This is a genomic window from Aminobacter sp. AP02 (assembly GCF_003148805.1).
Lineage (GTDB): Bacteria > Pseudomonadota > Alphaproteobacteria > Rhizobiales > Rhizobiaceae > Aminobacter.
The window spans coordinates 113,252-166,437 of sequence record NZ_QGGX01000013.1 but is presented as its reverse complement, the minus strand read 5'-3'; the positions used below and the strand labels follow the sequence as shown (position 1 = coordinate 166,437).

At 61.0% G+C, this 53,186-nt stretch carries 48 protein-coding genes and 2 tRNA genes (1 of these 50 cut by a window edge); 26 read left to right on the top strand and 24 right to left on the bottom strand.

All coding sequences use genetic code 11. The annotated features are described in order from the left end of the window. Positions 1-1,015: glycosyltransferase family 2 protein (locus C8K44_RS17910; protein WP_348626336.1), on the top strand; the 1,015-nt coding region annotated here is incomplete at its 5' end. Next, a complete protein-coding gene (locus C8K44_RS17905) occupies positions 1,012-2,364 on the top strand; it encodes a DUF6056 family protein (RefSeq protein ID WP_146203957.1) in 1,353 nt (450 codons plus the stop codon). The genes C8K44_RS17910 and C8K44_RS17905, both read left to right, overlap by 4 nt. A 176-nt stretch (positions 2,365-2,540) precedes the next feature. Here the strand turns inward: C8K44_RS17905 and C8K44_RS17900 are convergent. Then, positions 2,541-2,616 (bottom strand) — tRNA-Lys (locus C8K44_RS17900). A 269-nt stretch (positions 2,617-2,885) separates the two neighbouring features. On the opposite strand from C8K44_RS17900, the gene C8K44_RS17895 reads away from it, so the two are divergent. From C8K44_RS17895 to C8K44_RS17875, 5 genes are all read left to right on the top strand, one after another. Further along, positions 2,886-3,224 carry a hypothetical protein gene (locus tag C8K44_RS17895; protein ID WP_109577144.1) on the top strand — a complete coding sequence of 113 codons (339 nt, stop codon included), beginning with the start codon at positions 2,886-2,888 and terminating at the stop codon, positions 3,222-3,224. Between the two features lie 257 nt (positions 3,225-3,481). Further along, on the top strand, positions 3,482-4,228 hold the full coding sequence (locus tag C8K44_RS17890) for a cytochrome c biogenesis CcdA family protein (protein WP_109577143.1): 747 nt from the start codon (positions 3,482-3,484) through the stop codon (positions 4,226-4,228). A gap of 98 nt (positions 4,229-4,326) precedes the next feature. Next, the gene (gene glmU / locus C8K44_RS17885) at positions 4,327-5,673 is read left to right on the top strand and encodes a bifunctional UDP-N-acetylglucosamine diphosphorylase/glucosamine-1-phosphate N-acetyltransferase GlmU (RefSeq protein WP_109577159.1); all 1,347 of its coding nucleotides are present in this window, start codon (positions 4,327-4,329) and stop codon (positions 5,671-5,673) included. Between the two features lie 158 nt (positions 5,674-5,831). Continuing rightward, entirely contained in the window at positions 5,832-7,655 is a 1,824-nt protein-coding gene (gene glmS, locus C8K44_RS17880; RefSeq protein ID WP_109577142.1) for a glutamine--fructose-6-phosphate transaminase (isomerizing), read from the top strand. A gap of 86 nt (positions 7,656-7,741) precedes the next feature. Further along, complete coding sequence (locus C8K44_RS17875; RefSeq protein ID WP_109577141.1) at positions 7,742-8,497, top strand: DUF502 domain-containing protein; 756 nt, start codon at positions 7,742-7,744, stop codon at positions 8,495-8,497. Here C8K44_RS17875 and recG read toward each other — a convergent pair. Further along, positions 8,449-10,557: an ATP-dependent DNA helicase RecG gene (gene recG / locus C8K44_RS17870; RefSeq protein ID WP_109577140.1), complete on the bottom strand. Its 2,109-nt coding sequence runs from the start codon at positions 10,555-10,557 to the stop codon at positions 8,449-8,451. The genes C8K44_RS17875 and recG overlap by 49 nt on opposite strands. Positions 10,558-10,649: 92 nt before the next feature. On the opposite strand from recG, the gene C8K44_RS17865 reads away from it, so the two are divergent. Together C8K44_RS17865 and mfd are read left to right on the top strand one after the other, a co-directional pair. After that, positions 10,650-10,937: a succinate dehydrogenase assembly factor 2 gene (locus C8K44_RS17865; protein ID WP_109577139.1), complete on the top strand. Its 288-nt coding sequence runs from the start codon at positions 10,650-10,652 to the stop codon at positions 10,935-10,937. Between the two features lie 8 nt (positions 10,938-10,945). Then, complete coding sequence (gene mfd / locus C8K44_RS17860) at positions 10,946-14,446, top strand: transcription-repair coupling factor (RefSeq protein WP_109577138.1); 3,501 nt, start codon at positions 10,946-10,948, stop codon at positions 14,444-14,446. A 60-nt stretch (positions 14,447-14,506) separates the two neighbouring features. Here mfd and C8K44_RS17855 read toward each other — a convergent pair whose 3' ends face one another. Next, positions 14,507-15,184 (bottom strand): DsbA family protein, encoded by a 678-nt coding sequence (locus C8K44_RS17855; protein WP_109577137.1) that lies wholly within the window; start codon positions 15,182-15,184, stop codon positions 14,507-14,509. 24 nt (positions 15,185-15,208) lie between these two features. Further along, positions 15,209-16,936 carry an extracellular solute-binding protein gene (locus C8K44_RS17850; RefSeq protein ID WP_199227130.1) on the bottom strand — a complete coding sequence of 576 codons (1,728 nt, stop codon included), beginning with the start codon at positions 16,934-16,936 and terminating at the stop codon, positions 15,209-15,211. A 327-nt stretch (positions 16,937-17,263) separates the two neighbouring features. Here C8K44_RS17850 and C8K44_RS17845 point away from each other — a divergent pair, with 327 nt between their 5' ends. Then, the gene (locus tag C8K44_RS17845) at positions 17,264-17,890 is read left to right on the top strand and encodes an invasion associated locus B family protein (RefSeq protein ID WP_109577158.1); all 627 of its coding nucleotides are present in this window, start codon (positions 17,264-17,266) and stop codon (positions 17,888-17,890) included. A gap of 73 nt (positions 17,891-17,963) precedes the next feature. Here the strand turns inward: C8K44_RS17845 and hspQ are convergent, their stop codons facing one another. Continuing rightward, the gene (hspQ, locus tag C8K44_RS17840; protein WP_109577135.1) at positions 17,964-18,287 is read right to left on the bottom strand and encodes a heat shock protein HspQ; all 324 of its coding nucleotides are present in this window, start codon (positions 18,285-18,287) and stop codon (positions 17,964-17,966) included. Positions 18,288-18,513: 226 nt separating this feature from the next. On the opposite strand from hspQ, the gene C8K44_RS17835 reads away from it, so the two are divergent. Beyond that, complete coding sequence (locus tag C8K44_RS17835; RefSeq protein WP_109577134.1) at positions 18,514-19,476, top strand: AEC family transporter; 963 nt, start codon at positions 18,514-18,516, stop codon at positions 19,474-19,476. Here C8K44_RS17835 and C8K44_RS17830 read toward each other — a convergent pair. Next, a complete protein-coding gene (locus C8K44_RS17830) occupies positions 19,473-20,702 on the bottom strand; it encodes a UbiH/UbiF family hydroxylase (RefSeq protein WP_109577133.1) in 1,230 nt (409 codons plus the stop codon). The genes C8K44_RS17835 and C8K44_RS17830 overlap by 4 nt on opposite strands. A gap of 389 nt (positions 20,703-21,091) precedes the next feature. Between C8K44_RS17830 and pcsA the strand changes: the two genes are divergently transcribed. From pcsA to C8K44_RS17800, 6 genes are all read left to right on the top strand, one after another. After that, positions 21,092-21,832: a phosphatidylcholine synthase gene (pcsA, locus tag C8K44_RS17825; RefSeq protein WP_109577132.1), complete on the top strand. Its 741-nt coding sequence runs from the start codon at positions 21,092-21,094 to the stop codon at positions 21,830-21,832. Positions 21,833-21,836: 4 nt separating this feature from the next. Further along, a complete protein-coding gene (locus tag C8K44_RS17820; RefSeq protein WP_109577131.1) occupies positions 21,837-22,814 on the top strand; it encodes a quinone oxidoreductase in 978 nt (325 codons plus the stop codon). Between the two features lie 102 nt (positions 22,815-22,916). Beyond that, complete coding sequence (locus C8K44_RS17815; RefSeq protein WP_109577130.1) at positions 22,917-24,494, top strand: ABC transporter ATP-binding protein; 1,578 nt, start codon at positions 22,917-22,919, stop codon at positions 24,492-24,494. Beyond that, entirely contained in the window at positions 24,494-25,594 is a 1,101-nt protein-coding gene (locus tag C8K44_RS17810) for an ABC transporter permease (protein ID WP_109577129.1), read from the top strand. The genes C8K44_RS17815 and C8K44_RS17810 overlap by 1 nt, the downstream gene beginning before the upstream one ends. Continuing rightward, a complete protein-coding gene (locus C8K44_RS17805) occupies positions 25,587-26,501 on the top strand; it encodes an ABC transporter permease (RefSeq protein WP_109577128.1) in 915 nt (304 codons plus the stop codon). Before C8K44_RS17810 ends, C8K44_RS17805 begins: the two co-directional genes overlap by 8 nt. A gap of 112 nt (positions 26,502-26,613) precedes the next feature. Beyond that, the gene (locus C8K44_RS17800) at positions 26,614-27,684 is read left to right on the top strand and encodes a BMP family ABC transporter substrate-binding protein (RefSeq protein ID WP_109577127.1); all 1,071 of its coding nucleotides are present in this window, start codon (positions 26,614-26,616) and stop codon (positions 27,682-27,684) included. 99 nt (positions 27,685-27,783) lie between these two features. On the opposite strand, the gene rimO is transcribed toward C8K44_RS17800, so the two are convergent. The 3 genes from rimO to C8K44_RS17780 form a co-directional block, all read right to left on the bottom strand. Then, a complete protein-coding gene (rimO, locus tag C8K44_RS17795; RefSeq protein ID WP_109577126.1) occupies positions 27,784-29,100 on the bottom strand; it encodes a 30S ribosomal protein S12 methylthiotransferase RimO in 1,317 nt (438 codons plus the stop codon). 198 nt (positions 29,101-29,298) lie between these two features. Next, entirely contained in the window at positions 29,299-29,991 is a 693-nt protein-coding gene (locus C8K44_RS17790) for a TerC family protein (RefSeq protein WP_109577125.1), read from the bottom strand. 891 nt (positions 29,992-30,882) lie between these two features. Beyond that, positions 30,883-31,545 (bottom strand): DUF2161 family putative PD-(D/E)XK-type phosphodiesterase, encoded by a 663-nt coding sequence (locus tag C8K44_RS17780; RefSeq protein WP_109577123.1) that lies wholly within the window; start codon positions 31,543-31,545, stop codon positions 30,883-30,885. A 354-nt stretch (positions 31,546-31,899) separates the two neighbouring features. Here C8K44_RS17780 and C8K44_RS17775 point away from each other — a divergent pair. From C8K44_RS17775 to C8K44_RS17730, 9 genes are all read left to right on the top strand, one after another. Beyond that, positions 31,900-31,989 (top strand) — tRNA-Ser (locus C8K44_RS17775). Positions 31,990-33,024: 1,035 nt separating this feature from the next. Next, the gene (locus tag C8K44_RS17765; RefSeq protein ID WP_109577122.1) at positions 33,025-34,320 is read left to right on the top strand and encodes a septal ring lytic transglycosylase RlpA family protein; all 1,296 of its coding nucleotides are present in this window, start codon (positions 33,025-33,027) and stop codon (positions 34,318-34,320) included. A gap of 144 nt (positions 34,321-34,464) precedes the next feature. Beyond that, on the top strand, positions 34,465-35,604 hold the full coding sequence (locus C8K44_RS17760) for a D-alanyl-D-alanine carboxypeptidase family protein (protein WP_109577121.1): 1,140 nt from the start codon (positions 34,465-34,467) through the stop codon (positions 35,602-35,604). 110 nt (positions 35,605-35,714) lie between these two features. Then, complete coding sequence (tmk, locus tag C8K44_RS17755) at positions 35,715-36,386, top strand: dTMP kinase (RefSeq protein ID WP_109577120.1); 672 nt, start codon at positions 35,715-35,717, stop codon at positions 36,384-36,386. Continuing rightward, positions 36,383-37,438, top strand: coding sequence for a DNA polymerase III subunit delta' (locus C8K44_RS17750; protein ID WP_109577119.1), 1,056 nt, complete (start codon positions 36,383-36,385; stop codon positions 37,436-37,438). The genes tmk and C8K44_RS17750 overlap by 4 nt, the downstream gene beginning before the upstream one ends. Positions 37,439-37,524: 86 nt before the next feature. Then, the gene (gene metG / locus C8K44_RS17745; RefSeq protein ID WP_109577118.1) at positions 37,525-39,066 is read left to right on the top strand and encodes a methionine--tRNA ligase; all 1,542 of its coding nucleotides are present in this window, start codon (positions 37,525-37,527) and stop codon (positions 39,064-39,066) included. Between the two features lie 10 nt (positions 39,067-39,076). Next, entirely contained in the window at positions 39,077-39,859 is a 783-nt protein-coding gene (locus C8K44_RS17740; RefSeq protein WP_109577117.1) for a TatD family hydrolase, read from the top strand. Positions 39,860-39,862: 3 nt separating this feature from the next. Beyond that, on the top strand, positions 39,863-40,681 hold the full coding sequence (locus C8K44_RS17735; protein ID WP_109577116.1) for an MBL fold metallo-hydrolase: 819 nt from the start codon (positions 39,863-39,865) through the stop codon (positions 40,679-40,681). A 346-nt stretch (positions 40,682-41,027) separates the two neighbouring features. Continuing rightward, positions 41,028-41,648 carry a class I SAM-dependent methyltransferase gene (locus tag C8K44_RS17730; RefSeq protein WP_109577115.1) on the top strand — a complete coding sequence of 207 codons (621 nt, stop codon included), beginning with the start codon at positions 41,028-41,030 and terminating at the stop codon, positions 41,646-41,648. A 44-nt stretch (positions 41,649-41,692) separates the two neighbouring features. Here C8K44_RS17730 and C8K44_RS17725 read toward each other — a convergent pair whose 3' ends face one another. The 15 genes from C8K44_RS17725 to rpsE all read right to left on the bottom strand — a co-directional run. Then, positions 41,693-42,121, bottom strand: a complete 429-nt coding sequence (locus C8K44_RS17725) for a DUF6691 family protein (protein WP_109577157.1) — start codon at positions 42,119-42,121, stop codon at positions 41,693-41,695. 2 nt (positions 42,122-42,123) lie between these two features. Then, on the bottom strand, positions 42,124-42,552 hold the full coding sequence (locus C8K44_RS17720) for a YeeE/YedE family protein (RefSeq protein ID WP_109577114.1): 429 nt from the start codon (positions 42,550-42,552) through the stop codon (positions 42,124-42,126). After that, positions 42,545-42,880, bottom strand: a complete 336-nt coding sequence (locus C8K44_RS17715; protein WP_109577113.1) for a metalloregulator ArsR/SmtB family transcription factor — start codon at positions 42,878-42,880, stop codon at positions 42,545-42,547. The genes C8K44_RS17720 and C8K44_RS17715 overlap by 8 nt, the downstream gene beginning before the upstream one ends. Before the next feature lie 232 nt (positions 42,881-43,112). Next, positions 43,113-44,414, bottom strand: coding sequence for a glucoamylase family protein (locus C8K44_RS17710; protein ID WP_348626335.1), 1,302 nt, complete (start codon positions 44,412-44,414; stop codon positions 43,113-43,115). 1 nt (position 44,415) lies between these two features. Further along, positions 44,416-45,726 carry a replication-associated recombination protein A gene (locus C8K44_RS17705; protein WP_109577112.1) on the bottom strand — a complete coding sequence of 437 codons (1,311 nt, stop codon included), beginning with the start codon at positions 45,724-45,726 and terminating at the stop codon, positions 44,416-44,418. A gap of 65 nt (positions 45,727-45,791) precedes the next feature. After that, positions 45,792-47,276 carry a DegQ family serine endoprotease gene (locus tag C8K44_RS17700; RefSeq protein ID WP_109577155.1) on the bottom strand — a complete coding sequence of 495 codons (1,485 nt, stop codon included), beginning with the start codon at positions 47,274-47,276 and terminating at the stop codon, positions 45,792-45,794. A 196-nt stretch (positions 47,277-47,472) separates the two neighbouring features. Then, on the bottom strand, positions 47,473-47,901 hold the full coding sequence (gene rplQ / locus C8K44_RS17695) for a 50S ribosomal protein L17 (RefSeq protein WP_109577111.1): 429 nt from the start codon (positions 47,899-47,901) through the stop codon (positions 47,473-47,475). Between the two features lie 109 nt (positions 47,902-48,010). Further along, on the bottom strand, positions 48,011-49,021 hold the full coding sequence (locus tag C8K44_RS17690) for a DNA-directed RNA polymerase subunit alpha (RefSeq protein ID WP_109577110.1): 1,011 nt from the start codon (positions 49,019-49,021) through the stop codon (positions 48,011-48,013). Positions 49,022-49,116: 95 nt separating this feature from the next. Beyond that, entirely contained in the window at positions 49,117-49,506 is a 390-nt protein-coding gene (rpsK, locus tag C8K44_RS17685; protein ID WP_055976460.1) for a 30S ribosomal protein S11, read from the bottom strand. Between the two features lie 132 nt (positions 49,507-49,638). Then, positions 49,639-50,007 (bottom strand): 30S ribosomal protein S13, encoded by a 369-nt coding sequence (gene rpsM / locus C8K44_RS17680; protein WP_108608175.1) that lies wholly within the window; start codon positions 50,005-50,007, stop codon positions 49,639-49,641. 186 nt (positions 50,008-50,193) lie between these two features. Continuing rightward, complete coding sequence (locus C8K44_RS17675) at positions 50,194-50,784, bottom strand: adenylate kinase (protein ID WP_109577109.1); 591 nt, start codon at positions 50,782-50,784, stop codon at positions 50,194-50,196. Further along, positions 50,781-52,121, bottom strand: coding sequence for a preprotein translocase subunit SecY (gene secY / locus C8K44_RS17670; RefSeq protein WP_109577108.1), 1,341 nt, complete (start codon positions 52,119-52,121; stop codon positions 50,781-50,783). The genes C8K44_RS17675 and secY overlap by 4 nt, the downstream gene beginning before the upstream one ends. Positions 52,122-52,256: 135 nt before the next feature. Beyond that, positions 52,257-52,730: a 50S ribosomal protein L15 gene (rplO, locus tag C8K44_RS17665; RefSeq protein ID WP_109577107.1), complete on the bottom strand. Its 474-nt coding sequence runs from the start codon at positions 52,728-52,730 to the stop codon at positions 52,257-52,259. 21 nt (positions 52,731-52,751) lie between these two features. After that, complete coding sequence (gene rpmD / locus C8K44_RS17660; RefSeq protein ID WP_109577106.1) at positions 52,752-52,949, bottom strand: 50S ribosomal protein L30; 198 nt, start codon at positions 52,947-52,949, stop codon at positions 52,752-52,754. A 28-nt stretch (positions 52,950-52,977) separates the two neighbouring features. Beyond that, on the bottom strand, positions 52,978-53,186 hold the final stretch of the coding sequence (gene rpsE, locus C8K44_RS17655) for a 30S ribosomal protein S5 (protein WP_109577154.1). It continues 361 nt past the right edge of the window; the window shows 209 of its 570 coding nt (coding positions 362-570); the start codon falls outside the window, past its right edge — the gene reads right to left on this strand; the stop codon is at positions 52,978-52,980.

The following is a 53,186-nucleotide window of genomic DNA, read 5'->3' as shown; positions in this document are numbered from 1 at the left end:
GTCACGGACCTCAGGCGAGAATTTGTTCGTTGTCTTGCTCATATCAGCTCCAATCTCTCAAAAGTTGGAGCCTCCGGCAAACCCGGGGCGGTTCATAACGGTCATCGTTCCCGTCAAGAACGAAGAGGAATCGATTCCGCATTTCCTGGAGCAATTTGCGGCGCGAGTCCCAGGGGACATTGCTCACTTTGGCTTTCTCTTTGTCGATGACGGATCGACCGACAACACGATCGATGTCCTTCGGAGGATTTGCCTTGCGGATTCGCGAGTCAGTTACCTCAAACTGACGAGAAACTTCGGCAAGGAAGCCGCAATGACCGCCGGCATCGATCACGTCGATTGCGATGCGGCGATCATCATGGATGTCGATCTGCAGGATCCGCCGGAGGTCATTCCGCTGCTAATCGAACAGTGGCAGAACGGCTACCACACGGTTTTTGGCCTTCGGGCAGGGCGGGATGCGGACACCGTTTCAAAGCGCGTCACGGCCGGGCTTTTCTACAAGGCCTTTAATTCGGCATCGCACCTGCCGATACCTAGTGATGCAGGTGATTTTCGGCTCATCAGCAAAAAGGTAATCGAGGCACTTCGCCTTTTGCCGGAGCGCAACAGGTTCATGAAGGGCTTGTTTGCCTGGCCTGGATACTCGGCCATCGGCGTGCCCTATGAAAGGCCGGCCAGAGCCAAGGGTGAAACGAAGTTCAATGCTTGGAAGCTTTGGAACTTCGCAATCGACGGCATTGCCAGCTTCAGCACCGTGCCATTGAGAATATGGACGTATTTTGGAATGGTCGTTTCGGTCGCCGCGTTGCTTTACATGCTGACGATTATCGGCAAAACGCTGCTTTTCGGTAACGACACGCCGGGTTACTCGTCGCTCATGGCTGCCGTTCTGTTTTTTGGTGGTGTTCAGCTCATTTCTGTTGGTGTTCTTGGGGAGTACATCGGTCGATTGTATATCGAAGCCAAGGGGCGCCCGACATATCTTATCGAGGAAGATTCACGGACTACATGAAAGAGCGCATCGCAAAATACTTTGCACGAACAGAGAACGACGAGCCCATTTCCCCGCTTTTGGTCATTCCAGCAGCACTTTTGCTTATCGTACTATTTGCAGCAACGGTTACGTTCTCTCCCATTAACGGCGAAGACTATGCTCTCGGCCTGATCGACAACGGTCAAGGGATTGTTGAACGCCTTGTCTGGTTTTCTGAACACGCTTCACGCCAATGGTGGGGGTGGAACGCCAGACTAGGTGAGATGCTGTCCATCTTTTGGCTGGCAATGCCGAACGTTTTTCTAAACGTTACCGCAATGCTTGCGATTGTTGCGTTTTGCGCGCTCGTTTCTGTCCTGGCGTTGAAATCGACGAAACTGGATCGCACCTTTCTACTGGCTTGGGCAACCTCACTTGGACTTACCTACATACTTTGGCCACGCTACGAGATTTTTTTCTGGCGTACGACTGTAGCTGGATATCTGCTCCCGCTTTTGTTGGTCATGCTGCTCGTCGCCATTGTTTCGGTCCGTCCGCTCACCCACCGCGTCTATACGAGCAAAGTTCCATACGGCCTGAGTGCGTTGCTGGCGGTTTTATGCGGCCTTAGCTTCGAGAACCTGCCGCCGTTGCTGGTCGTGTATGTTGCGGCCAATTGGTATTTTTCTCCCGTGGAACGGAGAACGCGCGAGCACGCCATCAAGGACGCAGGAATTGTTCTGGCACTGCTGGTTGGTTGGGGCGCGCTGATGCTTGCGCCTTCAACCGCCTTGCGCACGCAGTGGTATCGCGATCATCTGGGTTACGACCCAACTGCCTGGTATTGGATCCGCCGGGTAGCCGATGTCATCGGCAGGTTTGCGGTGTCGTCTGCTATAATCTCCGCATTGGGATTTGCGGCTCTTGCTGCCATGATCCGAAAGAACGGCATCAAGAGCCAGGCGGATATCCTGGTACTTCTGATTCCAGCAACTCTGTGCGTTGTATCGTTGGTTGCGGCGCCGTACACTGAGCCACGTGCTTTTGCATTCGCCTGGATTGTTTCCATGGTGACATGCACGCGATTTGTAATCCAGTTTGCGAACAAAACGGCATTTGTCGCAATGTACATTCTTGCACTGGGCAATGCCGCGGTGACCCTGCCTTTCTACATCGATTTCAATCGGAAGTTCACTGCGCGGGACGCCTATGTAAGGCAGCATGTCGGTTCCGATGCATGCAAAACCGGCCTCCAGATATCGCCTATTGCAACTCACGTTTGGTCGGGCCGTCTGCAAAATCGCGACCGCTGGGTAAAGGCGATGCTTCCGCTGGTGTCGGAATATTACAAGTGCAAGCTCGTAATGGATGATGTCCGCGACGGCTGAAATGCCTGATTGCGACTCACGCACGGGAGTTCGCGGAACTGGATTTGGCCAAGATTCTGGGCCACCGGATTTCATATGGCGGGAGTTCGGCATTTCACTCTGCGAATTCCGCGCAGCGCTGGTGCCTTGCGGGCGTTCCCAAACATGGAGGAGTATCGACTGTATTTCGATCTATTTGGTGGGCGGGATGGGACTCGAACCCATGACCATTCGATTAAAAGTCGAATGCTCTACCAACTGAGCTACCCGCCCGACCGTACATAGCTGCTTTACTGGCTGAGCTACGCGCTCTCAAGGCCCGCTTGGCGACCTCGAAATTCGGGCGGAACATAGGGAGAGTGCTTCGGCGGGTCAACCGGAAAAACGCCGTTGCAAACAACCTGTTGAAGGCGGGGTTCCGAGAGGCCTTGAAGGATATCAGGTTGGCGTAATATTACCGGTCGATGATATTGCAGGCGTCATATGCCGATGCTAGACGATATCGCCCAATATCGGGCCGTTGTGGTTCTGGACATTCATAAATGCGCATCCTTTTGAAACTTGCTGTTGCTTCCACTTTGGCCATGTCGGCCCTTTCCACCGTGGCCCAGGCCGAGGATCTGGTCTTTACCCTGAAGAACGGCACGACTTCCGTGTTGACGAATTTCTATGCCTCGCCCGTCGGCGTCGACCAGTGGGAAGACGACATTTTTGGCCGCGATACACTGGGGGCAGGCGAAAGCATGCAAATCACCATCGCTGATGGCCGCAGTGTTTGCGAATACGACATGCGCTTTGAATTCGAGGAAAGCTCGGACCTCGATACGACCACCGACAAGCAGAATCTCTGCGAGCTCGGCGAATACACGATCCACGAATAATCGCCGCCCAGGGATAGGCGACAACGCAGCGCAGCTGGCATCTGCATCTTTCCCCAAATCGGAAACGATTGCCGAAGGAACTTGCATAGAGTCAAAGACTTGGAGTGTCCTTTGCGCGTTTAATCCGGCGCACGGGGCGGTCATTGAAACCTGTACGGGTCGGCAACAGCCGGCCCGGCAAAGCCCACAAAATGGTGATTGGTGCCGGAATGCCGCTGCGGCTATAGCGGCGCCTGTACTTCCGTGGAGCGGCATGAATGGCATTGGACGTCGGTTATCTCACCGCATTGGGGGCAGGAGCGCTGTCATTTCTTTCGCCTTGCGTGCTGCCGCTGGTGCCACCTTATCTCTGCTACATGGCCGGCGTTTCGGTCGACGATTTCAAGGCTGAAGGCACAACGGCGACAGTTTCGCGGGCGCGGGGTCCATTGCTTGCCGCGTCCGGCTCGTTCGTACTCGGATTCACCACCGTGTTCGTGTCGCTCGGCGCGGGCGCTTCGACCATCGGCCAGTTGCTGCGGACATGGCAGGAGCCGCTGGCCATGGCGGCGGGCGTACTCATCATCCTGATGGGACTCAATTTTCTCGGCATACTGCGCATTCCGCTGTTGTCGCGCGAAGCGCGCTTCAAGTCGCGGGGCAAGCCAGCGAGTAACCTTGCAGCCTATCTCATGGGGCTGGCCTTCGCTTTCGGCTGGACGCCGTGCATCGGGCCAGTCCTCGGGCCGATCCTGACGCTTGCCGGCGGGCGCGAGACAGTAGGCGAGGGCGCAATGCTGTTGGCAGTCTATTCGCTCGGACTAGGCATTCCGTTCCTGATCGCTGCCATGTTCTCCGGCGCTTTCATGCGCTTCCTGTCGAAGTTCAAGGTGCATCTTGGCAAAGTCGAAAAGGTGATCGGCGGCCTGCTTGTGGTCGCCGGCGTGCTTTTCCTGACCGGCGGCATCCAGACCGCGTCCTATTGGCTGCTCGAACGTTTTCCTGTCCTTGGACAGCTTGGCTAGCCTAAAAGCCGTTCGAATCGTCTGTGCATTGGAGGCGATTGCCAGCAATGCTAAAAAGGTGGCCGATTCCAGCCGCCTTCACAAATCCGGACGACACCATGACCCAGAGAACCTGCCTGTCGATCATCCTCGCCGCCGGTGAAGGCACACGCATGAAAAGCGGCCAGGCCAAGGTGCTGCACCAGATCGCCGGACTGCCTATGGTGGCGCATGTCGCCAGGGCGGCCGAGTCGGCGGGCGCGGACGCTGTCGCGCTCGTGGTCGGCCATGGCGGCGACGCCGTAAGGAAGGCCGCGGAAGCGTTTGCGCCAAAAGCCGCTGTCTTCGTCCAGGCAGAGCGGTTGGGAACCGCGCATGCGGTGCTGGCTGCGCGCGATGCGATCGCAAAAGGCCGTGACGACATCTTGGTGATGTTTGGCGATACACCGCTGGTCGAGGCCGATTCACTGGCCTTGGCGAGGGCAAAGCTCGCCGAAGGCGCCGCTGTTGTCGTGATAGGCTTTCGACCACCGAACCCGGCAGGCTACGGCCGCCTCGTCGAGACGGCCGGCAAGCTGGTGGCGATCCGCGAGGATAAGGATTGCACCGACGAAGAGCGCAAGATCGGGTTCTGCAATGCCGGCTTGATGGCGATTTCCGGGGCGCATGCGCTCAAGCTGCTCGAACAGGTTGGCAATGCCAACGCCAAGGGCGAGTTCTATCTCACCGATATTGTCGAGATCGCCGACAAGGCCGGTCTGACTGTGGTTGCGATCGAGGCAAGCTTTGAAAGCGTGCTGGGTATCAACAACCGTGCGGAACTGGCCGAAGCGGAAGCCATCTGGCAGAAACGCCGCCGCCGTCAGGCGATGGTCGACGGGGCTACGTTGATCGCACCCGAGACTGTGTACTTCTCTCACGACACCGAAATTGGCGCCGACGTGCTCGTCGAGCCGAATGTCTGGTTTGGGGTGGGGGTAAAAATTGCCGATGGCGCGACGGTTCATGCCTTCAGCCATCTGGAAGGCGCTAGTGTTGGCCCGCGTGCCGAGATCGGTCCGTTCGCGCGGCTGCGGCCGGGGGCGGAGATTCATGAAAAGGCCAAGGTCGGCAATTTCTGCGAGGTCAAGAAGGCGACGATCGAAAAGGGCGCCAAGGTCAACCACCTGACATACATTGGCGACGCACGGGTTGGCGCCGGCGCCAACATCGGCGCAGGCACGATCACCTGCAACTATGACGGCTATTCGAAGTTCTTCACCGACATCGGCGAAGGAGCCTTCATCGGCTCGAATTCGTCGCTGGTGGCGCCAATCGTCATCGGCGCAGGCGCCTATGTCGCCTCCGGCAGCGTCATCACTGACCAGGTGCCGGAAGATTCGCTGGCCTTTGGCCGCGCGCGGCAAAAAACGTTGCCGGGTAAAGGCAAGGAACTGCGGGAGCGTCGGGCTTCGGCAAAGAAGTAGGGGTTTCCGGCAACTGCGTCACAACCGCGCCGCGCAATCTTGCCGTTTTCAGATGGTTGACTGCTGAAACGCAGCGAAATCGAATGTGACTTTCGCTTGGTGCCCACTGTGCCTACAAAGCCGACAGGGTTTGAGCGGAATGCTATGGGGGCGAAAGCATGTGCGGGATTGTTGGGATTGTCGGCCAGACGCCGGTGGCGCCGCTCATTGTCGATGCGCTGAAACGGCTGGAATACCGTGGCTATGATTCAGCCGGTGTCGCCACCATCGAACGTGGCGAGCTGGCGCGCCGCCGCGCCGAGGGTAAGCTGGTCAATCTTGAACGCCGCCTCAAGGAGGAGCCGCTCGACGGGCTGATCGGCATCGGCCACACGCGCTGGGCGACGCATGGGGTGCCCAACGAGACCAACGCGCACCCGCATTTTTCCAGCGGCGTGGCGATCGTGCATAACGGCATCATCGAGAATTTCGCCGACCTGCGCGAAGAGCTTAAGGGCGACGGCTACGAATTCACCTCGCAGACCGATACCGAGGTTGTCGCGCACCTGATCGCGCGCGAGCTTGCCCGCGGAGCCAAACCCGTCGATGCGGCACACGCCGCGCTAAAGCGGCTCAACGGTGCATTCGCGCTGGCCATCATGTTCAAGGGCGACGAGGATTTGATCGTTGGGGCCCGCAACGGCCCGCCTTTGGCGATCGGTCATGGCGAAAGCGAGATGTTCCTGGGCTCGGATGCCATTGCGCTGGCGCCCTTCACCGATTCTGTCACCTATCTTGAGGATGGCGACTGGGCGGTGGTGCGCCGCAACGAATTCCAGATCTACGACATGGAACGGAAGCCGGTGGAGCGCCAGAGGCGCCAGTCGGTCGGCACCAGCTATCTCGTCGACAAGGGAAATCATCGCCACTTCATGGAAAAGGAAATCCATGAACAACCGGAGGTGATCTCGCACACGCTGGCGCACTATCTCGACTTCACGCAAGGGGTCTCGAAGCCGCTCGACCTGCCGTTCAATTTCGCCGACATCGATCGCCTGGCCGTTTCGGCCTGTGGCACCGCCTATCTTGCCGGGCTGGTGGGCAAATACTGGTTCGAACGCCATGCGCGGTTGCCGGTCGACATCGATGTGGCCTCGGAATTCCGCTATCGTGAGATGCAGATCTCGAAGAAAAGCGCGGCATTCTTCGTATCGCAGTCTGGCGAAACGGCAGATACGCTGGCGTCGCTGCGCTATTGCCGCAGGGAAGGCGTGCCGATCGGCGCCATCGTCAACGTGCGCGAATCGACCATGGCGCGCGAATCCGACGTAACGATGCCGACGCTGGCGGGGCCGGAGATCGGCGTCGCCTCGACCAAGGCTTTCACCTGCCAGCTTTCTGTGTTGGCGGCGCTCACCATTCGCGCTGCCTCACAGCGCGGAACGATTACACCCGAGGAAGAAAAAGCGCTGGTACGCAGCCTTTCTGAGGCGCCGCGCTATGCCGCCCAGGTGCTCAAGCTCGACAAGCAGATCGAGAAGGTGTCGCGTGAGCTGTCGTCGTACAAGCACGTGCTTTACCTCGGCCGCGACACCAATTTTCCGCTCGCCATGGAAGGTGCGCTCAAGCTCAAGGAAATTTCCTACATCCACGCCGAAGGCTATGCCGCCGGCGAGCTGAAGCATGGGCCGATCGCGCTGATCGACGAGAACATGCCCGTCATCGTCATCGCCCCGCACGACCGCATCTTCGAAAAGACCGTTTCGAACATGCAGGAAGTGGCGGCGCGCGGCGGCAAGATCATTCTGATCACCGACCAGAAGGGTGCTGCCCAGGCGACGGTGAAGACGATGGAAACCATCGTGCTGCCCGATGTTCCGGAATTCATCGCGCCGATCATCTATGCCTTGCCGATCCAGATGCTGGCCTATTTCACCGCCGTGTTCATGGGTACCGACGTCGATCAGCCACGCAATCTGGCCAAATCGGTGACGGTGGAGTAGGGCAACGCCGCCCCCTACGAAGATCGCTGTTTCAATGCGCTGTCCGGTTCACTAATGTTGCGCTGCAAATAGGGCGGCGGTGAACGATGTCGGACGCATACAAGGTTTCGGCCATGACACGGCTGAGGAACTACTTCCTCACCGGTTTCATCGTCTGTGCGCCGTTGGCGATCACCATCTACATTGCCTGGTCGTTCATCGGATGGGTCGATTCCTGGGTGAAGCCCTACATCCCCAACAGTTACAACCCCGACAATTATCTTTCCATCAAGGTGCCCGGCTTCGGGCTGATCGTGGCGCTGGTTCTGATCACGCTGATCGGCTTTCTGGCCGCCAATTTCATCGGCCGGGCTATCGTGTCCTTCGGCGAACGTCTGCTCAACCGCATGCCTCTGGTGCGGGGGCTCTACAAGGCGCTGAAGCAGCTGTTCGAGACGGTGCTGTCGAACAAGAGCGAGATGTTCCGTACGGTTGGAATGGTCGAGTATCCGCGAAAGGGTGTTTGGTCGCTGGTCTTCGTCGCCAATGAAAAGCAGACCGAGATCAACGACAAGCTGGACAAGGAAGGCGATCCGCTGATCGCGGTCTTCATGCCCTGTACGCCCAACCCGACGACCGGCTTTCTGATGTATGTGCCGAAGTCCGACATCGTCGTGCTCGACATGAGCATCGAGGACGGCGCCAAGCTGATCGTTTCTGCCGGGCTGGTGGCGCCCGAGGTCAAGAGCAAGGCCGCCGCCAAGGGTGTGCTCGTCGACGGCCCGATGGGCAATCCAGCCCCCGGCGAACTGCCTCAGCCGGCCCTGAGCAAGCGAACCGCCTCATCCCTGCCGAACAGGTAAAGCAGCAGTCGCAGCGCCTCGCCGCGTGGCGACACCAGATCAGGGTCGCGGGAAAGAATCAGGCGCGCGTCGTCTCGGGCGATTTCCAGCAGGTCGGCGTGCGCCTCGATGCGCGCGATCTGGAATCCGGGCGTGCCGGATTGGCGCGTGCCCAGCAATTCGCCTTCGCCGCGCAATTTCAGGTCTTCCTCGGCGATGAGGAAGCCGTCCTCGGTGTCGCGCATGGCCGACAGGCGGCGCTTGGCGGTTTCGCCGAGCGGATCCTTGTAAAGCAGCACGCAAGATGAGGGCTTCAAGCCACGACCGACACGGCCACGCAGTTGGTGGAGCTGCGCAAGGCCAAAACGCTCGGCATGTTCGATGACAATGATGGTGGCATCAGGGACATCAACGCCGACCTCGATGACGGTGGTGGCGATCAAGACCCGGGTCTCGCCAGCCTTGAAAGCGCGCATCGCCTCGTCTTTTTCAGCGCCTTTCATGCGGCCATGTACGAGGCCGATGCGGGAGCCGAAGACGGGTTGAAGCGAGGCGAAGCGGTCCTCGGCCGACATCAGCTTGATCTCTTCGGATTCTTCGACAAGCGGGCATATCCAGTAGACCTTCTGGCCCTCGGCCACGGCATCGCTGACGCGGCCGACCAACTGGTCAATCCGTTCGAGCGGCAGGGTAACAGTGCGGATGGGCTGACGACCGGCGGGCTTTTCGGTGAGGCGTGAAACGTCCATGTCGCCGAAGGCTGTGAGCACCAGCGTGCGCGGGATTGGCGTGGCCGTCATCACCAGCATGTCGGGCGCCTGGCCCTTGGCGTTCATGGCAAGGCGCTGGTGCACGCCGAAGCGGTGCTGCTCGTCGATGACGGCGAGCGCCATATCGCGGAAAGTGACCGTTTCCTGAAACAGGGCGTGCGTGCCGATGACGATGTCTATCTCGCCGCTTTCGAGGCCAGCCAGAATCTGCGCCCGTTCGCGGCCTTTTTCGCGACCGGTGAGCACAGCGACGGATATGCGGGCGCGCTCGGCCAGCGGTGCGATGGTGGCGAGATGCTGGCGGGCGAGAATTTCGGTCGGCGCCATGAGTGCTGCCTGGCCGCCGGCCTCGACGGCACGCGCCATGGCGAGCAGCGCGACGACCGTCTTGCCCGACCCGACATCGCCCTGCAGCAACCGCAGCATGCGTTCTGGCTTGGCGAGGTCGGCGTCGATCTCTTGGAGTGCCGTCTGCTGCGAGCCAGTCAGGGAATAGGGCAGGGCCGCGCGCAAGGCATCGACAATGCGGCCGTCGCCGGTCAACGGCCGCCCGTGCAACTTGCGAACCCGGGCACGAACGAGCGCCAGCGAAACCTGGCCGGCCAGCAGCTCGTCATAAGCAAGCCGGCGCCACGCGGCGTTTTCAGGAGAAGCGTCGATGGGATCGGTTGGGTTGTGAATGCGCTGGAGAGCCGCCGCAAAAGTTGAAAAGCTTTGGCGCCGCATCAGTTCGGCATCGAGCCATTCGGGCAAGACCGGCAGACGCTCAAGCGACTGGCCGATGGCGCGGCGCAGCACCTTGGACGACAGGCCGGCGGTCAGCGGATAGACCGGCTCTATCAACGGCAGCTTATCCGCCTCGCTGGCAAGGGCGATGTGATCGGGGTGGACCATCGAGGGGCGGCCATTGAACCACTCCATGCGGCCCGACACGATGACGTGCTCGCCCTCCGGCATCGCCTTTTCAAGATAGGCGGCGTGCGCGTGAAAGAAGGTCAGCGCAATCTCGCCAGTGTCGTCATGGGCAAAGACGCGGTAGGGCGCCGCGCGGTTGCCGCGTGGTGCCGGCTGGTGGCGGTCGATGCGCACGTCGAGCGTGACGATGGCGCCTTCGGCGGCGAGCGCGATGCCGGGACGATTGCGCCGGTCAATCACGCTGTTGGGCAGGACAAACAACAGATCACCAACCCGTGCCGCGCGGTCACCCAGATCGGCCGGAACGACTTTTTCGATCAGCACTGCGACCTTGGGTCCGATGCCGGCGAGCGATGTGATGGGGGAGAACAACGGATCAAGCAATGATGGGCGCATGATGTCAGCTTATGCGCTGGAGCAGCCCGGGCAAAGGCTGACATAGCTGGCTATCCACGCTATATGCGCCTCGACATCAGAGGATTGCTGACATGACCGGATCGACACGCTCGAGCGAGGGGCTTGATGCACGCAGGCGCAAGCTGCTGTTTCGCTCGTGGCATCGAGGCATGCGCGAGATGGACCTGATCCTGGGAAGCTTCGCCGATGCCAACATCGACAAGCTCAGCGATAGCGACCTGGACCACTACGAGATATTGCTCGACATCACCGACAAGGAATTGCTGTCGTGGATCATCGGCGAGCACCCGGTCCCGGCTGCTGTCGACCATGACGTCTACCGCCAGATCGTGGCATCGCGCGGCGCATTCACAGCCTGAGTGAAATCATGAGCCTGATCAAACCAATCGGCCTGCCCAAGGGTCGCGCCGGACAGTTCATCGTCGATGGCGTCGCCGACGGATACGAGGCTTTTGCGCTCGCAACCGCGGTGGCCGAGATTGCGCCGGACAGGCCAATGTTGTTTGTCGCACGCGACGGCCAGCGCCTGCCACAGATCGTCGAGGCGCTAGCGTTCGTGGCCCCCGAATTGCCGGTACTCGAACTGCCTGCCTGGGATTGCTTGCCGTACGACCGTGTCTCGCCGGGTTCGGACGCCGCAGCCCGCCGGCTCGGAGCGCTGGCGGCGATGATCGCACTCAGGAAGGAGCCGCACCGGGCGATCGTGTTGACCACGGCCAATGCCCTGCTCCAACGCGTCCCTCCGTCGGCTGCGATCGAAGCGCAGGAATTCCGCGCCAAGCCGGGAAACCAGGTCGAGATGAACCAGCTTGTTGCACGGCTGGAACGCGCCGGTTTCGAACGCGTGCCGACGGTGCGCGGCGTCGGCGAATTCGCCGTGCGCGGCGGTATCCTCGATCTCTACGCGCCCGGTGCTGCGGATGCGCTGCGTCTCGATTTCTTCGGCGACACGCTGGAGACGATCCGGGCCTTCGACGTCGCCAGCCAGCGCACGACGGGTAGCAGGAACTCCGTTGTCTTGCAGGCGATGAGCGAAGTTGCGCTGACGCCCGACACGATCAGCAAGTTTCGCCGCAGCTACATCGAGGCTTTTGGCGCGCCCTCACGAGACGACGCGCTTTATGCCGCGGTCTCCGAAGGCAGGCGCTTTGCCGGCATGGAGCACTGGCTGCCGTTCTATTATTCGCATCTCGAGACGATTTTCGACTACCTGCCCGACGCGCCGGTGGTGTTCGACCATCTGGCACGCGAGGCGCTTGGCGAACGCCATACGCTGATCCTTGATCACTACGATTCCCGCCGCAAGCAGGCGGAGGGCAAGGGCCTCAAGGACGCCGTGCCCTACAAGCCGGTGGCGCCGGAGCAGATATACCTGTCGCCGGACGAAGTGACGTCAGCACTCGCGGACCAGGTCAATGCCGAGCTTACGCCCTTCGACACGCCCTTTTCGAGCGGGCGCAGGGTGCTGCACGCCGGTTCGCACGCTGGCCGCAGCTTTGCCGAGGAGCGCGCCGACCCCAACGCCAATGTCTTCGACGTGGTCGCCAGGCACATCGCCGACCAGCGTGCCGCCAAGCGGCGTGTCGTCGTTGCGGGCTGGACGGAAGGCTCGCTGGACAGGCTGACGCAGATCCTCGACGAGCACGATCTCGGCAATCTCAAGCGCGTGGCGAACCTTGCCGAGGTCGAGGCGCTGAAGCCGGGCGAGGCGGGGCTCGCCGTGCTGCCGATCGAGGCCGGCTTCGAGGCCGGCGAACTGGTGGTCGTAGCCGAGCAGGACATTCTCGGCGACCGGCTTATCCGGCGGGCGAAGAAACGCAAGCGGGCCGCCGATTTCATAGCGGAAGCGTCGTCGCTATCAGCAGGCGACATCGTCGTGCACGCCGACCACGGCATTGGCCGCTTTGTCGGCCTGAAGACCATCGAGGCGGCAGGCGCGCCTCATGACTGCCTCGAAATCCACTATGCCTCAGACGGGCGGCTGTTCCTGCCGGTCGAAAACATCGAACTACTGTCACGCTACGGGTCGGATTCGGCCGAGGCCCAGCTCGACAAGCTCGGCGGCGGCGCCTGGCAGTCGCGTAAGGCGAAGCTCAAGCGGCGTTTGCTTGAAATGGCCGGCCAGCTGATCAAGATCGCAGCCGAACGGCACATGCGCGAGGCGCCGGCGATGAACCCGCCGGACGGCGTCTATGGCGAGTTCGCCGCACGTTTCCCCTATGAGGAGACCGACGACCAGCAAAGCGCCATCGATTCCGTGATGGAGGATCTTGGCGCCGGCAAGCCCATGGATCGCCTGATTTGCGGCGATGTCGGCTTCGGCAAGACGGAAGTGGCGCTGCGCGCGGCCTTCATCGCGGCCATGGAAGGTTTCCAGGTAGCAGTGGTCGTGCCGACGACACTTCTATCGCGCCAGCATTTCAAGACTTTCACTCAGCGCTTTGCCGGCCTGCCGATCAAGGTGCGACAGGCATCGCGGCTTGTCGGCACCAAGGAACTGGCCGAGACCAAGCAAGGCATCGCCGACGGCACTGTCGACATCGTCGTTGGCACGCATGCGCTGCTGGGCTCGTCGATCTCGTTCAAGAATCTCGGGCTGCTGATCATCGACGAGGAGCAGCATTTCGGCGTCAAGCACAAGGAACGGCTCAAGGAACTGAAGAGCGACGTGCATGTGCTGACGCTGTCGGCGACGCCGATCCCGCGCACGCTGCAATTGGCGCTGACCGGGGTGCGCGAGCTTTCGCTGATCGCCACCCCGCCTGTCGACCGCATGGCGGTGCGCAGCTTCATTTCGCCCTACGATCCGCTGGTCATTCGCGAAACGCTGTTGCGCGAGCGATACCGCGGCGGCCACAGTTTCTATGTCGTGCCGCGCATTGCAGACCTCGCGGAAGTGCATCAATTCCTTCAGGAATCAGTGCCGGAACTGAAGGTCGCTGTCGCCCACGGCCAGATGGCAGCGGGCCAGCTCGACGACATCATGAACGCCTTCTACGATGGCCAGTATGATGTGCTGCTGTCGACGACGATCGTCGAATCGGGCCTCGACATTCCGACGGCGAACACGCTGATCGTGCATCGCGCCGACATGTTCGGCCTCGCCCAGCTCTATCAGCTGCGCGGACGCGTCGGCCGTTCCAAGGTGCGCGCCTATGCGCTGTTCACGCTGCCGGCCAACCGGACGCTGACCACCACGGCCGACCGCAGGCTCAAGGTGTTGCAGTCGCTGGACACGCTGGGGGCCGGCTTCCAGCTCGCCAGCCACGATCTCGACATCCGCGGTGCCGGCAACCTTCTGGGCGAGGAACAATCCGGCCACATCAAGGAAGTCGGCTTCGAGCTCTACCAGCAGATGCTAGAGGAGGCGGTGGCCGAGCTGCGCGGCAGTGGCGAAGCGATCGACACCGGCTGGTCGCCGCTGATCGCCGTCGGCACGGCTGTGATGATCCCGGAAAGCTACGTGCCGGACCTGCAGCTCAGGCTTGCGCTTTATCGCCGCCTCGGCGATCTGGAAAACACCGAGGAGATCGACGGTTTCGGCGCCGAGCTCATCGACCGCTTCGGACCGCTGCCCGACGAGGTCAAGCACCTGCTCAAGATCGTCTTCATCAAGGCGCTGTGCCGCAAGGCCAATGTCGAGAAGCTGGACGCCGGACCGAAGGGCGTGGTGGTGCAATTCCGCAAGAAGGAGTTCGCCAATCCGGCGGGGCTGGTGCGCTACATCGCCGAGCAGGGTTCTCTGGCCAAGATCAGGCCGGACCACTCGGTCGTGTTCGCCCGCGACTGGCCAAACCCGGAAAAGCGGCTGGCTGGGTCGGCCGTGATCATGACGCAACTTGCGAAGCTCGCCGAACAGGCCGCCTGATACAAGAAACCCTCACCGCCACGGGGCGGTGAGGGTTTTCGTTTTCGATCAATCAGAAAGTCAGTTGAGCGTCGGCTCGCCGGCAGCCTTTTCGGTTGCGACCTGGCGGATGGCGTCGGCGAGGGTGGCGGAATCCTGGGCGCCCATCACGGCGTACTTGCCGTCGAGCAGGAAGCACGGCACGCCCGTGATACCCATGCGCGAGGCGGTCACGATCTCGTTGGTCACGTCGTCGCGGTCTGCATCCGTGGCAAGCAGCGCTCCTACTACCGCCGCATCCATGCCGGCGGAACGGGCAGCCTCGATCAGAACGCCATGGTCGCCGATATCCTTGCCTTGTTCGAAGTAAAGGCTGAACAGCGCGCGCGCGAGCTTGTCCTGGACTTCGTTGCCGGACGCGGCGGCCCAGCGGATCAGGCGGTGGGCGTCGAGCGTATTGGGCGCAACTGATATCGCGTCGAAATCGAACGAGATGCCTTCGACCGCGCCGAGCGAAACCAGATTGGCATGGACCTGCTGCAGGCGTGCCTCGTCGCTGAATTTCGACAGCATGTAGGCCTTACGCTCCTTGCCCTCGGGCGGGATGGTCGGATCGAGCTGGAATGGCCGCCAACGCACCTCGGCCTTGATCTCGGGAAGGCTGGCAAGCGCCCTTTCGAGGCGCTTCATGCCAAGAAAGCACCATGGACAGACGACATCGGAGACGACGTCGATGGTGAGCTGGTTCTGATCGGTCATGGAAAAGCCCTTGATTGCACCTGATTACCCGCCCTGACTCCACCAGACCGGCAATTGATAGCCAAATATGGGTGTTTTTTCCGGATGTTTTAGTCTCTTGGCAAAAGCAATCCACTGCTCTGAGTTATGCTGCATCGGAACCATGTAGTTGCCAGAGATCAACAGGCGGTCGAGAACGCGCACGGCAGCGACGAAATCGTCCTTCTCCCGCGCCTGCAGCATTGCTTCGATGGCGGCGTCGATGGCCGGGTTGGCGACGCCGGCAAGATTGAACGAGCCTGGCTTGTTGGCGGACGACGAACCCCAGCGGCCGATCTGTTCAATGCCGGGCGACAAGGTACCCGTGAAACCGGTCACCCCGATCAGGACGTCGAAATCGAAAGCCTGCTTGCGCGACTGGATCTGATCGGCCTCAAGCGCACGAATGGTCATGACGATGCCGAGCTTTTCCAGTGCGCGCTGGTAGATAGCGGCCAGACGCTGCTCAGCTTCGGACGAGGTGAGGATTTCGAAAGTGAAGGGCTTTCCCTCGGGGTCCAGCATCTTGCCGCCCTGCAAGGTGTAGCCGGCACTCTTGAACAGGTCGAAGGCAGCCTTGAGCACCTTGCGGTCCTGGCCGGAACCGTCAGTGACTGGCGGGCGCCAGGTGCCGTCCATGACGTCCGGCCGCACTGCGCCAGGGAAGGGTGCAAGGAGCGCCTTTTCCTTGTCATTGGCCGGGACGCCGAAGGCCGACAGTTCCGAGCCCTGCCAGAAGCTGACCGTGCGCTCATATTTGCCACTGAACAGGTTACGGTTGGCCCATTCGAAATCGTAGAGCAAACCGAGCGCCTGGCGGACAACCGGGTTCGAAAACTTCGGCAAGCGCGTGTTGAACATGAAGCCGGTGACCACCGGCGGCAGACCGCTCTTGAAGGTTTCAGCCACGATGTCGCCGTTCTGGAAGGCGGGGAAGTCGAAACCGCGCTCGCGCTTGACCGGATCGGCTTCGGTGAAGGTGTCGCAGATGCCCTTCTTGAACGCCTCGAACTGGGCGGCAGTGTTGAGGAAATACTCGATGGTGATCTGGTCGTAGTTGTCGAAGCCACGTTTCGAGGGGATGTCGCGCGCCCAATATTCGGGATTGCGCTTGAAGACGATGCGCTCCCCGGGCTTCACTTCGGCCACTGTATAAGGGCCGCTGCCGACAATTGGCTTTAGTGTCGTCTGGTCGAAAGTCGCCTTGTCGAAGGCGTGCTTGGGCACGATCGGCGTCAACGCGATGATCAACGGGTATTCGCGATCAGCCTTGTCGTTGAAGGTGAAGCGGACGCTGAGATCGCCGGTCTTTTCGATCTTCTCGATCTTGGACATGCGGTCACTGTAGGGCGGACGGCCCTTTTCGGTGAAGACTTCATAGGTGAAGATCACATCGTCGGGCGTGATGGGCTGTCCATCAGACCATTTGGCATTCGGGTCGATGTTGAACTCGATCCACTTGCGGTCAGGATCGATATCAACCGACTTGGCCGTGAGGCCGTAGACACTGAAAGGCTCGTCGGCGCTGCGCTGCATCAGCGATTCGAACACGAGATTGCCATAGATCGTGTCGAGCATGCCGCGCGCGGTGGTGCGCAAGCTCTTGATGATGAATGGATTGAGATTGTCGAAGCTGCCGATGACGCAATAGGTGATCTTGCCGCCCTTGGGGGCATCCGGATTGGCATAGGGAAAGTTCTTGAAGTCGTCCGGTAGCGCGGGCGTGCCATGCATCGAAAGGCCGTGCACAGGTTCGGAATTGGCCGCGCGCGGGGCAAGAAGAGCGATTGCAGCGGTGGCAACCAGCAACGAAAGAGTGCGTCTCACGACGATTCTCCACGAATTCGGGGAAGCTTTTATGATTCGAAGCGTAGCGCACGCGGACGAGGGCCGTCCATTGCTCGGACATGCTACAAGAAATGCGCTAAAACGGGCTGGATTCACGGCGCGCGGCAGTGTAACAGGCGCGGCGAAGTCATGCTGTTGCCTCATTTGCCCAACAGGTAGCGTCGACACACAGCTTGGGCCGGTTCCGGGATTGTTTGAGAGGAATTCATGAAGATGACGAGCCAGAAATTCGACGGTCTCCGCCTGTCGGTCTTGGCGACCGGCGTAGCCGGTGTGCTGGCATCGGGCCTCGCACCTGCCGCCGCGCAGCAGCAGCAGATCCCGCAGGGCTGGTTCAAGGCTTGTTCCAAGCAGGCTGACGTGGACATCTGCAACGTTCAGAACATCCTGACCGCCAGCAACGGCCAGCTGGTGACCGGCATCTCGATGATCGAGCTCAAGGGCAAGGTCAACCGCAAGGTGTTTCAGGTTACCGTGCCGAGCGGCCGCCTCGTGCCTCCCGGCATTGGCCTTCAGGTCGATGGCGGCAAGGCCCAGAAGCTCGAATACGTGATCTGCTTCCCGGACCGCTGCGTCGCCGAGATCGCACTTACCGATCCGCTCGTCGCCTCGTTCAAGAAGGGCACCGAGCTCACGCTGACGTCGATCAACTTCCAGAACCAGCCGAACCCGATCAAGGTTTCGCTGTCGGGCTTCACGGGCGCCTTCGATGGCGAGCCAATGAAGCAGTCGGACCTGGAAGACCGCCAGAAGAAGCTTCAGGAGTTCGTGTCGAAGAACAACGAGGACTTCGCCAAGAAGCTCAAGGAAGAGCAGGACAAGGCAAAGACCGCCAACTGATCGTCCGGACAGATCTGAAATCAAGAAAGCGGGGTTTTGGCCCCGCTTTTTGTTTGGTACCGGCTAATTGAGCCTAGTGGCTGATGCGCGCCTTGGGGGCGTAGCGTCCATCGGACGTCTTGTCGAAATACTCACCGATCTGGGGATGGCGAACCGGCTCGCCGGAACTGTCCTCGAGAAGGTTCTGTTCGGAGACGTAAGCGACGTATTCAGTCTCGGCGTTTTCGGCCAGCAGGTGATAGAATGGCTGGTCGCGACGAGGGCGCACGGCCGCAGGAATCGCGTCGTACCATTCCTCGGTATTGGCGAATTCGGGGTCGACATCGAAGATCACGCCCCGGAACGGAAAGACACGATGGCGCACCACCTGTCCTATTGAGAATTTAGCCGTCTTCATGCGGATCACCCGATACCGCGCATGATCGTCGAATCACACGCGCTTTCAATCGCTTAGGTCGCAATCCGGATCGAAGTAGCCCTCCAGTCCCTCTGATTGTGCCTTCCTAGTCTCCTATTTGGCGCAGCAAGGCAGCCATTTCAATGGCATAGCGCCTTGACGTGCTGTCAGGCCGCACGATACCGCCAATTGAAACGTTCATGCGACGCCAAGCAGGAAAGTGCCTATGTCTGAGGTGATCGGTCTGGTCCTCCCGTTCTTCGGGCTGATCTTCATGGGCTTCGTGGTCGCCCGCATTACCAGACAGCCGCTCGAAGCCCTCGGGTGGATGACGACCTTCATCGTCTATGTCGCGCTGCCGGCACTGTTTTTCCAGCTTTTGGCCAAGACGCCGTTCGAACGCCTGACCGAATGGGGTTACATCTTTGGCGCGGTGTTTTCGACCTTCATCATTTTCTCGCTGATGTTTGCAGCGTCCTACATCAAGGGGCGCGGCGAGATTGCCGAATCGACGATCAAGGGCCTGGCGTCTGCCTACGGCAATATCGGCTATATGGGCCCAGGACTGGCCCTGCTTGCCTTCGGCGAGGAGGCCGCGGTTCCGGTGGCGCTGATCTTCTGCTTTGAAAACATCATGCACTTCACCATCGCGCCGATGATGATGGCATTGGCCGGCGACGAGCCGCGCCCGCCGCTGAGCGTCGCCGCGGACGTGGCCAGGAAAATCGCATTCCACCCGTTCATCATCGCTACAGCCGTCGGCGTGCTGGCGGCCTATGTCGAGTTTCGTCCGCCTTTGCCGGTCGAGCGGTTCCTCGAATATCTGTCGCGCGCGGCAGCACCGTGCGCGCTGTTTGCCATGGGCGTGACGCTGGCGCTCAGGCCGCTCAAGCGCGTGCCACACGAGATGGTGCCGATCGCGCTGCTCAAGCTGATCGTGCATCCGCTGCTGTGCTACGTCGTATTGAGCTGGATCGGCAACTTCTCGCCGGTATGGCTGTTCTCGGCGATGCTGCTTGCGGCTTTGCCGACTGCGACCAACGTGTTTGTCATCGCGCAGCAATACGGCGTCTGGGTCGAGCGCGCCTCGGCAAGCGTGCTAGTGACCACCTGCCTGTCGGTTCTGACGGTGACCGGACTGCTCTACATGATCCAGCACGGCATATTGCCGCCGGATCTCTTTCCCTAGTCCGCCGCGGCGTCGCGTGACCGGCGCGGCGCACGCAGGCTTGAGGCGAGGGACGAAAACCCGCTGCCGGGCCTCAGGCCTTCGCGCATGAAGAAGGCGCGCACGGGCGAAAAGCCCCCAAGGAAGTTGAGCCCCGCGCTGCGCGCCAATTGCGCCGGCAGCATGTCGGACAAAAGCGACCTGTTGAGCAGGTTGACCGCACTTGTGCGCGCAAGAATGTCGGGGCGCCGTGCGGAATCATAGGCGGAAAGGGCTGCCGGCGCGCCAGGATCATCAATGTGTTTCGTTACGATTTCAACGAGTTGGTCGACATCCCTGATGCCGAGATTCAAGCCCTGAGCGCCGATTGGCGGGAACACATGCGCGGCCTCGCCGACAAGTGCCACTCGATTGTGGGCAAAGCGCTGGGGCAAGTAGGTCGACAGCGGGTAGATCTGCCTGCCGCCTTCGACGGTGACGCGGCCCAGCATCGACTGCATCTGGCGTTCGATCCGCAATGACAATTCAGCATCGTCGAGGTCGGCGAATTCCTTGGCCGTCTCCGGCCGTAGCACCCAGACCAGGCTGGAGCGACGACCGGGTAGAGGTACCTGTGTGAACGGCCCGGTTTCGGTGTGGAACTCGGTTGAAGCGAAGGCGTGGTCGCGGCTATGCGCGAAATTGAGCACCAATGCGGCCTGCGGCAGCGAGCGGGCGCTCGCGGAAATGCCGGCAGCCTCGCGCGCCGGCGAATTCCTGCCGTCCGCAGCGACGGCCAGGGGAGATTCGACCGACGTTCCATCCGAAAGAGTGGCAACGACCTTGCCGGGCTCGAAAGTCCAGTTTTCGACCATCGCGCGGCGCCACTCGATGCCGGCATGGGCTTCGGCCGACTTTTCGAGGACTGCGTTGAGAATCCGGTTCTGGAAATTGAAGCCGAAATGTTCCTCGCCGATCTCGCCCGCGCGGAAGGTGACGATCGGGCTGCGGATCAGACGCGAGGTTCCATCGATGATGCGCATCACCTTGAGCGGCGCCGCATCGCGGGTCAGCGCGTCGAGAACGCCGAGACGATCAAGGAATTTCAATGCCGGCACCATCAGGGCGGTGGTGCGGCCGTCGTCGGCGCGCGCGGGCGGTCCCGCGAGGATGACGCCAAAGCCGGCATTGGCCAAGGCGAGGGCGGAAATCAGCCCGACCGGCCCCGTGCCGGCAACCAGAATGCGGGAATGTTTGTCGACGCTCATGTGCCGCCGTCCATGCTGCCGAAGTGCCGACTGCGCACCTCTGTTGGCCTGATATAATGCGGCTCCGAGCCATTGATCAACGCGGCGTTTCATCCCATTGAGTTGGCACGGGATATCCTGGGATGATTTTCCTGTTTCTTACGCGGCGGGCCGTTTGCAAAGGCGCCGAGGGAACTGTACTTGACGCACCGATCCACCCTTTAGTCCGGCTTTCAGCTTGTCTGAAAAGCGGCCCTGCTATTAAGTGCCTGAAGAAGCGGAGATTGCCGAATTGCAAGTTGGGCCGAGCGACGGAGGAGAAGTAAGTTCCCGCTGCGCAGCCCCCTTTTACTTGCATGCGGCACGCTCGTCCGCTGGTTTGATGTTTGAAATCTGGATTGGCGGGAACCTTGAAGCCTAAAAAAGTCACATGGCCACAGGCTCGCGCCTTTTCGGTGCATCTGCTTACTGCGTCGGGGTCATTCCTGGCGTTCCTGTCGCTCGTCGCAGCGAGCGAGGAACGCTGGACGGCGATGTTCTGGTGGCTGGGGCTGGCGCTGTTCGTCGACGGTATCGACGGGCCGATCGCGCGCAAGCTCGAGGTCAAAGAAATCCTGCCGACATGGTCGGGCGAGTTGCTCGACAACATCATCGACTACGTCACCTATGTGCTGATCCCGGCCTTTGCGCTCTACCAGAGTGGCTTCATGGGCGAGGGGCTGTCGTTCCTGTCGGGCGCGATCATCGTCGTATCGAGCGCGATCTACTACGCTGACACGGGCATGAAGACGAAGGAGAACTTCTTCAAGGGCTTCCCCGTCGTCTGGAACATGGTGGTGTTCACGCTTTTCGTCATCGAGCCCGGGCAATGGGTGTCATTCGGCGTGGTCGTCGTGGCAGGCATACTGACGTTCGTGCCGATGAACTTCCTGCATCCTGTGCGCGTCATTAGGCTGCGGAACATAAACCTGCCGATGACGCTGATCTGGTGCGCGTTCGGTACCGCGGCACTGCTGCAGCAAATGCACGCAAGCGAGTGGATCAAGATCGGTATTGCCGTAAGCGGAATCTACCTTTTCTTCATCGGCGGCGTGATGCAATTCTTCCCCAAGCTGGGCGCTAAGCCTGGACTCGACGCCGAGAAGGACTGACGGCATGCCGAAAGCCATACGCGTCCATGCCCACGGCGGTCCCGAAGTCTTGATCTATGAGGACTGCGATGCCTCACGCCCCGGTCCGGGGCAGGCGCTGATCCGCCACACCGCGATCGGCCTCAACTTCATCGACGTCTATTTCCGCACCGGCCTCTATCCCGCGCCCAACGGCATGCCTGTGATACCCGGTGGGGAAGCTGCAGGCGTTGTGCTCGAACTGGGCGAGGGCGTCGATTGGTTCAACGTCGGCGACCGCGTCGCATATGCCGTGCCTACCGGTGCCTATTGCGAGGAGCGGGTGATTGCCGCCGACAGGTTGGTCAAGGTGCCTGACGGCATCAGCGATGAGCAGGCCGCGGCGATGATGCTGAAGGGCATGACCGCAGAATACCTGCTTCGGCGAACCTTCAAGGTCAAGGCCGGCGACATTGTCCTTTACCACGCCGCTGCCGGCGGGGTCGGGCTGATCCTCGGGCAGTGGGCCAAGCATCTTGGCGCAACCGTGATCGGCACTGCAGGTTCAGATGAGAAGGTGAGCCTGGCCAAGGCGCACGGCTTCGACCACGTCATCAACTATAGCGCCCAGGATTTCGTCGCCGAGGTAGCCAGGATAACCGACGGCAGGAAATGCGATGTCGTCTACGATTCCGTCGGCAACGATACGTTCCCTGGTTCGCTCGACTGCCTGAGGCCCATGGGCACTTTCGTGAGCTTTGGACAGTCGTCAGGGCCGATCCCGCCCTTCAGCATTTCGCTTCTGGCGCAAAAGGGTTCGCTCTATGCGACGCGGCCGACCATATTTGCCTACAATGCCAAGCGCGAAGATCTTGTGCGTTCGGCAAACGCATTATTTGACGTGGTGCTCAAAGGCGCGGTCGAAGTCAGCATCAACCAGCGTTACGCGCTTCGCGACGCCGGCCAGGCGCATGCCGATCTCGAAGGCAGAAGGACCACGGGGACAACGATACTTATCCCTTGAGTTTTCACTTAATTTCTTGAAGCTCTTTCAACTTGTGACATGCTTTGCGCCGGGAGCAGGACGCGCCTACCATGCCCTCGGGAACATAAAAAAGAACTGACAATGGGAGGCGTTGTGGACACAACCCCTTTAGCCAATGGTCCGAACCTACTTGAGGTTCGTGGCCTGACGAAGATATTCGGCACGCTGAAGGCGTGCGATCAAGTCGACCTGACCATCGCCAAGGGCGAAATCCATGCTTTGCTCGGCGAAAACGGCGCAGGCAAGTCGACGCTGGTGAAGATGCTGTTTGGTTCGCTCGAGCCCAATGCCGGCGAGATCGGCTGGAACGGCAAGACGGTGAATATCACCAGTCCGGGTGTCGCAAAAAAGCTCGGCATCGGCATGGTTTTCCAGCATTTTTCGCTGTTTGAGGCGTTGACCGCTGCCGAAAACATCGCCCTTTCCCTGGCCGACGATACGCCGATCAGCACCATTGCCGCCAAGGCACGCGCGCTGTCTTACAGCTATGGCCTGCCGCTCGACCCGGATTCGCTCGTCGGCGACCTGTCGGTCGGCGAGCGCCAGCGCATCGAGATCATCCGTTGCCTGCTGCAGACCCCAGAACTCATCATCCTTGACGAGCCGACCTCGGTGTTGACGCCACAGGAGGCCGACAAGCTGTTCGAGACGCTGGAAAGGCTGCGCGCCGAAGGAAAATCGATCCTGTACATCTCGCATCGCCTTGATGAAGTCCGGCGCCTGTGCGACCGCGCAACGATCATGCGCCACGGCAAGGTCGTCGGCCATTGCGATCCAAGACAGGAAACGCCGGCCTCGCTGGCGCGCCTGATGGTTGGCACGGACGTCAAGAACGCGGAGCGGACCACGGCTTCGGTCCGCGGGCAGGAACTGCTCAGCATCTGTGGCATGAGCCGCAAGCCTGCCGGTCCTTTCTCGATGCCGCTCAAGAACATCTGGCTGGAGGTCGCCGGCGGCGAGGTCATCGGCATCGCCGGGGTAGCCGGCAACGGCCAGGGCGAGCTGTTCGAGGCGATCTCGGGCGAAGCGTTGCAGGACAGTGCTGACGCGATCCGAATTCGCGGCCAAGCGGCGGGGCGCATGGGGATTTCTGCCCGTCGCCTGCTGGGCGCGGCTTTCGTCCCCGAAGAACGCCTCGGCCATGGCGCGGCACCGCGCATGCGCCTGTCGGAGAACCTTTTGCTGTCGCGTCACACCACCGACGGCAAGGCTTTTGTCGGGACTGCAGGACTGGTCAAATCAGGTGCGATCCAGAAGGCGGCACAACGCATCATTCAAGCGATGGACGTGCGCAAGAGCGCACCGGACCCTGAGGCAGCCGCGCTGTCTGGCGGCAACCTGCAGAAATTCATCATTGGTCGCGAACTCGACCGCAATCCGGCCGTCATGGTGGTCAACCAGCCGACCTGGGGCGTCGATGCCGGTGCTGCCGCGCGTATCCGCCAGGCACTGATCGAACTCGCCCGCAATGGTTCGGCGGTATTGGTCATCAGCCAGGATCTCGACGAGTTGTTCGAGATCTCCGACTCCATCGCTGTGATGCACAATGGCGAGCTGTCGAAGCCCATTCCGATCGCCGAAGCGACGCTCGAGCGCATCGGTCTCTTGATGGGTGGAGCCGAACCCGGCCACCTCGATCATGAGAAGGAGGTCGCGTGATGCGGATCGAACTCGTCAAACGGCCCGAGCGTTCTGCGCTGTTCGCTGCGCTATCGCCGTTCATCGCGCTTGGCCTGACCTTGATTGCCGGTGCGATCATGTTTTCGCTTCTCGGCAAGAACCCGGTCGAGGCGCTGTATTATTACTTCATCGATCCGCTGCGCGAAGTCTGGTCGCTGCATGAACTAGCCGTGAAAGCTGCGCCGCTGATCCTGATCGCGGTCGGGCTATCGATCTGCTACCTCTCCAACAACTGGAACATCGGCGCAGAGGGCCAGTTCATTGTCGGCGCCATCGTCGGCTCGATCCTGCCGGTGATGTTCCCCGATTTCCAATCGTGGATCGTCCTGCCTCTGATGTTGCTTATGGGCATCGTTGGCGGTGCCGCCTACGGCGCCATTCCCGCCTATCTCAAGGTGCGGTTCAACACCAATGAGATCCTGACCAGCCTGATGCTGGTCTATGTAGCGCAACTGTTCCTCGACTGGATGGTGCGCGGTCCCTGGCGCAACCCTGCGGGCATGAACTTCCCGGAGACGCGTACCTTCAGTGCTGCTGCAACGCTGCCGGAAATCTGGTCGGCGTCGGGCCGCGCCAACTGGGGCTTCGTGTTCGCCATCGTTGCGGCGATCGCGATGTGGTTCATGCTCTCGCGCACCTTGAAGGGCTTTGAAGTGCTCGTGCTGGGCCAGAGCCCACGCGCTGGCCGTTTCGCAGGCTTTTCGCAGTCGCGGATGGTGTTTTTTGCGTTCCTCGTCTCTGGCGGCCTGGCTGGCCTTGCCGGCATCTCGGAAGTTTCGGGCGCTATCGGCCAACTCAGGCCGACGATTTCTCCCGGCTACGGTTTTGCTGCCATCATCGTTGCCTTCCTTGGACGATTGAACCCGCTTGGTATCATCGCCGCGGGATTGGTGCTGGCATTGTCTTATCTCGGCGGCGAGGCGGCGCAGATATCGATCGGTGTATCCGACAAGGTGGTGCGGGCTTTCCAGGGCATGCTGCTGTTTTTCGTTCTAGCCTGCGACACGCTCATTCTCTATCGCATCCGCTTTGTCGGTTCCTCCGCTGCAAAGACCGTGGAGGGCACGCAAAATGCTTGAAGGCATCCTGTTGACGATAGCGACCGCGGCGACCCCGCTTCTGATCGCGGCAGTCGGTGAACTGGTCGTCGAGCGCTCGGGCGTGCTCAATCTTGGCGTCGAAGGCATGATGGTGATGGGAGCCGTAACTGGCTTCGGCGTGGCACTTGCCACCGGCTCGCCCTGGCTCGGCGTGCTTGCGGCGATCATTGTCGGCGCGCTGTTTTCGCTGCTGTTCGGCTTTTTGACGCTGACGCTGGTGACCAATCAGGTGGCTACCGGCCTTGCTCTGACACTGCTTGGCCTTGGCCTTGCGGGCATGCTTGGTGAAAGCTTCGTTGGCCTGCCGGGCGTCAAGATGATTTACATCTACATTCCCGGGCTTACCGACCTGCCGCTTGTGGGCAAGCTCTTCTTTGGACAGGACCCGCTGTTTTACGTCTCGATCCTTCTCACGGCTGGCGTCGCCTATTTCCTGTTCAAGACGCGCGCGGGTCTGACCTTGCGTTCGGTCGGCGACAACCACGCCTCTGCTCATGCGCTCGGCATCAAGGTGATCGGCATCCGCTACATGGCGGTGATGTTCGGCGGCGCCTGTGCTGGCCTGGCCGGCGCTTACCTGTCGCTGGTCTATACGCCGCAATGGAACGAGAACATGACCGCCGGACGCGGCTGGATCGCACTCGCGCTCGTCGTCTTCGCGTCGTGGCGGCCATGGCGGGTGCTGGCGGGTGCCTATCTTTTCGGAGCGGTTTCGATCGGCCAGTTGCATGCCCAGGCCCTGGGCATCGGCGTGCCGTCGCAACTGCTTTCTTCGCTACCCTATCTGGCGACCGTCGTTGTCCTCGTTCTGATCTCGCGCAACAGGCGACTGACGATGGTGAACACTCCGGCTTCATTGGGGCGGCCGTTTGTGCCAGATCGCTAAGGGCATGGCCTCGACTCGAAACCGCTGCGCGGTATCGAAGAACTGGCCCTGTCTCTGGGACTATAAAAAGGATGGGATAGTGCCCCGGGCAACCACTAAGAGGAACAAGAGCATGAAGAAGACAATTCTGTCGTTGGCAGCGGCTGCCGCCGTAATGTCATTCGGCACCGTGGCGGCCGAAGCCAAGGTCAAGGCCTGCTGGATCTATGTCGGGCCGATCGGCGACTTCGGTTACTCATACCAGCACCACCAGGGCCTGCTGGAAGCCAAGGCGAAGTTCGGCGACGAACTCGAGACCGCGTATCTCGAAAGCGTGCCGGAAGGTGCGGATGCCGAGCGCGCCATCGAGCGCTTCGCACGTTCGGGCTGCAACATCATCTTTGCAACCTCCTTCGGCTACATGGATCCGCTCAACAAGGTCGCCGGCAAGTTCCCGGACGTGAAGTTCGAGCACGCCACCGGCTACAAGCGCGAGCATCCGAACGTTGCGACCTACAACTCGAAGTTCCATGAAGGCCGTTACGTCCAGGGCGTGATCGCCGCCAAGGAATCGAAGGCAGGCGTTGCCGGCTACATCGCTTCCTTCCCGATCCCCGAAGTGGTGATGGGCATCAACGCCTTCATGCTCGGCGCGCAGTCGGTCAACCCCGACTTCAAGGTCAAGGTCGTGTGGGCCAACACCTGGTTCGACGCCGGCAAGGAAGCAGATGCCGCCAAGGCGCTGATCGACCAGGGCGTCGACATCATCACCCAGCACACCGACTCGACCGCACCGATGCAGGTTGCGACCGAGCGCGGCATCAAGGCATTTGGCCAGGCTTCGGACATGATCAAGTTCGGCCCGACCACCCAGCTGACCTCGATCGTCGACGACTGGGGTCCGTACTACATCGAGCGCATCCAGGAAGTCATCGACGGCACCTGGAAGCAGAGCGACGTCTGGGGCGGCATGAAAGAAGGCCACGTCGTGATGGCGCCTTACGCCAACATGTCGGATGAGACGAAGAAGCTGGCCGAGGAAACCGAAGCCAAGATCAAGTCGGGCGCTTTCAACCCGTTCACCGGCCCTGTGACCAAGCAGGACGGCACCGAGTGGCTGAAGGCCGGCGAAGTGGCGCAGGACAGCGTCCTGCTCGGCCTGAACTTCTACGTCAAGGGCGTGGACGACAAGCTGCCGCAGTAAGCGGGCGGCTATTGCTCGAACTCTTGAGCGTTCTGCAAAAAAAGAACCCCCGGTTTTGACCGGGGGTTTTTTGTTGGAAGTGAGATCCGGCTTCCGGGTTCAGACAGCCGATCCGTAGAGATCGTAGGCGTCGGCGCTGTCGATCTTGACGGTGACGATGTCGCCGACGCGCAGTGGACGCCGCGACTGGATGTGCACCGAACCATCGATCTCAGGCGCGTCATACTTAGTACGGCCCTTTGCCGAGGTGCCGTTCGCCTCGTCGATGATGACGGGCAGGCGCTTGCCGATCTTCTTGGCCTGCTGGGCGGCTGAAATCTTCTGCTGGCGCTGCATGAAGCGATGCCAGCGGGCTTCCTTGACCTCTTCCGGAACCTGGTCGAGGCCGAGATCGTTGGACCGCGCACCTTTCACCGGCTCGTATTTGAAGCAGCCGGCGCGATCGATCTTGGCTTCGTCGATCCAGTCGAGCAGCATCTCGAAATCTTCATCCGTCTCACCGGGGAAACCGACGATGAAGGTCGAGCGGATGGCAAGATCGGGGCAGACGTCGCGCCAGCCGCGAATGCGCTCCAGCGCCTTTTCGCCATGGGCCGGACGGCGCATGTTCTTGAGCACCTGCGGCGAGGCGTGCTGGAACGGAATGTCGAGATAAGGCAGGATCTTGCCTTCCGCCATCAGCGGAATGACGTCGGCGACATGGGGGTAGGGGTAGACATAGTGCATGCGCACCCAGATGCCCATTTCGCCAAGTTCCTGCGAAAGGTCGAGGAACTTGGCACGCACCTCACGCTCCTTCCAGGTCGACGTCGCGTACTTGACGTCGATGCCGTAGGCGCTGGTGTCCTGCGAGATGACCAGCAGTTCCTTGACGCCGGCATTGGCCAGCTTCTCGGCTTCGCGCAGCACGTCGGCCGCTGGGCGCGAGACGAGGTCGCCGCGCAGGTCGGGAATGATGCAGAAGGTGCAGCGGTTGTTGCAGCCCTCGGAAATCTTGAGATAGGCGTAGTGGCGCGGCGTAAGCTTGACGCCCTGCGGCGGTACCAGGTCGGTGAACGGGTCATGCGCCGGCGGTGCTGCCTCATGCACGGCCGCCATGACACTCTCATAGGCCTGCGGGCCGGTGATGGCGAAGACGTTGGGGTGCTTCTCGCGGATCAGCTCGGGCGTGGCGCCCATGCAGCCCGTGACGATGACCTTGCCGTTCTCCTTCATCGCCGTGCCAATGGCGTTCAGCGATTCATCGCGCGCGGAATCGAGGAAGCCGCAGGTGTTGACAACGACGAGGTCGGCACCGTCGTGCTTGCGGGCGATCTCGTAGCCCTCGGCGCGGAGCTGGGTGAGGATGCGTTCGGAATCGACGAGCGCTTTCGGGCAACCGAGGCTTACGAAGCTGACGCGGGGTGCTGCGGACATGGACAGGTTCCAAGGGATAAAGGCCGCAACCCCTGAAGGCCGGCCCAGAAGTCTCGAATTTTTACGATCTGTCGGCTCGAAACGAGCTCAATTCGGGCGGCGCAATAGCACAATTCCGCCGCCAAGCAAACCGGTGACGCGGGGCGCCGCCGAAAATGAAAAGGGCCGGGTCAATCCCGGCCCTTGATAGAAGCCGCCTTAGTGGGCGCCGCCATTGCCGCCGAACCACGGGCTCAGGAAGCCAAAATGGTCGGGGAACTGTTCGACGGCACCGTCGAGCAGCATCTTGACGGCGACGTAGAGGATGATCAGCAGGCCGATATAGGCGATCCAGCGATACTTGTGCAGCAAGCGTGCGACAAACGATGCGGCAAATCCCATGAGGGCGATCGACAGCGCAAGACCGATGATCAGGACAGTGGGGTGATCCATCGCCGCGCCGGCAACGGCGAGCACGTTGTCGAGCGACATCGAAACGTCAGCGATGACGATCTGCCAGGCGGCCTGGGCGAAGGTCTTGCGCGGGCCCTTGCCGGCAATCTTGCCGTCCTTGTCATAATCGGCACCGGAAAGCGCTTCGGTTGCGTCATGTTCCTGTTCGTGGCTGACGCTGAGTTCGCGCCACATCTTCCAGCACACCCACAACAACAGCAGACCGCCAGCGATGAGCAGCATTGGCCCGATGGCCAGCAGCCACTGGGTGATCAGCGCGAAACCGATGCGGAGCACGGTTGCAGCAGCTATGCCGACGAGGATCGCCTTCTTGCGCTGGTCGGCGGGGAGGCCGGCGGCGGCAAGGCCGATGACGATGGCGTTGTCGCCAGCGAGGACGAGATCGATAGCTATGACCTGCAGAAGGGCTGTGAAGCCTGCGGCGGTGAATATCTCCATCGGGCGGAACCCTCTCCATTCATGCAAGCGAATGGATGTGGGCTATAACGCTCGATAGTTGCTCGTCAACCGACTAGCCCGGTGTTTGGCTGAAATACGCAAAAACCGGGGCTTTGCTGACGCCAGCCTGACGCTTTCCTGCGCAATGAGGCCAACACTGCCCCTTGTGACGGCCGCCAAGCCTAATCGCAAACGTACTTGACGCGGCCCGAGACAGAACCCGCCTCCGCCCTGCAGGCTATCGGCTTGGTGTTGGCAGCGTCTGCGGTGGTTCTCGGCGCGCGTGTCACCGGTCGGGGGCCAGGTTGCTGGGTGGCGAAGCGGATCTCAGGCTCCGTTGGAAAGGCCGCCGCTTGCTGGCGTTCGGCTGCGGCGCGCTTTGCCTCGTCGTCCTGCCAGAAGCGCCTTGAATCCACCTGTTTGGGAATGACCACTGTACCGTCCGATGAACGGCTGCAGCCGCCGAGAAAGACGGTCGACAGGCAGATTGGAAGCGTGAGGGCAAGGCGCTTTAACAACATAATGCCCCTCTATAGCGTGTGATGTCCCTCCAAGAAAGAACGTATTTCCAGTGAGTTGCCGAAGTTTTCAAGGCCGCTTCGGTATAGCTGCGGCAGCTGCCAAACCAAGATCACGCGGTCGTCAATTACCGAATGTTGGGCCAAGACCTAGTTGCGTAGGCGGATGTGGCTAGCTTTGCAGCGCGAAACCCCATCCCGACCAGTGATCGCGCAACGTTGCAGTTGTGCGCCGGGGGATTGATGTAGGGCAGGCTTCGCAGGAGCACTCGTAACCTTCGGATGGGTTGCCGATGCTGAAGCGTATGTTTGTCATGCTGGCGCTCACCTCCGTCGTTGTGGCGCCGTCTTCGGCTTCACGGCGTTCAAGGCATCATGAAGCATTGAGCTGCGGCCAGCGCTGCAATGCTTCGCGGCCAGTGTCCGTAAGATCGTAAACGCCGCGATCGACCCGGGCGAACCACCCATAGACGTTGTCGAGCAGGATCTTGGGGGCGCGCGAGACGGCCTGGCTGAGGTCGCGCGGGCGCTTCGGGCCATCGACAAGGGCCACGGCGCACTTCAGCGCATCCTGACGATAGGCCGTCATGATTGGCGCGCGAGAACCGCCGCCGACCACAGGGTCGCCCTGCCGGCGTCGATGCTCATCGACCAGCCGCGAACGCCGTTTTGCATCCCTGCGGGGGGACGGAGCGACGGGGCTAAGCAGCACTTCCACCCGCTCGTCCTCGAAAACGCCGAGCATCCCAAAACCGAGCCGGCGGCACAAATTGCGAAAACGCTTGTCGCCCTCGCGGCCCTTGCCGCGCGGCGACATACGCGCGGCAAGCCAGACCTCGTCGGCGGCGGCCGCTCGATCGACACCTTGCAGGATCAGTTCGAGATTGAACTGCAGCTTCAGTTCGCAAACGACGACGATCGGAGCCGTGTCGCTACTCAGCGCCAGCAGGTCGCAGCCGCCAATCTCGCCCTTGACCTCGAAACCGAGGCCCTCAAGGAAGCGTTTGACCGGGCTGTAGAGCGCTGTTTCAAGCAATCAACTTTTCCCTAGAGATGCTGGCCAAGGGGTGCCGCGTTTTTCGATCGCTGGGACTGCCGGCTAAGGGTCAATCGGCGCGGGGCTGAAGAATCATGGCCAGTATCACGCGGTGCAGATGGAATAGTCGAGCCCAAGCGGTGCGACATCGACTGACGAACTGCGATCAAAACGTGATCGCAGCGACAATCCTGTCCCTAGCAATGGGGCAACCTTGCCAAAGCTGCATCGAACAAGTTGACGCGGCGACTGGAGCAGCGCTACAAGCGCGCCACAACGGTTCTGGGCAGTTCGCCGCCAAGCGTTTTTTCTCAGTGAAAGATCGCAGATAAGGCTAGCGGATCCCACGACCTCGGAGGGATGGCCGAGCGGTTTAAGGCACCGGTCTTGAAAACCGGCGTGGGCGCGAGTTCACCGTGGGTTCGAATCCCACTCCCTCCGCCAATTCCACCACGGTGATCCGATTTTCTGCGCGATAGCCACTCTTGCGTCGCTGTTACCGCCGCGATCATGCGTCATCGGGCCGCAAAGGCTTTAGCTTGCCGCCTTGCATGATAGGTCAGGGCCATGCCAAGGCAGATCGCGAGCGCTGCTTCCGGCAGGGGCTCGGCGGGATCGAGATGGATCGCCCGATTGCCTTGATAAGCGAACATGTCCCCAAACTGCGTTCGGAACGTTTCGACAAGCGTGGTTCGACAATGGAACAGGATTGCGCCGCCGCCTGACGATGTTGGTCCGCCTAGCCGGATCGTGCTGCCACTACCGGTTGCCTCGGTGAGATAGGCAGGCTCTCCCCATTTCAGCGTCTCCGTCAAGGGCCCGACACAAGGGTCGCCGCCGCCGTCGTGAAGATCAGACGCCTGACTTCAACGAGTTGAAGGCGGGCGCGTTCAGGGAAACGATCGAACCTGGTTGCGACAACCCCTGACATGGAAGGCGCTTCGGACATCAGGATGCCCCCAACGGCGGACGGACGTCGGCCGAGAGACCATTCACCGGCACGTTTCGCCGCGCATGGCAGTTTAACTCCGCGCCACTTGTCGCCATGTAGAGGTCCTTTCCACTGCCGTGCTCCAAGCCTCAATCAAGACAATGACACGCACCCAGCTGACAAATCCTGCGGAAGATGCAAGATCGATCATATTTGGCGACGTTACCACTGGATTCATGACAACGGCATAAGGTCGCCACTACGGATGCTTGATTATGCTTCTGTAGCCCAACGCCGTGAACGCGCCTCGCGTGGCAACGCGACGGAGATTGCGGTCGTCATGTCTAGCATGCAACGCCGGTAAGGCTAACCCGCCGCCTCATTCAAGCCATATTCTCGCCCGTTTCGAAACACAGTCGATTAATAGGCTGGCAAGCATTTCCTGCGCACAAAGGGGACTGGGGTTAACGTGCGCGAACTGTTTTTAGCTTCCACGCGCGACTGCGTTGTTATGGCGTTTGAGTAGACTGGCAGGGGACTTCACGATCATGCAGAATTCGACGCGGACGCGTTATCGACGCGCAGCCACGGTCAGCATTCTTGCTGCGACCGCCGTTTTCATTGCCGGTTGTGCCTCCCAGCAGCCTCAGTCCGCGGGCAAGAAGCGCTCAAAGGAATATTTCGCCGAATCCGAATATGGCGTGAAGGCGAGCCCGCGTGTCACAACCAAGATGTCGGGCCTGCCGCGCGGCGGCGGCCGCGATCAGACCGGCAAGCCCTACAAGGTGCGGGGCAAGTGGTATTACCCGAAAGAGGACCAGGACTATGCGGCCATGGGGCCTGCTTCCTGGTATGGCGATGCCTTCCACGGCCGCCTGACCGCCAATGGCGAAATCTATGACATGACGCATCTGACGGCCGCGCATCCGACCATGCCGCTGCCCAGCTATGCGAAAGTTACCAACACCAAGAACGGCAGTTCCGTCATCGTTCGCGTCAACGATCGCGGACCGTATTCGGATGGGCGCGTCATCGACCTGTCCAAGCGTGCCGCCGAGATGCTCGACTATGCCCACAGCGGCACGGCCAACGTGAAGGTCGAGTATGTCGGCCGCGCGCCGCTCGACGGCCAGGACGATCAGTATCTTCTCGCGTCCTACCGACCGGGCAAGGGCATGGGCGATCCAAGCAATGACGGTCTGACGACCGGCGTGATGATTGCCATGAATGGTCCGACGCCGAGCGCCGGCGTGGGGCAGGCGGCTGCCTTCCCAGGCACGATGACGAATGCAGTGCCAGCGGTTGCGATGCAGGCCGCGGCTCCGGCCAACACGCTAGCAGCACAGGCCGTGCAGTTCGAGCAGCCCGCGATGCCAGCGCAGGGGCAGGATGTCGTCAACGTCGTGCTGCCTGACTTTGGCCCGATCGCGCCCGCGCGTCCGGCTAGCATGATGCTGGTTCCGCAGTCGCGCGTGGCACTTGCCACGATGGGCTACGCCAGCGAGCGCGAAAGCGAAGCCGCAAGGGCCTTTGGCGTGCTGGAAGGCAAGTCGATGACGTCGAGCGACATCGTCGATTCCTGGAAGCGCCTGAACCCGGGCCCGCGCGCCCAAAAGGAGCTGGACGCTTACGTCGCCGCCGGCACTTTCGAGGACGGCGAAGAAGCCAAGCGCGTTGCCAAGGCGCTATCAGCCTACGGCCGCACCTCGGTCGAGCAGTCGGATTTCGAAGGCAAGACCTGGTATTCGGTCGATCTATATCCGGACGGCAAGATCTCGCTCGACGCCATGCTGAAGGCCGCCTGGTCGCACGGCGCGCCCGACGCCTTCGCCGTGCACGATTGAGGCTCGCAGCTTCGCGAACTGTGGCTATCGCGCCCACGCGGTTGATCTGCCCGGACAAGGACTGATAGTCTTTGAGGCCTCGACCGGAATACGGGGCCGAACGGGGCAGCTCTTCCTATGATTTCCAGACTATCCGCGCCGATCATGTTCTTGACCGGCCTGCTTGCAGCACTTGCTCTTGGCGGCCAGGCGCAGGCGCAGCTGTTCGAAACCAAGGCTCCGCAGGCCTATATGATCGATGCCGAAACCGGCACGGTGCTGTTTTCCAAGGATGCCGACAAGCTCATCGCGCCAGCTTCACTTGCCAAGCTGATGACGATGGAGGTGGTGTTCAACGCCATCAAGTCGGGCCGCTACAAGCTCGACGACACCTTCGCGGTCAGCGAAAACGCCTGGCGCACCGGTGGCGCGGCGTCGCGTGCCTCGACGATGTTCGCGGCGGTGAGATCGCAGATTCGCATCGAGGACCTGATTCAGGGCGTGACCGTGCAACTCGCCAATGACGGGTGCATCGTGCTCGCCGAGGGCATGGCCGGTTCGGAGGCCAACTTCGCGCTGCAGATGACCGAGCGGGCGCGGGAGATCGGGCTCGAAAAGTCGGTGTTCGTCAATTCGACCGGATTGCCCGCACCGGGCCAGATGACGACTGTGCGCGAGCTTGCCGAACTCGGCCTGCATATCTGGACCACCTATCCCGATTTCTACAGATACTACGGCCTGCCCGAGTTCACCTGGAACAAGATCCTGCAGCGCAACCGAAATCCGCTGATTGCCATGGATATCGGCGCCGACGGCATGGCCGCAGGCTTCACCGAGGGCGAGGGCTTTGCGATCGTGGGTTCGGTCAACCGCGAGGGAAGGCGGCTGTTTGCGGCCATGGGTGGCATGGCCAGCGATCGCGAGCGCTCTGAGGAAGCGCGCAAGTTGCTCGACTGGGGCATGCGGGCCTTCGAAAAAACGGAGATCTTTGGCGCCAACGAAACGGTCGGCGAGGCACAGGTCTTCGGCGGGGTGAAATCGCATGTGGCGCTGGTGGCCCAAAAGCCGATCTCCATCTTCTTGCCGATCACCAACCGGGAGCGGCTGGTTGCCCGCATCGTCTATGACGGCCCGGTGGCAGCACCCGTTGCCCAGGGAACACCGATCGGTTCGCTCAAGGTGTGGATCGGCGATACGTTGAGCCAGGAGACGCCCCTATACGCTGCCGAGGCCGTCGGCGTCGGATCGCTGCAAAGCCGTGCCTTCGACGCCGTCAAGGAACTCGCAATCGGCTGGCTGCGATAGTTCAGGTGGACCTTTGTCGTTCTCGACGGTAGAGCATCAGCACCTACATATGCCGTGAGGCCGAACGTTCGGCAGACCTTGCGATACGGCGGACAGAAAGGCATCTGGATTTGGCGCGCGGCTTCTTCATCACATTCGAAGGCGGCGAGGGCGCAGGCAAGTCGACGCAGATCGAGCGCCTGGCCACGAAGCTGCGCGACAAGCGCTATGACATTGTCGTCACGCGTGAGCCCGGCGGTTCGCCCGGTGCGGAAGCGGTACGGCATGTGCTGTTGTCCGGTGCCGCCGAGCCCTTCGGGCCGGAAATGGAGGCGCTCTTGTTTGCCGCCGCGCGCTCCGACCATGTCGAGCAGGTGATCCGCCCGGCGGTCGAACGCGGCGCCATCGTGCTTTGCGACCGCTTTCTCGATTCCTCGCGTGTCTATCAGGGCGTGACTGGAAATCTCGATCCCGACTTCATGGCTGCTGTCGAACGCGTGGCCATCAACGGCATGATGCCCGACATGACGCTGATCCTCGACCTGGATCCCAGGGAAGGACTGAGGCGCGCCACCGCTCGTCGTGGGCAGGATGTCGCCGACCGGTTCGAGAAGGAGACCGTCGACATTCACCAGCGCCGCCGCGATGCCTACCTGGCGATCGCCGAAAATGAACCGGAGCGCTGCGTGCTCATCGATGCTTCGCTGAACCAGGACGACGTCGAACACGCCATCACCGATGCTGTGTTTGCCGCCCTTGAGGCGCGCGCCACGGCGGGCAGCCGGGCGAGGGCGGACGCCTGATGTTCGAGCGTATCGCCCCCGAACAGCACGACACCTTGGACGGCATACCGGAACCAGCCGAGAACCCGAGCCTGTTTGGCCATGAGCAGGCGGCCTCGATGCTCACTGCCGCCTATCGCTCTGGCAAGATGCCCCACGCGCTGATCCTGGCCGGCCCGGTCGGCATCGGCAAGGCGACACTGGCTTTTCATCTCGCCCACCATTTGTTGCGCTATCCCGACAATCTCAGCGCGCCTGAAACATTGGCGCGTCCTGTTCCGGCGTCAGCGCTGTTCAGGCAGGTTGCCACCGGCGCACATCCCTCGGTGCTGCATCTGACGCGGCCGCAAAACGACAAGACGAAGGGGTTCAAATCCGTCGTCACTGTCGATGAAATCCGCAAGGTGTCGCGCTTCCTGTCGATGACTTCGCATGATGGTGCTTACCGTGTCGTCATCGTCGATCCAGCCGACGACATGAACACCAACGCGGCCAATGCGCTGCTCAAGAACCTCGAGGAGCCACCGGCGCGCACGCTGTTCATCCTCATCGTGCATGCGCCGGGCAGCTTGCTGCCGACCATTCGGTCGCGCTGCCAGACCATCCGCCTGACCCCGCTCGACAGCAACGAGCTGTCGGCGGCGCTTGCCGGTGCCGGTCAACCGGCGCCGGATGAGGAGGAAGCGCGTGCAGCCCTCGTGCAGCGTGCGGCGGGCAGCGTGCGTGCTGCGATCCTGCTCTCTCAATATGGCGGGCTGGAAATCGCCGAGGCGCTCGACAAGATCGTGCAATCGGGCCGCAACGACATTGGTGCGGCACACCGGCTTGCCGATGCGGTGGCGGGCAGGGACAACGCCATCCAGTTCGACGTGTTCAATCGCCACGCACTGGATCTGCTGTCAGACACTGCGAGCGAGGCGGGTCGCAACTCGGACCTTTCGCGGGCCAAGGTGCTGTCGGAAGCTTGGCACGACGCGCAAAACGCGATATCCGAGACCGAGACCTACAATCTCGACAAGAAACAACACGTCTTGGCCATGATCGATCGCTTGAATGCCGCATTGCGAATGTGACGCTCGTCCGAGCCGGATGGCAATCGCCATGCCGATGCGTTATCTGACCGCGACCCTTTCAATCCGACATTCATGACGGCCCATCCATGTCCCGCGAAAAATTCTACATCACGACCGCTATTTCCTATCCGAACGGCAAGCCGCATATCGGCCACGCCTACGAGCTGATCGCCACCGACGCGCTTGCGCGCTTCCAGCGTCATGACGGCAAGGACGTGTTCTTCCTGACCGGCACCGACGAGCACGGCATCAAGATGCTGCAGACTGCCACTCGGGAAGGCATTTCGGCGCGCGAACTGGCTGATCGTAATTCGAATGAATTCAAGAAGATGGCAACGCTTCTGAATGCATCGAACGATGACTTTATCCGCACCACCGAAGAGCGCCACTACGCTGCGTCCCAGGCAATCTGGAAGGCAATGGCGGAGAAGGGCGACATCTACAAGAGCAGCTATGCCGGCTGGTACTCGGTGCGCGACGAAGCCTATTACGGCGAAGAAGAGACCGAAGTCCGGCCCGACAACATCCGCTACGGGCCCCAGGGAACGCCTGTCGAATGGGTCGAGGAGGAGAGCTACTTCTTCCGCCTCTCGGCCTATCAGGACAAGCTGCTTGCGCTGTATGACAGCCAGCCCGACTTCATTGGCCCCAACGAGCGCCGCAACGAGGTTGCGAGCTTCGTTCGTTCCGGCCTGAAGGACCTGTCGATTTCGCGCACGACCTTCGACTGGGGCGTGCCAGTGCCGGGCGACGAAAAGCACGTCATGTACGTCTGGGTCGACGCGTTGACCAACTACATCACCGCGCTCGGCTATCCCAACACCGATGCCGAGAAGTGGGCCTACTGGCCTGCAGTGCACATCATCGGCAAGGACATCGTGCGCTTCCATGCCGTCTACTGGCCAGCTTTCCTGATGTCGGCGGGCATCGAGCTGCCCAAGCGGGTGTTCGGCCACGGCTTCCTGTTCAACCGCGGCGAGAAGATGTCGAAGTCACTCGGCAATGTCGTCGATCCGTTCACCATGGTCGAGCACTACGGCCTCGACCAGGTGCGCTACTTCCTGCTGCGCGAGGTGCCGTTCGGACAGGATGGCAGCTACAGCCATGAGTCGATCGTCAACCGCACAAACGCCGATCTCGCCAACGATCTCGGCAATCTGGCGCAGCGGTCGCTGTCGATGATCGCCAAGAACTGCAACGGCGTGGTGCCACAGCGCGGCGAGTTGGCCGAGGTCGACAAGGCGATCCTCGACCAGGCGACAGCGGCGCTGGCGACCGCGCGCAAGACGATGGCGGAGCAGGGCATCCATCACGCCCTTGCGGCGATCTTCGCCGTCGTCGCCGAAGCCAATCGCTATTTCGCAGCGCAAGAACCCTGGGCGCTGAAGAAGACCGATCCGGCGCGCATGGAAACGGTGTTGTGGACCACCGCCGAGGTGATCCGCCGTGTCGGCATCATGTGCCAGCCCTTCATTCCTGCTTCGGCATCGAAGCTGCTTGAGTTGCTTGCCGTGACCGACAGGGAATTTGTCCATGTCGACGCCGCGCATGCACTGGTCTCGGGAGCGCCTTTGCCGGCACCACAGCCGGTGTTTCCGCGCTATGTCGAGCCAACCGTCGAGAGCTGAGGCCATCGAAATGCTGGTCGACAGTCACTGCCATCTCGACTTCCCTGATTTCGCAGAAGAGCGCGCGGCTATTGTCGCGCGCGCCAAGGCGGCAGGCGTCGAGCGTATGGTCACCATATCGACGCGTGTGAAGAAATTTCCACAAATCCTTGCGATTGCTGACGAATTTGAAGAAGTCTTTTGCTCGGTCGGAACCCACCCGCACAATGCCGGCGAAGAGCTCGACGTGACAACCGAAGAGCTTGTACGGCTGGCACAGCACCCCAAGGTGGTGGCGATCGGCGAGGCGGGCCTGGACTATCACTACGACAAGGCCCCGCGTGATGCACAAGCGCAGGGCCTGCTCGTCCATATCGCGGCAGCCCGCCAGACAGGCTTGCCGCTGGTCATCCACGCTCGCAACGCCGACGAGGACATGGCTGACATCCTCAAGGACGAAACGGGGAAGGGTGCCTTCCCCTTCATCCTGCACTGTTTTTCCTCCGGGGCCGAGCTTGCCCGCATTGGCGTCGAGCTTGGCGGCTATGTCTCGTTCTCCGGCATCTTGACGTTTAAGAACTCCGCCGAACTGCGCGAGATTGCCAAGGACGTACCGCGCGAACGGCTGCTGGTCGAGACGGATGCGCCTTACCTTGCCCCGCCACCGCATCGCGGCAAGCGCAACGAGCCCGCCTTCGTGGCCCAAACGGCTGCCGTGCTTGCCGATACGATCGGCGTCAGTGACACGGAAATCGCCGAGATCACAACGGCAAACTTCTTCAGGTTGTTCACCAAGATGCCTAAGCCGGCCTGAGCGATGCCGGATACGCTGCGCCTCACCATTTTGGGCTGCGGTTCGTCGCCGGGCACGCCGCGCATCACCGGCGACTGGGGCGCGTGTGATCCGACCAATCCGAAGAACCGGCGCACGCGCGCCGCAGCGATGGTGGAGCGCGTTTCGGCGTCGGGCACGACACGCGTCATCATCGACACGGGGCCGGATTTCCGCACCCAGATGCTGGCCGCAGGCGTCGGCCACATCGACGCGGTGGCCTACACGCACCCACATGCCGACCATATCCACGGCATCGATGATCTCCGAGGCTATGTGCTGGAGCGCGGCAGCCTGATCGATATCCATGCTGACGAGTTCACGCTGGGACGCCTGAAGCAGGCTTTCGGCTATTGCATCGAAACGCCACCGGGAAGCTCATATCCGCCGATCGTGCGGCCGCACATCATCGAGCACGATCAGCAGTTCGTCATAACGGGAGAGGGGGGTCCCCTCACCTTTGTGCCGCTGCCGCAGATCCATGGCGACATCATTTCCCTTGGCTTTCGCATTGGACCGATAGCCTATTGTTCCGACGTGAGCGACTTCCCGGAGGCTACAGCGGCCTTGTTGACGGGCCTTGATCTCCTGGTCGTCGACGCACTGCAATACAGGCCGCATGTCAGCCATCTGTCGCTGTCGGAAGCGCTGCAATGGATCGACCGGCTGAAGCCCAGCCACGCCGTACTGACGCATATGCACGTGCCGCTGGATTATGCTGCAGTGATGTCCGCGACTCCGGCGCACATTGAACCCGCCTATGATGGCATGACGATCGAAATACCCTATCTATCAGCGCCATAGCCGCGGCATTTGATGCGGAATGGCATCGATGGCGGCTGTCGCGCTTGAAGAGTAGTCGCCCAGGGGCAACTCGTAGGTAACCGCAGCGTCTTGCAGAAGCTCTGCGGGGTTGAAGACTATGGCGAGCCTCCTGAAGCGCGCGTTGCGCAACTGATCTGTCGAGTGCAGTGGTTTGTCCGAGCGGCTGGAACGGCAAGCAATATCGCCCCTCTAGTTCCATAATCTATCTTATGCGACCTATTTGTGCCGCTCAAACCAGCGCTAAACGTGCCCTCTTTGCAGCCTGATTGACATTGCCTACGCATGCCGCATGTACACAGCATCAGCGCATTAGTGGAGTTGTGCATTGAGCAGCGATCGTGCGTCCCACTGGGAAACCATCTACCGCACCAAGGCCGACGATCAGGTCAGCTGGTTTCAGCAGACACCGGAACCGTCGCTGACGCTGCTTGCGCTTGCCGGCGCCACAACTGACATGGCCGTCGTCGATGTTGGCGCCGGCGCGTCACATCTTGTCGACACGTTGATCGGCCAAGGCTATGACGACGTCACCGTGCTGGACATTTCACAGGCAGCGCTGGATGCCGACCGCGCGCGCCTGGGACCGGATGCCGATCGCATCACGTGGATCTGTAGTGACGTGACGGCCTGGCAGCCAAGCCGCAGCTACGACATCTGGCACGACCGTGCGGCATTCCATTTCCTTACCGATGCGGCTGATCAAGGAGCTTATGCCGCTGTTTTGACGCGCACGCTGAAAGCTGGCGGCCATGCGATCATCGGCACATTTGCGCCCGATGGACCTGAGAAATGCAGCGGGCTGCCGATCATCCGGCACGACGCCGACAGCATCGGCAATCTGCTGGGCGGCAGCTTCACGCTGATCGACACGCGCCGCCACGAACACATGACACCTTGGGGCACCGTGCAGCGGTTCCAGTTCAGCACGTTTCGCAAACAGCACTGACAACTGCCCTGCCCGGCATATTAGCCGTCGTGAAAGAATCGCCTTCAGGTGGCCACGGCAACACGCCCGGCCGTCGCCGTCCTGGCCAACCACATGCCGACAAACATCATCGGCAGGAATGCATAGGTGCCCGTAGCGCCCAATGTCACGGCGGTCAGTGCCGGTCCTGGACAAAAGCCGCCCAATCCCCAGCCGATGCCGAAAATGGCCGGGCCGACAAGGATCCGGCTGTCGATCGCGCTGCCGGCAGGCAGATGAAACGATGCAGCCGCGACGGGTTTTTCGCGCTTGAGCACAAGGCGGTATCCGAAAAACGCGGTAATGACGGCGCCTCCCATGACGAAGGCAAGCGATGGATCCCAGGTACCGAACAGGTCAAGAAAATTCAGTACTTTAGCCGGATCGGACATGCCCGAGACAACGAGACCGATGCCGAACAAAAGACCAAGCGCGAGATTGACGACAAAAGACATGATCATGCTCCCGCAATGTGGCGTACGACAAAAACGGTGGCAATTGCGGTCACCATGAATGTGACCGTCGCCACGAGCGAGCGAAGGGAAAGCCGCGACAGCCCGCAGACGCCATGCCCACTGGTGCAGCCATTGCCGTAAACCGAGCCGAAGCCGACGAGCAGGCCGGCGACCGTCATCAGCGGCAAGTTGGACGAAACCGCCTGAACCACCTCAGTGCCGGTGGCGAGAAGGTAGATCAGAGGCGCTGCCACAAGGCCAAGAACGAACCCCAAACGCGACAGGAAGGCACCGTCGGCATATGGCGGCAACAGCCGGCTAGAGATGCCGCTGATGCCGGCAATACGCCCTTCCCAGGCCATCAGGAGCACCGCAGACAGGCCGATCAGGATACCGCCTATTGTCGATGCGACGGGTGTGAATTCAGTCATTCTTGTTGCCTTCCGTTGAAATGGATCCAGCACCCGGCTCGCAGAACATACGGTAGAGCAGCGACACGATCTCGGCGACGCGCTCATCAGCCAGACGATAAAAGACGGATTTCGACTGCTTGCGGCCGGTAATGAGTCCGGCGTCGCGCAGTTCTGCAATTTGCTGTGACAATCCCGGCTGACGTATGCCGAGGCTGTCTTCGAGATGCCGAACCGAGCGCTCACCATCGACGAGCGCGCAAACGATCATCAGCCGATTGGGGTTGGCGAGTTTCTTCAGGAACTCCGAAGCTTCCCCTGCCCGCTCCAGCAGTTCCGCAATCGCCATTTCGGTTTCGGATCTCACGGTGTTTCGCCTCGGACTACGATCGCACAGACCGCCGACTTTTGTTGTGCCCAGCGGATTTGCTGGACTGTTCATTCATGCAAGCGACGCCACAGCGGCGTCTCCATGACGCTTACATATCCATGATTGCATTTTCTTGCAAGTGAAGTAAGGCAGCATTTAAGGTTTTGGTCGAGGCATCCGCGGTTCGCCGCATGTTGGCTCTGAACACACCTTAGCCGCTGCGACCTGACCAGGTGAAACCCAGCCGGCTCAGACCAAGGCGAACCTCTGGCGCACCCATGAACAGTTTCCACAGCAGCCCAGTCCTGTGGTTTTCGATCATCGCGACGATCGGGCCCTGATTGATGGCAAGACAAGTTCGCGCGTACCAGTTCAGGTTTTCGCAGAAGGCATCGACAAAACCGAAGCGAGACCAGATACGTTTCCTCGGCCTGGCCAGAAACCCACGCAAGGCGCGCATTGCCTCATCAGGCAAATAGGGAAAACTGGATAACGCGGCACTGGGTGTGATGACACCGACATCCCGGTCCGGTGCATGTGCGATGTAGCCACTCGGCCCATGGGACGCAGTCAAGCCCCAGCAATCGGCACCATATCCTTGATGACCATGGGGATTGAGCACGCAATGGCGATAGTTGATCCACGCATGGCGGACATTTTGCTCCCAATAGTCGGCGTGACGGTCTTTCAGGCCGCGCGGATCGAGCCCACAAAAGGAATAGTGCGCAAAAAACAGCGGACCACCAAAGTCAGTCCCCAGCGGCAGTACGACGCCGTGATGTTCGCGCCCGTTCTGAAAGGCGGGTCCAGTAGCAAAGCCGCGGTGATAGCACTGCGGATCGATGGCGTGATGTTGAGACCCAGCCGCCAAAACATAGGCTAACAGGCACTCGTTCCAGCCTTCGATAGGGTTGTTCATTGCCCATTCGTACTTCGGGCTCCAATGCCAAAAGAGCTTGTTCTTCCGGGCAAACCAGCTCCATTCGGCCTGCGCCAAAAGCGCGTTGACGCGATCGCCAAGACGCTGCTCTTCGCCTGCAGTGCTGTTCAGATACTCTCGGGCGCAGATCAAACCCTGTAACAGAAACGTTGTCTCCACCAGGTCGGCGCCGTCGTCCTTGCGTCGGAACGGAATGGTGTCTCCCGTCCGGCCGTTGACGAAATGCGAAAACATGCCGTGGTAGCGTGGCGAACGCTCCAGCAGATCGAGCATTTGATGCAACCGAGCCACGGCCCCGAGGCGATCGATCCAGCCGCGTTCAACCGCAACGATGATCGCCATGATGCCGAAGCCGGAGCCGCCGATCGCGACGAGATCGTTTGGTCTTTCGCTGGTCGTGACCAACCTGTCGCGCGCGAGGCCGCTGATGGGATGACCGCCCTCCCAGAAATAACGCACGGTCTGCCGCTGCACGAGTTCGAGCAGGGCGTCATCGGAAAGAGATGGATCTGGCGAAAACTCAGGCGCTCGAAACGGACTAGGACTCAACAAAGCAGTATGCAACGTAGCCAAGCTATTCGTCGGATTGGCGGCGGTTGACTTTATTGCGCGCCCAAAACTCCAGCCGCTTCTTGATATCCCGCTCAAAGCCGCGCTCGTTCGGCGCGTAGAACTCCGGCCGATTGAGGCCGGCTAGCTCATCGGGAAGGAACTCCTGCCCCGAGAACGCGTCGGGATAGTCGTGGTCGTATTTGTAACCCTCGTGGTAGCCGAGTTCCTTCATCAGCTTGGTCGGCGCATTGAGGATGTGTTTCGGCGGCGCGAGCGATCCCGTCTGCTGGGCCAGGGCTATGGCCTGGTTGAACCCCATGTAGGAAGCGTTCGACTTGGGCGCCGTTGCCACATATGTGATCGCCTGGGCCATGAACAGGCGCCCCTCCGGCCACCCTACCCGCTCGAACGCGGTCCAGGCGGCCACCACCTGCGGCATCGCCTGTGGATCGGCCATGCCGACATCTTCCGAGGCTGCGCATGCAAGACGGCGGAAGATCGTGCCTGGAGATTCGCCGCCGATCACCATGCGCGCAGCCCAGTAAAGTGCAGCCTGAACGTCGCTGCCGCGTAGGCTCTTATGGAAACAACTGAGCATGTTGTAGTGCTCTTCTTGCCCCTTGTCGTAGACTGGCGCCCGCTTCTGGACGGTCACGGCCAACCCCGCGACGTCCAGTTCGGTGCCGGAAGGAAGCGCGAGCAACTCCTCGCAGAGCCCGATCAGATAGCGTCCGTCGCCGTCGGCCATGGCAAGCAGCGTGTCACGCGCGGCTGCGTCCAGCGGCAGCTTCTTGCCGGTATGCGCTTCGGCGCGCTCGGCCAGGATGGCAAGGTCTTCCTTTTCGAAGCGCTTCAGGGTGTAGACCTTGGCGCGAGACAACAACGCGGCCACCAGGCTGAAACTAGGATTTTCCGTCGTCGCGCCGATCAGGACGATCGTTCCGTCCTCGACATGCGGCAACAATGCATCCTGGGTCGTCCTGTTGAAGCGATGCAGTTCGTCGACGAAGACCACGGTCTGCCGCCCTGCCCCGCCTCGGAGTTGCCTGGCGGCATCGACCACCTTGCGCAGGTCCGCAACGCCTGAGAGCACCGCCGAAAGCTGAACGAAATCGAGGCCGACTTCCTTGGCTACCAGCCTGGCAATCGTCGTCTTGCCGACGCCAGGCGGCCCCCAGAGAATGAACGAGGACACCTTTCGTGCCTTGATCATGCGCCCAATTGGGCCGTCGGGCCCAAGAAGGTGGTCCTGCCCTATCACCTCGCTGATGCGCCGCGGGCGGAGTGTTTCGGCAAGCGGGCGCGGCACGGATTCGTCGAAAAGCGAACTCAAGACGTTATCCTCCCGATGCCCCGATCACAAATCGCTTTCGCGCCCGATACGAAGCATGACATTCCTCAGTAGCGCAGCATCTGGCGCATGATGCGACCGTCGCGTTCGACGGTAAACCGCCACCAGCGCGTGTCCACCTCGGCGAGCTGCTTCAGCTTCTCGGCGGTGTCGATGATTTCGCCATTGACCTCGCGCACGATGTCGCCCGGCTGGAAGCCGAAGCCAGCCGCAGGCGAGCCGCCGTCGATACCGACGATTGCCACCCCCTTGGTATCGGTGGCAACGCGTAGGCGCTGCGCCAGACGAGGCGAAAGCTCAGCGACCTTGGCACCTGCAAACGGGCTTCGGCCACGCAACAAGACTTCGTTCGAGCTTGTGCCTTCCGGAGCGCGCTCTAGCGCAACTTCGATGGACTTTTCCTCGCCCTTGCTCAGCACGGACAGCGTCGCCTTGCCGCCGATGGGCTGGGTCGCCAGGCGATAGTCGAGCGCTTCCATGTGCTCGATCGCAGCACCGTTGAATTGCAGCACGACGTCGCCGGGCCTGAGGCCGGCTCGGGCTGCAGGACCATTCTCGTCAACCGACGAAATCAACGCGCCGGAGGGATGGTCCATGCCGAGCGACTCCGCGATCTGCGGCGTTACCGGCTCGAACGAGGCACCAATGAATGGCCGCTCGAAGAACTCCGCACCGCCCTTCGCCGCCTCGGTAAAGGCGCGCACCATGTTGGAAGGGATGGCAAAGCCGATACCGATCGAACCGCCGGTGCGGCTGAAGATTGCCGTGTTGATGCCGACAAGTTGGCCGCCCATGTTGATCAGCGCGCCGCCGGAATTGCCCGGATTGATGGCCGCATCGGTCTGGATGAAGAAGCCGGAATCGGACACGCCGATATGGGTGCGTGCCAGCGCCGAGACGATGCCGCTGGTCGTGGTCTGGCCGACGCCGAACGGATTGCCAATGGCAAGCACCAGGTCGCCGACCTGCAGAGCGTCGGAATCGCCGATGGCGATCGTCTGGAAAGGCTTGTCAGAATCGATCTTCAGCACGGCAAGATCGAGCGTGTCGTCCTTGAGCAGCACCTTGCTGGTGAACTCACGGCCGTCGGACAGCGCGACCTTCACCTCATCGGCGTCCTGGACGACGTGGTTGTTGGTCACGATGATACCGCTTTGGTCAACCAGCACGCCCGAGCCCAGTGACGAACGGTTGCGCGGGGCGCCGCCGCCGAAGAACTGCTCGAAGAACGGGTCGCCCTCGAAAGGCGAACGCGCCTTGACCTGCTTTGAGGCGTAAACGTTGACCACGGCTGCCGCCGTACTCTTGACCAGAGGTGCAAACGAAAGCTGCATCTCGTCGCGGCCGAACGGCACCCGCCGGTCAGGAGCCAGCGCGCCCACATCGGCCTTGCCGCCATTGAGCAGATCCGTCAGCACATCCGACAACCCCGGATCTTCGACAGGTTTCTTCGGGGCATCCTGGGCCACCGCACTGCCGCTGATCGCCATCCAGGCGCACATGGCGAGCAGCAAATATCGTTTCGCACGCATGGCGAATCCTCCAACGCATAAGTCGGCGCCATTGTCGTGACGATTGTGCAAATTGAAAGGCTGGATGCGCTCGAAAGCGGTTATTTCCGCATAGTTGGCGCCGGTTGCGGAAGAACCGCTGAAGCCTGCCTGGCGATTGCCCAAAACAAAAGGGGCCACAAGGGCCCCTTCGGTTCAAGTCAACGGTGCAGACAGCTTATGCAGCTTCAGCTTCGTTGGCAGCTTCGGCTTCGAGGCGAACGCGGTCGCCGGCGCCCTTGGCCGAGGTGTCGCGATCGACGAACTCGATGACAGCCATCGCGGCGTTGTCACCGCGGCGGAAGCCAGCCTTCATGATGCGCAGGTAGCCGCCCTTGCGGTCAGCGTAACGCGGCGCAACAACGTCGAACAGACGCTTCACGACGTTCTCGTTGCCGATCTGGGCGATCACTTGGCGACGAGCATGCAGGTCGCCGCGCTTGCCGAGGGTCACCAGCTTCTCAACGATCGGACGCAGGTCCTTCGCCTTTTCGAGCGTGGTCACGATCTGCTCGTGTTCGATCAGCGAGACAGAGAGGTTGGCGAACATGGACTTGCGGTGGCTTACGCTGCGGGCGAAGCGACGGCCTTTGAAACCGTGACGCATGGCTCTTTTCCTTCTTTAGTTGTTCAAGAGGCCAAGGCCCCTGATGGTTTTCCGCAAGGCCGTCGGACCGGAATATCCGGTCCTCGGATCCTTGCTCGACTAAGTCTTCCTAGTACTGGTCTTCGTATCGCTTAGCGAGGTCTTCGATGTTCTCCGGCGGCCAGTCCTGCACTTCCATACCGAGGTGCAGGCCCATAGCGGCCAGAACTTCCTTGATCTCGTTGAGCGACTTGCGGCCAAAGTTCGGCGTACGCAGCATCTCGGCTTCCGTCTTCTGGATCAGGTCGCCGATATAAACGATGTTGTCGTTCTTGAGGCAGTTGGCCGAGCGGACCGAAAGCTCCAGCTCGTCGACCTTCTTGAGCAGCGCCGGATTGAAGGCAAGCTCGGTAACGGCTTCGGCTGCAACTTCCTTCTGCGGCTCGTCGAAGTTGACGAACAGTGCGAGCTGGTCCTGCAGGATGCGAGCAGCGAAAGCGACTGCGTCCTCGCCAGTGATCGAACCGTCGGTCTCGATGGTCATGGTCAGCTTGTCATAGTCCAGAACCTGACCCTCGCGGGTGTTCTCGACCTTGTACGAAACCTTCTTGACCGGCGAGTAGAGGCTGTCGACCGGGATGAGACCGATCGGGGCATCTTCTGCGCGGTTGCGGTCAGCCGGGACGTAGCCCTTGCCAGTGTCGACGGTGAACTCCATACGGATCTCCGCGCCCTCGTCGAGCGTGCAGATCACGTGATCGGGGTTCAGGATCTCGACGTCGCCGACCGTCTGGATGTCGCCGGCGAGCACGGCACCGGGGCCCTGCTTGCGAACGACCATGCGCTTCGGGCCGTCGCCTTCCATGCGGATGGCGATTTCCTTGATGTTGAGCACGATATCGGTGACGTCCTCGCGAACGCCGCCGATGGACGAAAACTCATGCAGCACGCCGTCGATCTGCACGGCAGTGACCGCCGCGCCGCGAAGCGACGACAAGAGCACGCGACGCAGGGCATTGCCCAGCGTCAGGCCGAAGCCACGCTCGAGCGGCTCGGCGACAAGCGTCGTCAGCGTCTTCTTCTTGGACGAGAACTCGATCTTGTTCGGCTTGATCAGTTCCTGCCAGTTTTTCTGGATCATATTCGCTTCCTTCCGTTAGCCCGACACCATCCAATCGTGACGGGCGACCTGGAAACCGCAAACGAGCGCACAAGGCGCCCGCGCGGGGTGAAATACTAGACGCGACGCTTCTTGCGCGGGCGGCAGCCGTTGTGCGGGATCGGCGTCACGTCGCGGATCGACGTGATGGTGAAACCCGCAGCCTGGAGTGCGCGCAGAGCCGACTCACGACCCGAACCTGGACCGCAAACTTCGACTTCCAGCATGCGCATGCCGTGTTCCTGGGCCTTCTTGGCGCAGTCTTCCGCAGCCATCTGGGCCGCGAACGGAGTCGACTTGCGCGAGCCCTTGAAGCCCTGCGCACCAGCCGACGACCAGGCAATCGTGTTGCCCTGTGCATCGGAGATGGTGATCATGGTGTTGTTGAAGGTCGAATTGACGTGGGCAACGCCCGACGAGATATTCTTGCGTTCGCGACGGCGAACGCGTGCGGCTTCCTTAGCCATGGCAGTCCTTTCAGTTGATCTCTTCACCGCCGTAATACCAGCGGCTACACCAGCCTGCGTTTAAGGTGTCAGGCCGAACACCCGCCCACAAAAGGCGAAACCGGCGGGCTGAAACCCGCCGGAGATACGAAATTATTTCTTCTTGCCGGCAATTGCCTTGGCCGGACCCTTACGGGTGCGCGCATTGGTATGCGTACGCTGACCACGGACCGGAAGCGAACGACGGTGACGCAGGCCGCGGTAGCAGCCGAGGTCCATCAGACGCTTGATGTTGATCGACACTTCGCGACGCAGATCGCCTTCGACCTGATAGTCGCGGTCGATCGTCTCGCGGATTGCCAGAACTTCGGCGTCAGTCAGCTGATTGACGCGACGCTCGGCCGGGATGCCGACCTTCTCGACGATCTCCTGGGCGAACTTCTTGCCAATGCCGTGAATGTACTGAAGCGAGATCACAACGCGCTTGTTGGTCGGAATATTGACGCCGGCTATACGAGCCATCTTTTCACTCCATTTGGGCCGGACAATGCCGGCGCTTAAGTTGCCCCGCGTCCGGTGGAGGCCGGCCCATGCGGGTTTTCCGTATCATTGCGACTATGCGCCCTAACGGGCAAACATCATCATGCCTGAATGGAAGACGGGCCGCCATACTCCAGTACGGCCCGTCAGTCAAGCACAAGTGCTGTTCTAGTGCGTGGTTTCCGCGAGGATAGCTTCGATCTGCGCGGTAACCTCGTCCATGTCGGCCATGCCGTCGACCTGCTTCAACAGGTCGTTGGCGTAGTAGTAGCCGATCAGCGGAGCGGTTTTCTTGTAGTACTCGCGCAGCCGCTCTTCGAACACCTCGGCGTTATCGTCCTTGCGGACAGGCTGACCAGCAGCCTTCGCCTCGTCGGCGCGCTTGAGGATTCGGCCCACGAGCGCCTTGTCATCGACAACGAGTTCGATGACCACGTCGAGATGCATGCCGCGTTCGGCCAACATGTCGGCGACAGCGTCAGCCTGCGCCAGCGTGCGCGGATACCCATCGAGGATGAAGCCCTTGGCGCAATCCTCCTGGTCGATACGTTCGGCGACGATCGCGTTGACGATTTCGTCCGAGACCAGTTCGCCCGCATCCATGACCGACTTGGCGCGCTTGCCGACTTCCGTTTCGGCCTTCACGGCTGCCCGCAGCATGTCGCCAGTCGACAATTGCGGAATGCCATGCTTATCGACCAGCCGTTGCGCTTGTGTCCCCTTGCCCGCTCCCGGCGGCCCAAGCAAAATCAGCTTCATCTTCCCCTCTTACCTCCACGGAGCTTCGACTTCTTGATCAGCCCCTCATACTGATGGGCAATCAGATGGCCCTGAATCTGCGCCACAGTATCAAGGGTTACATTGACCACGATCAGAAGCGAAGTACCACCAAGGTAAAAAGGAACTCCGGTTGCCGAAATCAGGAACTCCGGCATCAAGCAGATGACGACCAGATAAGCGGCACCGATGACGGTAACGCGCGTCAGCACGTAGTCGATGTATTCCGCGGTGCGCTCGCCGGGGCGATAGCCAGGAATGAAGCCCGAATGCTTCTTCAGCTGGTCGGCGGTGTCCTTCGGATTGAACACGATCGCCGTGTAGAAGAAAGCGAAGAAGACGATCATCGCGGCGTAGAGCAGCATGTACAGCGGCTGCCCGTGGCCAAGAGCCGCCATCATGGTGCTGACCCAACCGGGTAGCGTCGTGGTGTTCGAGAAGCCCGCAACCGTGGCCGGCAGCAGCAGCAGCGACGACGCGAAGATCGGAGGAATGACGCCAGCGGTGTTCAGCTTGAGCGGCAGGTGCGAGGTATCGCCCTGGAACATGCGGTTGCCGACCTGGCGCTTCGGATACTGGATCAGAAGACGGCGCTGGGCGCGCTCGAAGAAGACGATCAGCGCAATGACGACGATCGCAAGCACGATGATCGCGAGAATCAGGCCGGTAGACAGAGCACCGGTGCGGCCGAGTTCCAGCGTGCCGCTGATGGCGCTCGGAAGGCCTGCGACGATGCCGGCGAAAATGATCAGCGAAATGCCGTTGCCGATGCCGCGTGCGGTAATCTGCTCGCCAAGCCACATCAAGAACATGGTGCCGCCGACAAGGGTGATGACCGTCGAGGCGCGGAAGAACATGCCCGGATCGGTGACGATACCGTTGCCGCCTTCAAGGCCGGCGGAGATGCCATAGGCCTGGACAACAGCCAGCAACACGGTGCCGTAGCGGGTGTATTGATTGATGACCTTGCGGCCCTGCTCGCCTTCCTTCTTCAGCGCTTCAAGCGACGGAACGACCGACGTCATGAGCTGCATGATGATGGAGGCGGAGATGTAGGGCATGATGCCCAGGGCGAAGATCGCCATGCGCTGCACGGCGCCGCCGGCAAACATGTTGAAAATGCCAAGAACGCCGCGGCTCTGCTGCGTGAAAGCCTGCGCGAATGCGTCTGGATTGATTCCCGGGAGCGGAATGTAGGTACCGAGGCGGTAGACCAACAGCGCGCCGAGGGTAAACCAGATGCGCTTCTTGAGATCTTCGGCCTTAGCGAAGGCTGCGAAATTCAGATTGGATGCTAGTTGTTCAGCAGCCGATGCCATTCAGGGTACTCCGCTTGGTCACGCCGAAAAGCCGCAGATGGGCGCGGCGCGTGTCACCGAAGCCACGAGATAGGCTCCGGACGGCAAACATGCAAGCGGCGGTATCTCTACCGCCGCTTACTTTGTAAAGCCTTTTTACTCGGCGGCTGCCACTTCCGGCAGCTTCACCGATCCTCCAGCCTTTTCGATCTTCTCGATCGCCGGCTTGGAAGCGCCGGCAACATCAAAGGCGACCTTCGCCTTGAGTTCGCCGTCGCCGAGGATGCGGACGCCGTCCTTGACGCGGCGAATCACGCCGGCCTTGACGAGGGCTTCCGCCGTCACGGTCTCTTTTGCATCGAGCTTGTTGGCATCGATCGCGACCTGGATGCGGGCCAGCGAAACGGTGTTGTAGCTCTTGGCAAAAATGTTGGTGAAGCCGCGCTTCGGCAGGCGACGATAAAGTGGCATCTGACCACCCTCGAAGCCGTTGATCGCGACGCCCGAACGGGCCTTCTGGCCCTTGACGCCGCGGCCGCCGGTCTTGCCGGAGCCCGAGCCGATACCACGGCCAAGACGCTTCTTGGAGTGGGTCGCGCCGGCGTTGTCACGCAGATCGTTGAGTTTCATCTTCTATCTCCTGCGATCGGCCTACGCCTCGTCCACAACGCGGACGAGATGCTGGACAGCTGCGATCATGCCGCGCACGGAAGGCGTATCTTCCAAGGTGCGCTTGCGATGCATCTTGTTGAGGCCGAGGCCGACCAGCGTGGCACGCTGTTCCTTCGGCCGGCGGATCGGGCTACCGATCTGCTCGACGGTGACAGTCTTGGTTACTTTCTTGGCCATGGTCATTGTCCCTGGTCAGCTCGAGCGACTATTCTTCAGCCGCAACGGCGGTGCCGCGGCGGGCCTGAAGCGTCGAGTACTTGATGCCGCGCTGTGCAGCCACATCCTTGGGATGCATCTGGCTCTTCAGCGCATCGAAGGTCGCACGAACCATGTTGTAGGGGTTCGACGAACCCATCGACTTGGCGACGACGTCGTGCATGCCGAGCGTCTCGAAGACAGCGCGCATGGGACCGC

Bases quoted from the DNA above. Each gene is read 5' to 3' on its own strand.
- C8K44_RS17905 (WP_146203957.1), top strand. From the start codon at position 1,012: ATGAAAGAGCGCATCGCAAAATACTTTGCACGAACAGAGAACGACGAG.
- C8K44_RS17895 (WP_109577144.1), top strand. From the start codon at position 2,886: ATGCGCATCCTTTTGAAACTTGCTGTTGCTTCCACTTTGGCCATGTCG.
- C8K44_RS17890 (WP_109577143.1), top strand. From the start codon at position 3,482: ATGGCATTGGACGTCGGTTATCTCACCGCATTGGGGGCAGGAGCGCTG.
- glmU (WP_109577159.1), top strand. From the start codon at position 4,327: ATGACCCAGAGAACCTGCCTGTCGATCATCCTCGCCGCCGGTGAAGGC.
- glmS (WP_109577142.1), top strand. From the start codon at position 5,832: ATGTGCGGGATTGTTGGGATTGTCGGCCAGACGCCGGTGGCGCCGCTC.
- C8K44_RS17875 (WP_109577141.1), top strand. From the start codon at position 7,742: ATGTCGGACGCATACAAGGTTTCGGCCATGACACGGCTGAGGAACTAC.
- recG (WP_109577140.1), bottom strand. From the start codon at position 10,557: ATGCGCCCATCATTGCTTGATCCGTTGTTCTCCCCCATCACATCGCTC.
- C8K44_RS17865 (WP_109577139.1), top strand. From the start codon at position 10,650: ATGACCGGATCGACACGCTCGAGCGAGGGGCTTGATGCACGCAGGCGC.
- mfd (WP_109577138.1), top strand. From the start codon at position 10,946: ATGAGCCTGATCAAACCAATCGGCCTGCCCAAGGGTCGCGCCGGACAG.
- C8K44_RS17855 (WP_109577137.1), bottom strand. From the start codon at position 15,184: ATGACCGATCAGAACCAGCTCACCATCGACGTCGTCTCCGATGTCGTC.
- C8K44_RS17850 (WP_199227130.1), bottom strand. From the start codon at position 16,936: ATGCATGGCACGCCCGCGCTACCGGACGACTTCAAGAACTTTCCCTAT.
- C8K44_RS17845 (WP_109577158.1), top strand. From the start codon at position 17,264: ATGACGAGCCAGAAATTCGACGGTCTCCGCCTGTCGGTCTTGGCGACC.
- hspQ (WP_109577135.1), bottom strand. From the start codon at position 18,287: ATGAAGACGGCTAAATTCTCAATAGGACAGGTGGTGCGCCATCGTGTC.
- C8K44_RS17835 (WP_109577134.1), top strand. From the start codon at position 18,514: ATGTCTGAGGTGATCGGTCTGGTCCTCCCGTTCTTCGGGCTGATCTTC.
- C8K44_RS17830 (WP_109577133.1), bottom strand. From the start codon at position 20,702: ATGAGCGTCGACAAACATTCCCGCATTCTGGTTGCCGGCACGGGGCCG.
- C8K44_RS17820 (WP_109577131.1), top strand. From the start codon at position 21,837: ATGCCGAAAGCCATACGCGTCCATGCCCACGGCGGTCCCGAAGTCTTG.
- C8K44_RS17815 (WP_109577130.1), top strand. From the start codon at position 22,917: ATGGGAGGCGTTGTGGACACAACCCCTTTAGCCAATGGTCCGAACCTA.
- C8K44_RS17810 (WP_109577129.1), top strand. From the start codon at position 24,494: ATGCGGATCGAACTCGTCAAACGGCCCGAGCGTTCTGCGCTGTTCGCT.
- C8K44_RS17805 (WP_109577128.1), top strand. From the start codon at position 25,587: ATGCTTGAAGGCATCCTGTTGACGATAGCGACCGCGGCGACCCCGCTT.
- C8K44_RS17800 (WP_109577127.1), top strand. From the start codon at position 26,614: ATGAAGAAGACAATTCTGTCGTTGGCAGCGGCTGCCGCCGTAATGTCA.
- rimO (WP_109577126.1), bottom strand. From the start codon at position 29,100: ATGTCCGCAGCACCCCGCGTCAGCTTCGTAAGCCTCGGTTGCCCGAAA.
- C8K44_RS17790 (WP_109577125.1), bottom strand. From the start codon at position 29,991: ATGGAGATATTCACCGCCGCAGGCTTCACAGCCCTTCTGCAGGTCATA.
- C8K44_RS17765 (WP_109577122.1), top strand. From the start codon at position 33,025: ATGCAGAATTCGACGCGGACGCGTTATCGACGCGCAGCCACGGTCAGC.
- C8K44_RS17760 (WP_109577121.1), top strand. From the start codon at position 34,465: ATGTTCTTGACCGGCCTGCTTGCAGCACTTGCTCTTGGCGGCCAGGCG.
- metG (WP_109577118.1), top strand. From the start codon at position 37,525: ATGTCCCGCGAAAAATTCTACATCACGACCGCTATTTCCTATCCGAAC.
- C8K44_RS17740 (WP_109577117.1), top strand. From the start codon at position 39,077: ATGCTGGTCGACAGTCACTGCCATCTCGACTTCCCTGATTTCGCAGAA.
- C8K44_RS17735 (WP_109577116.1), top strand. From the start codon at position 39,863: ATGCCGGATACGCTGCGCCTCACCATTTTGGGCTGCGGTTCGTCGCCG.
- C8K44_RS17725 (WP_109577157.1), bottom strand. From the start codon at position 42,121: ATGTCTTTTGTCGTCAATCTCGCGCTTGGTCTTTTGTTCGGCATCGGT.
- C8K44_RS17720 (WP_109577114.1), bottom strand. From the start codon at position 42,552: ATGACTGAATTCACACCCGTCGCATCGACAATAGGCGGTATCCTGATC.
- C8K44_RS17715 (WP_109577113.1), bottom strand. From the start codon at position 42,880: ATGGCGATTGCGGAACTGCTGGAGCGGGCAGGGGAAGCTTCGGAGTTC.
- C8K44_RS17700 (WP_109577155.1), bottom strand. From the start codon at position 47,276: ATGCGTGCGAAACGATATTTGCTGCTCGCCATGTGCGCCTGGATGGCG.
- rplQ (WP_109577111.1), bottom strand. From the start codon at position 47,901: ATGCGTCACGGTTTCAAAGGCCGTCGCTTCGCCCGCAGCGTAAGCCAC.
- C8K44_RS17690 (WP_109577110.1), bottom strand. From the start codon at position 49,021: ATGATCCAGAAAAACTGGCAGGAACTGATCAAGCCGAACAAGATCGAG.
- rpsK (WP_055976460.1), bottom strand. From the start codon at position 49,506: ATGGCTAAGGAAGCCGCACGCGTTCGCCGTCGCGAACGCAAGAATATC.
- rpsM (WP_108608175.1), bottom strand. From the start codon at position 50,007: ATGGCTCGTATAGCCGGCGTCAATATTCCGACCAACAAGCGCGTTGTG.
- C8K44_RS17675 (WP_109577109.1), bottom strand. From the start codon at position 50,784: ATGAAGCTGATTTTGCTTGGGCCGCCGGGAGCGGGCAAGGGGACACAA.
- secY (WP_109577108.1), bottom strand. From the start codon at position 52,121: ATGGCATCGGCTGCTGAACAACTAGCATCCAATCTGAATTTCGCAGCC.
- rplO (WP_109577107.1), bottom strand. From the start codon at position 52,730: ATGAAACTCAACGATCTGCGTGACAACGCCGGCGCGACCCACTCCAAG.
- rpmD (WP_109577106.1), bottom strand. From the start codon at position 52,949: ATGGCCAAGAAAGTAACCAAGACTGTCACCGTCGAGCAGATCGGTAGC.